At 65.2% G+C, this 54,585-nt stretch carries 56 protein-coding genes (1 of these 56 only partly in view); 21 read left to right on the top strand and 35 right to left on the bottom strand.

Annotation, left to right across the window (positions count from 1 at the left end; all coding sequences use genetic code 11):
- The first annotated feature begins 431 nt into the window (after positions 1-431).
- Entirely contained in the window at positions 432-1,421 is a 990-nt protein-coding gene (locus ACVOLQ_RS13640) for an Lnb N-terminal periplasmic domain-containing protein (protein WP_481528387.1), read from the top strand.
- Positions 1,418-3,379, top strand: coding sequence for an esterase/lipase family protein (locus ACVOLQ_RS13645; protein WP_481528363.1), 1,962 nt, complete (start codon positions 1,418-1,420; stop codon positions 3,377-3,379). Before ACVOLQ_RS13640 ends, ACVOLQ_RS13645 begins: the two co-directional genes overlap by 4 nt.
- Before the next feature lie 117 nt (positions 3,380-3,496).
- Here the strand turns inward: ACVOLQ_RS13645 and ACVOLQ_RS13650 are convergent, their stop codons facing one another.
- Positions 3,497-4,858, bottom strand: a complete 1,362-nt coding sequence (locus tag ACVOLQ_RS13650; RefSeq protein WP_481528364.1) for an MFS transporter — start codon at positions 4,856-4,858, stop codon at positions 3,497-3,499.
- A gap of 74 nt (positions 4,859-4,932) precedes the next feature.
- On the opposite strand from ACVOLQ_RS13650, the gene soxR reads away from it, so the two are divergent.
- Positions 4,933-5,367, top strand: a complete 435-nt coding sequence (gene soxR, locus ACVOLQ_RS13655; protein WP_313493190.1) for a redox-sensitive transcriptional activator SoxR — start codon at positions 4,933-4,935, stop codon at positions 5,365-5,367.
- A gap of 90 nt (positions 5,368-5,457) precedes the next feature.
- Here the strand turns inward: soxR and ACVOLQ_RS13660 are convergent, their stop codons facing one another.
- The 5 genes from ACVOLQ_RS13660 to ACVOLQ_RS13680 form a co-directional block, all read right to left on the bottom strand.
- Complete coding sequence (locus ACVOLQ_RS13660; protein WP_313170312.1) at positions 5,458-5,865, bottom strand: hypothetical protein; 408 nt, start codon at positions 5,863-5,865, stop codon at positions 5,458-5,460.
- A gap of 82 nt (positions 5,866-5,947) precedes the next feature.
- Positions 5,948-7,357, bottom strand: coding sequence for a phosphatase domain-containing putative toxin (locus ACVOLQ_RS13665; RefSeq protein ID WP_481528365.1), 1,410 nt, complete (start codon positions 7,355-7,357; stop codon positions 5,948-5,950).
- A 263-nt stretch (positions 7,358-7,620) separates the two neighbouring features.
- Positions 7,621-8,082 carry a DUF4426 domain-containing protein gene (locus ACVOLQ_RS13670; RefSeq protein ID WP_481528366.1) on the bottom strand — a complete coding sequence of 154 codons (462 nt, stop codon included), beginning with the start codon at positions 8,080-8,082 and terminating at the stop codon, positions 7,621-7,623.
- A gap of 176 nt (positions 8,083-8,258) precedes the next feature.
- Positions 8,259-9,116 carry a pyrroline-5-carboxylate reductase gene (proC, locus tag ACVOLQ_RS13675; protein WP_481528367.1) on the bottom strand — a complete coding sequence of 286 codons (858 nt, stop codon included), beginning with the start codon at positions 9,114-9,116 and terminating at the stop codon, positions 8,259-8,261.
- A 19-nt stretch (positions 9,117-9,135) separates the two neighbouring features.
- Complete coding sequence (locus ACVOLQ_RS13680) at positions 9,136-9,807, bottom strand: YggS family pyridoxal phosphate-dependent enzyme (RefSeq protein ID WP_481528368.1); 672 nt, start codon at positions 9,805-9,807, stop codon at positions 9,136-9,138.
- 86 nt (positions 9,808-9,893) lie between these two features.
- Between ACVOLQ_RS13680 and ACVOLQ_RS13685 the strand changes: the two genes are divergently transcribed.
- Entirely contained in the window at positions 9,894-10,931 is a 1,038-nt protein-coding gene (locus ACVOLQ_RS13685; protein WP_313170321.1) for a type IV pilus twitching motility protein PilT, read from the top strand.
- Between the two features lie 128 nt (positions 10,932-11,059).
- Complete coding sequence (locus ACVOLQ_RS13690; RefSeq protein WP_313170323.1) at positions 11,060-12,190, top strand: PilT/PilU family type 4a pilus ATPase; 1,131 nt, start codon at positions 11,060-11,062, stop codon at positions 12,188-12,190.
- 418 nt (positions 12,191-12,608) lie between these two features.
- Here the strand turns inward: ACVOLQ_RS13690 and ACVOLQ_RS13695 are convergent, their stop codons facing one another.
- Positions 12,609-13,145 (bottom strand): DNA-3-methyladenine glycosylase I, encoded by a 537-nt coding sequence (locus tag ACVOLQ_RS13695; protein ID WP_313170327.1) that lies wholly within the window; start codon positions 13,143-13,145, stop codon positions 12,609-12,611.
- Between the two features lie 77 nt (positions 13,146-13,222).
- Between ACVOLQ_RS13695 and ACVOLQ_RS13700 the strand changes: the two genes are divergently transcribed.
- Genes ACVOLQ_RS13700 through ACVOLQ_RS13710 form a run of 3 tightly spaced genes read left to right on the top strand, consistent with a single transcriptional unit; the run spans position 13,223 to position 15,217 of the window.
- Entirely contained in the window at positions 13,223-13,789 is a 567-nt protein-coding gene (locus tag ACVOLQ_RS13700) for a YqgE/AlgH family protein (protein WP_313170329.1), read from the top strand.
- Complete coding sequence (gene ruvX / locus ACVOLQ_RS13705; protein WP_481528369.1) at positions 13,782-14,249, top strand: Holliday junction resolvase RuvX; 468 nt, start codon at positions 13,782-13,784, stop codon at positions 14,247-14,249. Before ACVOLQ_RS13700 ends, ruvX begins: the two co-directional genes overlap by 8 nt.
- A 17-nt stretch (positions 14,250-14,266) precedes the next feature.
- Positions 14,267-15,217, top strand: coding sequence for an aspartate carbamoyltransferase catalytic subunit (locus tag ACVOLQ_RS13710; protein WP_481528370.1), 951 nt, complete (start codon positions 14,267-14,269; stop codon positions 15,215-15,217).
- 221 nt (positions 15,218-15,438) lie between these two features.
- Here ACVOLQ_RS13710 and ACVOLQ_RS13715 read toward each other — a convergent pair whose 3' ends face one another.
- From ACVOLQ_RS13715 to ACVOLQ_RS13785, 15 genes are all read right to left on the bottom strand, one after another.
- On the bottom strand, positions 15,439-15,702 hold the full coding sequence (locus ACVOLQ_RS13715) for a hypothetical protein (RefSeq protein WP_481528371.1): 264 nt from the start codon (positions 15,700-15,702) through the stop codon (positions 15,439-15,441).
- 116 nt (positions 15,703-15,818) lie between these two features.
- Positions 15,819-17,180 carry a magnesium transporter gene (mgtE, locus tag ACVOLQ_RS13720; RefSeq protein WP_303749141.1) on the bottom strand — a complete coding sequence of 454 codons (1,362 nt, stop codon included), beginning with the start codon at positions 17,178-17,180 and terminating at the stop codon, positions 15,819-15,821.
- Between the two features lie 116 nt (positions 17,181-17,296).
- Positions 17,297-19,015 (bottom strand): phosphoenolpyruvate--protein phosphotransferase, encoded by a 1,719-nt coding sequence (gene ptsP, locus ACVOLQ_RS13725; protein WP_481528372.1) that lies wholly within the window; start codon positions 19,013-19,015, stop codon positions 17,297-17,299.
- A gap of 49 nt (positions 19,016-19,064) precedes the next feature.
- Positions 19,065-19,334 carry an HPr family phosphocarrier protein gene (locus ACVOLQ_RS13730; protein ID WP_481528373.1) on the bottom strand — a complete coding sequence of 90 codons (270 nt, stop codon included), beginning with the start codon at positions 19,332-19,334 and terminating at the stop codon, positions 19,065-19,067.
- On the bottom strand, positions 19,327-19,719 hold the full coding sequence (locus ACVOLQ_RS13735) for a PTS sugar transporter subunit IIA (RefSeq protein WP_313170341.1): 393 nt from the start codon (positions 19,717-19,719) through the stop codon (positions 19,327-19,329). Before ACVOLQ_RS13735 ends, ACVOLQ_RS13730 begins: the two co-directional genes overlap by 8 nt.
- A 98-nt stretch (positions 19,720-19,817) precedes the next feature.
- On the bottom strand, positions 19,818-20,696 hold the full coding sequence (gene rapZ / locus ACVOLQ_RS13740; RefSeq protein WP_481528374.1) for an RNase adapter RapZ: 879 nt from the start codon (positions 20,694-20,696) through the stop codon (positions 19,818-19,820).
- Positions 20,693-21,643, bottom strand: a complete 951-nt coding sequence (hprK, locus tag ACVOLQ_RS13745) for an HPr(Ser) kinase/phosphatase (RefSeq protein ID WP_313170345.1) — start codon at positions 21,641-21,643, stop codon at positions 20,693-20,695. Before hprK ends, rapZ begins: the two co-directional genes overlap by 4 nt.
- A complete protein-coding gene (locus tag ACVOLQ_RS13750) occupies positions 21,640-22,092 on the bottom strand; it encodes a PTS sugar transporter subunit IIA (RefSeq protein ID WP_481528375.1) in 453 nt (150 codons plus the stop codon). Before ACVOLQ_RS13750 ends, hprK begins: the two co-directional genes overlap by 4 nt.
- A 25-nt stretch (positions 22,093-22,117) precedes the next feature.
- Positions 22,118-22,432, bottom strand: a complete 315-nt coding sequence (gene hpf / locus ACVOLQ_RS13755) for a ribosome hibernation-promoting factor, HPF/YfiA family (protein ID WP_057628895.1) — start codon at positions 22,430-22,432, stop codon at positions 22,118-22,120.
- Positions 22,433-22,491: 59 nt separating this feature from the next.
- A complete protein-coding gene (locus ACVOLQ_RS13760) occupies positions 22,492-23,925 on the bottom strand; it encodes an RNA polymerase factor sigma-54 (protein ID WP_313170350.1) in 1,434 nt (477 codons plus the stop codon).
- Positions 23,926-23,966: 41 nt separating this feature from the next.
- Entirely contained in the window at positions 23,967-24,686 is a 720-nt protein-coding gene (gene lptB / locus ACVOLQ_RS13765) for an LPS export ABC transporter ATP-binding protein (protein ID WP_313170352.1), read from the bottom strand.
- Positions 24,686-25,222 carry a lipopolysaccharide transport periplasmic protein LptA gene (gene lptA / locus ACVOLQ_RS13770; RefSeq protein ID WP_313170354.1) on the bottom strand — a complete coding sequence of 179 codons (537 nt, stop codon included), beginning with the start codon at positions 25,220-25,222 and terminating at the stop codon, positions 24,686-24,688. Before lptA ends, lptB begins: the two co-directional genes overlap by 1 nt.
- On the bottom strand, positions 25,200-25,766 hold the full coding sequence (gene lptC, locus ACVOLQ_RS13775; RefSeq protein ID WP_313170355.1) for an LPS export ABC transporter periplasmic protein LptC: 567 nt from the start codon (positions 25,764-25,766) through the stop codon (positions 25,200-25,202). Before lptC ends, lptA begins: the two co-directional genes overlap by 23 nt.
- Positions 25,766-26,311: a KdsC family phosphatase gene (locus ACVOLQ_RS13780; protein WP_313170356.1), complete on the bottom strand. Its 546-nt coding sequence runs from the start codon at positions 26,309-26,311 to the stop codon at positions 25,766-25,768. The genes lptC and ACVOLQ_RS13780 overlap by 1 nt, the downstream gene beginning before the upstream one ends.
- A 62-nt stretch (positions 26,312-26,373) precedes the next feature.
- Positions 26,374-27,375, bottom strand: a complete 1,002-nt coding sequence (locus ACVOLQ_RS13785) for a KpsF/GutQ family sugar-phosphate isomerase (RefSeq protein WP_313170358.1) — start codon at positions 27,373-27,375, stop codon at positions 26,374-26,376.
- A 52-nt stretch (positions 27,376-27,427) separates the two neighbouring features.
- Here ACVOLQ_RS13785 and ACVOLQ_RS13790 point away from each other — a divergent pair, with 52 nt between their 5' ends.
- Genes ACVOLQ_RS13790 through ACVOLQ_RS13800 form a run of 3 tightly spaced genes read left to right on the top strand, consistent with a single transcriptional unit; the run spans position 27,428 to position 29,277 of the window.
- Positions 27,428-27,658, top strand: a complete 231-nt coding sequence (locus ACVOLQ_RS13790) for a BolA family protein (protein ID WP_313170360.1) — start codon at positions 27,428-27,430, stop codon at positions 27,656-27,658.
- Between the two features lie 39 nt (positions 27,659-27,697).
- Positions 27,698-28,972 (top strand): UDP-N-acetylglucosamine 1-carboxyvinyltransferase, encoded by a 1,275-nt coding sequence (gene murA, locus ACVOLQ_RS13795; protein ID WP_313170361.1) that lies wholly within the window; start codon positions 27,698-27,700, stop codon positions 28,970-28,972.
- Positions 28,969-29,277, top strand: a complete 309-nt coding sequence (locus ACVOLQ_RS13800) for an EF-hand domain-containing protein (protein ID WP_313493173.1) — start codon at positions 28,969-28,971, stop codon at positions 29,275-29,277. Before murA ends, ACVOLQ_RS13800 begins: the two co-directional genes overlap by 4 nt.
- Positions 29,278-29,474: 197 nt before the next feature.
- Here ACVOLQ_RS13800 and ACVOLQ_RS13805 read toward each other — a convergent pair whose 3' ends face one another.
- The 5 genes from ACVOLQ_RS13805 to purM all read right to left on the bottom strand — a co-directional run bounded on the left by ACVOLQ_RS13805 (position 29,475) and on the right by purM (position 33,347).
- On the bottom strand, positions 29,475-30,158 hold the full coding sequence (locus ACVOLQ_RS13805; protein WP_481528376.1) for a DUF3108 domain-containing protein: 684 nt from the start codon (positions 30,156-30,158) through the stop codon (positions 29,475-29,477).
- Between the two features lie 2 nt (positions 30,159-30,160).
- The gene (locus ACVOLQ_RS13810) at positions 30,161-30,949 is read right to left on the bottom strand and encodes a DUF3108 domain-containing protein (RefSeq protein ID WP_313170368.1); all 789 of its coding nucleotides are present in this window, start codon (positions 30,947-30,949) and stop codon (positions 30,161-30,163) included.
- Positions 30,950-31,011: 62 nt separating this feature from the next.
- Positions 31,012-31,671, bottom strand: coding sequence for a phosphoribosylglycinamide formyltransferase (gene purN, locus ACVOLQ_RS13815; protein WP_481528377.1), 660 nt, complete (start codon positions 31,669-31,671; stop codon positions 31,012-31,014).
- Entirely contained in the window at positions 31,668-32,276 is a 609-nt protein-coding gene (locus ACVOLQ_RS13820; RefSeq protein WP_481528378.1) for a DUF2238 domain-containing protein, read from the bottom strand. The genes purN and ACVOLQ_RS13820 overlap by 4 nt, the downstream gene beginning before the upstream one ends.
- 12 nt (positions 32,277-32,288) lie before the next feature.
- On the bottom strand, positions 32,289-33,347 hold the full coding sequence (gene purM / locus ACVOLQ_RS13825) for a phosphoribosylformylglycinamidine cyclo-ligase (RefSeq protein WP_313493166.1): 1,059 nt from the start codon (positions 33,345-33,347) through the stop codon (positions 32,289-32,291).
- A gap of 97 nt (positions 33,348-33,444) precedes the next feature.
- On the opposite strand from purM, the gene ACVOLQ_RS13830 reads away from it, so the two are divergent.
- The 3 genes from ACVOLQ_RS13830 to hda are packed head-to-tail and all read left to right on the top strand — an operon-like array spanning position 33,445 to position 36,451.
- Complete coding sequence (locus tag ACVOLQ_RS13830; protein WP_313170376.1) at positions 33,445-34,581, top strand: DUF2066 domain-containing protein; 1,137 nt, start codon at positions 33,445-33,447, stop codon at positions 34,579-34,581.
- A complete protein-coding gene (locus ACVOLQ_RS13835) occupies positions 34,578-35,753 on the top strand; it encodes an AI-2E family transporter (RefSeq protein ID WP_481528379.1) in 1,176 nt (391 codons plus the stop codon). The genes ACVOLQ_RS13830 and ACVOLQ_RS13835 overlap by 4 nt, the downstream gene beginning before the upstream one ends.
- On the top strand, positions 35,750-36,451 hold the full coding sequence (gene hda / locus ACVOLQ_RS13840; RefSeq protein WP_313170378.1) for a DnaA regulatory inactivator Hda: 702 nt from the start codon (positions 35,750-35,752) through the stop codon (positions 36,449-36,451). The genes ACVOLQ_RS13835 and hda overlap by 4 nt, the downstream gene beginning before the upstream one ends.
- Positions 36,452-36,713: 262 nt before the next feature.
- On the opposite strand, the gene murU is transcribed toward hda, so the two are convergent.
- The 4 genes from murU to ACVOLQ_RS13860 form a co-directional block, all read right to left on the bottom strand.
- A complete protein-coding gene (gene murU, locus ACVOLQ_RS13845; protein WP_313170380.1) occupies positions 36,714-37,424 on the bottom strand; it encodes an N-acetylmuramate alpha-1-phosphate uridylyltransferase MurU in 711 nt (236 codons plus the stop codon).
- Entirely contained in the window at positions 37,421-38,431 is a 1,011-nt protein-coding gene (locus ACVOLQ_RS13850) for an aminoglycoside phosphotransferase family protein (RefSeq protein WP_481528380.1), read from the bottom strand. The genes murU and ACVOLQ_RS13850 overlap by 4 nt, the downstream gene beginning before the upstream one ends.
- Positions 38,432-38,478: 47 nt before the next feature.
- A complete protein-coding gene (locus ACVOLQ_RS13855) occupies positions 38,479-38,751 on the bottom strand; it encodes a GlsB/YeaQ/YmgE family stress response membrane protein (protein WP_313493161.1) in 273 nt (90 codons plus the stop codon).
- A 79-nt stretch (positions 38,752-38,830) separates the two neighbouring features.
- Positions 38,831-40,324, bottom strand: coding sequence for a M20 family metallopeptidase (locus ACVOLQ_RS13860; protein ID WP_313170386.1), 1,494 nt, complete (start codon positions 40,322-40,324; stop codon positions 38,831-38,833).
- Positions 40,325-40,557: 233 nt separating this feature from the next.
- On the opposite strand from ACVOLQ_RS13860, the gene ACVOLQ_RS13865 reads away from it, so the two are divergent.
- Positions 40,558-40,890, top strand: a complete 333-nt coding sequence (locus tag ACVOLQ_RS13865) for a ComEA family DNA-binding protein (protein WP_313170388.1) — start codon at positions 40,558-40,560, stop codon at positions 40,888-40,890.
- A 617-nt stretch (positions 40,891-41,507) separates the two neighbouring features.
- Here the strand turns inward: ACVOLQ_RS13865 and ACVOLQ_RS13870 are convergent.
- The gene (locus ACVOLQ_RS13870; RefSeq protein ID WP_313493159.1) at positions 41,508-42,914 is read right to left on the bottom strand and encodes a GntP family permease; all 1,407 of its coding nucleotides are present in this window, start codon (positions 42,912-42,914) and stop codon (positions 41,508-41,510) included.
- A 161-nt stretch (positions 42,915-43,075) separates the two neighbouring features.
- On the opposite strand from ACVOLQ_RS13870, the gene ACVOLQ_RS13875 reads away from it, so the two are divergent.
- Both ACVOLQ_RS13875 and ACVOLQ_RS13880 read left to right on the top strand, forming a co-directional pair.
- Complete coding sequence (locus tag ACVOLQ_RS13875) at positions 43,076-45,316, top strand: TonB-dependent receptor (protein WP_481528381.1); 2,241 nt, start codon at positions 43,076-43,078, stop codon at positions 45,314-45,316.
- Positions 45,317-45,596: 280 nt separating this feature from the next.
- Positions 45,597-48,953 carry a hybrid sensor histidine kinase/response regulator gene (locus ACVOLQ_RS13880; RefSeq protein WP_481528382.1) on the top strand — a complete coding sequence of 1,119 codons (3,357 nt, stop codon included), beginning with the start codon at positions 45,597-45,599 and terminating at the stop codon, positions 48,951-48,953.
- A 152-nt stretch (positions 48,954-49,105) separates the two neighbouring features.
- Here the strand turns inward: ACVOLQ_RS13880 and ACVOLQ_RS13885 are convergent, their stop codons facing one another.
- Entirely contained in the window at positions 49,106-49,465 is a 360-nt protein-coding gene (locus ACVOLQ_RS13885; protein ID WP_481528383.1) for an ArsR/SmtB family transcription factor, read from the bottom strand.
- An 82-nt stretch (positions 49,466-49,547) separates the two neighbouring features.
- Between ACVOLQ_RS13885 and ACVOLQ_RS13890 the strand changes: the two genes are divergently transcribed.
- The 3 genes from ACVOLQ_RS13890 to ACVOLQ_RS13900 are packed head-to-tail and all read left to right on the top strand — an operon-like array spanning position 49,548 to position 51,276.
- The gene (locus ACVOLQ_RS13890; RefSeq protein WP_481528384.1) at positions 49,548-50,438 is read left to right on the top strand and encodes an MBL fold metallo-hydrolase; all 891 of its coding nucleotides are present in this window, start codon (positions 49,548-49,550) and stop codon (positions 50,436-50,438) included.
- Positions 50,435-50,848 carry a YeeE/YedE family protein gene (locus ACVOLQ_RS13895; RefSeq protein ID WP_313170399.1) on the top strand — a complete coding sequence of 138 codons (414 nt, stop codon included), beginning with the start codon at positions 50,435-50,437 and terminating at the stop codon, positions 50,846-50,848. The genes ACVOLQ_RS13890 and ACVOLQ_RS13895 overlap by 4 nt, the downstream gene beginning before the upstream one ends.
- Positions 50,845-51,276, top strand: a complete 432-nt coding sequence (locus ACVOLQ_RS13900; RefSeq protein WP_293711595.1) for a DUF6691 family protein — start codon at positions 50,845-50,847, stop codon at positions 51,274-51,276. The genes ACVOLQ_RS13895 and ACVOLQ_RS13900 overlap by 4 nt, the downstream gene beginning before the upstream one ends.
- 112 nt (positions 51,277-51,388) lie before the next feature.
- Here the strand turns inward: ACVOLQ_RS13900 and ACVOLQ_RS13905 are convergent, their stop codons facing one another.
- Positions 51,389-52,051: a response regulator transcription factor gene (locus tag ACVOLQ_RS13905; RefSeq protein WP_481528388.1), complete on the bottom strand. Its 663-nt coding sequence runs from the start codon at positions 52,049-52,051 to the stop codon at positions 51,389-51,391.
- 111 nt (positions 52,052-52,162) lie between these two features.
- Entirely contained in the window at positions 52,163-52,960 is a 798-nt protein-coding gene (locus ACVOLQ_RS13910) for a 3-hydroxybutyrate dehydrogenase (RefSeq protein ID WP_481528385.1), read from the bottom strand.
- 114 nt (positions 52,961-53,074) lie between these two features.
- On the opposite strand from ACVOLQ_RS13910, the gene ACVOLQ_RS13915 reads away from it, so the two are divergent.
- Positions 53,075-54,585, top strand: the 5' portion of a protein-coding gene (locus ACVOLQ_RS13915; protein ID WP_481528386.1) for a 3-hydroxybutyrate oligomer hydrolase family protein. 322 nt of this gene lie beyond the right edge of the window; 1,511 of the gene's 1,833 nt are visible here — the first part of the coding sequence; its start codon is at positions 53,075-53,077; its stop codon lies beyond the right edge, outside the window.

Genomic DNA, 54,585 nt, shown 5'->3' on the forward strand with positions numbered 1-54,585 from the left:
CCGAGCCGCGGACGCGGCGCGGGCTCCCCCACCCCAGCCGCGCCCCCCCCGCCCCCCCCCCCCCCCCCCCCCCCCCCCGCTCCCCCAAACCGGGAGGTTGGGGCTGGTGGTCGTGCGAGCTCATGTGCCAGCGGCCCCGGGTGCGCTGCGCTTACCCGGGCTACGGGGCTACGGGGTTATCTGCTTGTTCGTCTGGCCGGCCGTCTAAATGAACGGCTTTGCGCTTCAGTTGGCTTTTTGATTGTTTCACTCCGCTTTCCACGTCCGGCAGGCTATCTTTGCCGCGGGTCGCTGGCGGCCCATTCAGTTCGCGGTGGTTCCGGCTGGGCGCGGTGCGCTTGCGGGGCCGTTGGGTCTTTCAGGAGAGTGAAGTGGTGAATGTAGGGAAGCGGCGTCTGCTCAGTGTGGTGCGTGGCGTCGGTCGGGTCCTGTTGGCGTTGCTGTGCCTGTGCATCGGTATCTGGGGCGGGTTCGCGCTGTGGTATCAGTTCCCCGGCAATGTGGTGGCCAAGGTCGTGGCGATCCTGGTCTGGTGCGTGCCCAGTATCTGGGCGATCCGCGCGGGCTTCGGGCCGGTGCGGCGCTGGCATTCGCTGGCGGTGTTTGGGGCGCTGTTCGCGGTGATGCTGATCTGGTGGGCGACGATCGACCCGCGGCAGGACCGGGCCTGGGCCGATGACGTGGCGCAGCCGCTGCATGCACGCATCGAGGGCGACCGCCTGATCATCGACAACGTGCGCAACTTCCATTGGCGCAGCAAGACCGACTACGACGTGCGCTGGGAGGCGCGCGAATACGATCTGTCGCAGGTGCAATCGGTGGACATGATCCTGTCCTACTGGATGGGGCCGGCCATTGCCCACACCCTGGTTTCCTTCGGCTTTGCCGACGGCCGCCAGCTGGTGTTCTCGCTGGAAATCCGCAAGGAGCAGGGCGAGTCGTTCTCGGCGCTGGGGGGCTTCTTCCGCAAGTTCGAGTCGGTGCTGGTGGCCTCGGATGAGCGCGACATCGTGTTGACGCGCAGCAATGTGCGTGGCGAGGATGTCTATCTGTACCGCCTGCATGGGCTGAGCCCGGACAAAATGCGCGATCTGCTGCGTTTCTACGTGGACCGCGCGCAGCAGCTGGAACAGGCGCCGCGTTTCTACAACACGCTGACCAGCAACTGCACCACGGTGGTGTTCGAGCTGATGCGTCGCATCCAGCCCAAGCTGCCGCTGGATTACCGCTTGCTGGCCTCCGGCTATCTGGCCGAGTATGCCGAGGATGTCGGCGGGCTGACCCCGGGGGTGCCGCTGGCCCAGTTGCGGCAAGCCGGGCGCATCACCCAGCGTGCCCGTGACGCAGGCGATGTAGCTGATTTTTCTTCCCGGATACGCGCTGGCGTGCCCGGCATTCCCGCCCCAGGAACTGACCCATGACCCACACCCCGCAGACATGGATACGCCGGCTGGTGCCGGTAGTCGCGGTACTGGCGCTGCTGCTGTCCAGCGGTTGCGCGATGGTGAAGATGAAGTCGGTGAGCAATACCGACTATGTAATGCAGAAACGTGGCGACATCCTCAGCACCGGCAAGCTCAGTGCCTTGTCGCAGGAGTCGCTGTCGGTGATTGGTTTGACCGACAGTGATTGCAGCAAGGACCTGCCCGCTTGCCGGCAGACGGTCACCACCAATGACGGCCTGCAGTCCGAGCAGCGCCTGTCCACGCTGGCCGAGCTGTGGATGCAGGAAGCCTTGGCGCTCACCCCCAAGGCCAAGGGCAATGAGCCCATCGAGTTGCCGCCGGCGGCCTTGAATGCCTGGCTGGAAACCGCGCGCTATTCCTATCTGTACCTGTTCTTCAGCGGTCGCAGCCCGGCGCAACGCGCTCTGGAAGATCGACTGACCCAGGTGCGGGATTACTACAACTACGCCACCGAGCAGGCCGCTTCGGTGGTGTTCCAGCGCACCCGCGCGCGCGCGCTGGAAGGCGAGGACATCAACCTGCCGGTGCAGGTGGATGACTGGACCATCAGTTCGCAGTTCGACGGGCTCAAGCTTGAAGGTGTGCCCAAGCAACTGGTAGCGGCGTCCTCGGTGAGCTTTGCTGGCCTGCGTAGCTCGTATCGCCGCGATGGCTTTGGTGCCGAGCTGGTGGCGATGATGGAAGCACCAACGCTGGCGCAGGCGCTGGAAGTGGAGGAGCGCAACCAGCAGCTGCCGGTCTACAGCGAGATGCCGGCGATCAATGCCACCGCTGTGCTGAACTTCAGCGGCAACACCTTGGAAGAGGTACTGGCTACCCGCCATGTGCAGCTGCAGGCCTATTCGCCCGACCTCACCAGCATCCAGATGCATGGCCAGGAAGTGCCGTTGGCGGCCAATTTCACCGCCGCCTATGGTCTGTGGCTTGCCCAGTCCGGGTTTGCCACCGAGTCACTGCGCACCTTGTTTGGCCGTGGTGAAGGCATCCGCGAGCCGCATATCTACCTGATGCAGCCCTACGATCCAAACAAGCGCATCATCTTCATGTTGCACGGCCTGGCCAGCAGCCCGGAGGCCTGGGTGAACCTGGCCAACGAGATCATGGGCGACGAGGAAATGCGCGAGCATTACCAGGTGTGGTCGGTGTACTACCCGACCAATGCGCCGATCGCCTTGAACCGCTACACCATCAGCAAGGCCTTCAACAGCACGCTGCATCACTTCGACCCCAAGGGCACGGCGCCGGCATCGCATGACATGGTGTTCATTGGACACAGCATGGGCGGCGTGATCGCGCGCCTGATGCTCAGCGACTCCGGCGAGGTGCTGTGGGACAACACCCGCAGGCGTTACAACCTGCAAGGCGAGCGTTTGGCGCGGGTGGAAGCCAAGCTCGGGCCGGTGCTGCACTTCACCCCGCAGCCGAACGTGGAGCGGGCGATCTTCCTGGCCTCACCGCACAAGGGCACGGATGCGGCCGGCAACCGGCTGGGCCGTTTGATCGGCAGGCTGGTGCGCTTGCCGCTGACGATTCTGGGTGCCTTTGGAGACGCCTTCATGGCGCTGCAGGACCCGGGTGAAACCGATGGCAAGAAGCCCAAGGAACCGGTGATCACCAACAGCATCGAGAACCTGAAGGCCAGCGATCCCTTCATCGAGGCGTCCTCGGCACTGCCGATCCAGCCGGGCCTGAAGTACCACTCCATCATCGCCAAGCGCAAAGCCGAGGTACCGACCGCCGAGTCCGATGATGGGCTGGTGCCGTACTGGAGCGCGCATCTGGATGGCGCGCTGTCGGAGAAGGTGATCGTGTCCGGCCACAGCGTGCAGGAAACGCCGGAAGCGGTGCTGGAAGTGCGCCGCATCCTGCGCAAGGATCTGCTGGAAGTGGAAGGCGTGGACGCTGCGCACTGAAACATTGCCGGGCTGCAGGGTGCAGCCCGCGCGTGTCCGCGCTTGCCTTGTCCAATGCTGCTTGGCCTGCGCCGAGCGGCTGAGGTGGCTCAGCCGATGTCGCTCAGCAGGCGTTGCTCAAGCAATCCGGCGCCCGACCACGGTTGCCAATCCGGCCAACAGCAGCGTCACCACGAAGCACAGCAGGTAGCCGCTGGTTTCATTGCCGCCAACGGTTGCGGCGAACAGCGAGCCGGAGATCGCCAGCGTGGAGGCGACCGCGATGCCTTCGCTCAGCTGCAGGGCCGAGCTGTTGGCACCTTGCTCGTGCGGTGCCGACAGCGACAAGGTCAGCACGGACAGGCTGGGGTAGATCAGGCCCATGCCCAGCCCGGTCAATGCCCAGCCCGCGAGCGCCAGCATCAAGGGCACGCCCGGGTACAGGGTAAGCACGCTCACCAGCAGACCGGCCAGCATCAACCAGGTGCCGGCCTGCAGCATGTGCGTGCGTCGCCAGCCGAAGTGCTGGTGGCCTTGCAGCCATGAGCCGGAGAACCAGCCCAGCGCGCCCAGGCTGAGCGCCGCGCCGGCCCACAGCGGCGACAGGTCGCGCTCGCGCTGCAGCAGCAGTGGCAGGAAGGCTTCGGTGCCAAAGAAGGCCGAGGCGGCAATGCCGCGCAAGGCAATCACGCTGGGCAGGCCGCGGCGCAGCAGCAGGGTGCCGCCCGGCAGCAGATGGCGGGCGCAGAAGATCAGTGCAGCCACCGCCGCTGCCATCACCGCCAACGCCTGCATGCCTTGCAGCTGTCCGCCGACATACAGCAACAGCGCGGCCAGCGCCGTGCCTATCGCCCAGCGCACCACCGGCCGCCGCTCGAGATCACGGCGGATGCTGGTGTGGGTGCTGCGCAGTGCCGGCAACAGCAGCCAGGCCGCCGGCAAGGCCAGCACCGGCACGATGAGGAAGACCCAGCGCCAGCTCAGGTGTTGCACGATCAGCCCGCTCAGGCCGGGGCCGATCAGCGAAGGCACCACCCAGCCAGCAGAGAAGGCGGCGAACACCTTGGGCCGCAGCGCTTCCGGATAAGTGCGCGCGACCAGCACATACAGCGACACCGAAATCGCGCCGATGCCGACGCCCTGCAGCAGGCGGCCGACGATCAATACGTCCATGCGCGGCGCCAGACCGGCCAGCAGCAGACCAACCAGGAAGCTGCCCAGGCCCAGCCACAACGGCCGCGCCGGGCCTTGCTGGTCGCACATGCGGCCGGCCAGGGTCATGCCGATCACGCTGGTGGCCAATGCGCCGCCGAAGGCCAGCGCGTACAGGCGCAGGCCATCCAATGCTTCAGCCACGCTGGGCATCGCGGCCGCCACGGCCAGCGCCTCGAAGGCGATCAGCGAGATCAGCGCGACCATACCGAAGGTGGTGGCGCGGTATTGTGGGGCGAGGATGGAGCTGCTGGCCGGTGCTGCTGGCGCGATGCTTGAAGAACTCATGATGCGACGTTGCTGCTTGAGTTGCGGCTGGGGGGCGTGCAGCATCACACCTCAACCATGGTTCAGGTCAAGTGATGTCCACGCGGGAACTGAGTGTAGGGGAAGTCGCAAGGCGCAGCGGGGTCGCGGTGTCGGCCTTGCACTTCTATGAGCGCAAGGGGCTGATCCAGAGCCAGCGCACCGCTGGCAACCAGCGGCGCTTCCAGAGTGATGTGCTGCGGCGTTTGGCACTGATCCAGGCCGCACAGCGTGTGGGCATGCCGCTGCAGGCAGTGGCCGAGCGTCTGGCGGAATTGCCGGAAGGACGCGCGCCGAGCAAGGCCGATTGGGCGCGGATGTCGGCGCGCTGGCGCAAGGAACTGGACGAGCGCATCGCAACGCTCCAGTTCATGCGTGACCAGCTCAGCGATTGCATCGGCTGTGGCTGCCTGTCGCTGAAGCGCTGTGGCCTGCTGAATCCGCAGGATGTGCTGGGCCAGCAAGGCGAGGGTCCGCAACGCGTGGGCTAGCGTTGCGCGACCGGATCGGCAAGCTGCCGGGTATCGGACGACACGCCAGCAGCGGTTGCTGCCCGGGCCACAGTGCGTGGCCCGGATGGATCAGATTTCCGCTTCGATCAGCGGCATCGCCAGGCGCGAGCGGGTCAGTGCCATGCCGAGGTTGGCGGTGCGGCGGCAGACGAACACCATCACATAGTCGGGGTAGCGCTTGCCGCGCATGAAGATGTGGATCAGGTTCTCGCTGTTGACGATGATTTCCTGGAAATAGTGCGCGCCTTCCTGCTCTTCCAGGCCGCGTGCACGGCGGAACATCTGCTCGATGCTGCGGATGTTCGGGCCCTGGTACAGGTCGGCAGTGGCGGCGGCGACCAGGTCCAGCACTTCGCGCGGGTGCGAATCCACGGTGCGTACCGACAGCAACATACCGGAGCTGATATCGACGTAGCCGGCGGCCACGCATTCGGGAATGGAGGCAACGGATTGCTGCAGGGTGGTGTCGAGCGACATGGGGGAATCCTTGCGGAAGGGGGAGAAAAGGAAAAGCGATGCCCGCAGGCCGCAATGCGACCCGGCATCACTCAGGGTTTGATCAGTCGCAGGCGCGGATCAGCAGGTTTTCTTCCAGCGCATGCAGCAGGTCTTCCTGCTCCTGCGACTGCACGAAGCCCGGGTCCAGCGTGCGCAGGCGGCGCAGCGCTTCATCGGCGGTGAGCCCTTCGCGGATCAGCCACGCGGCCAGCACCATGCCGGTGCGGCCGAGACCGGCCAGGCAGTGCACGGCGACGACTTCGCCTTCGCGCAGCATCACCTCGATCTTGGCGAGCAGCAGCTTGGCCCACAACAGCGGCGGTGCACCGCGGTCAACGATGCCCAGGTGATAGCTGCGCAGCCCGTAGGGAGCCAGCCGCTCGGCCGGCATCTCGCGTTCGGTCAGGTTGACCAGCACGGTGACGCCCATGCCACGCAGCAACGCCAGGTCGTGATCGATGGCGAATACCACGCCAGGCATCGGGCAGCCGGCGAGCTTGCCCGGCACCAGCCAGTGGAAGCCATTGGGGCCGCGGCGTGAGGGTGTGGCAGACAGGCTGACCGGTGCGGGTGTCGACATTGGCACAGACGCAGGACGAGGGGCTTCGAGCGCTGGCGTGGAAGGGCGGGGTGGGGACTTTTCAGCGATGAAAACGGGTGCAGGAACGACAACACCTTCAGCCAGTTCCTCGATGCGTGCATCAGGCGCCGGGACATGGCAGCTGCCGGTGCGCAGGAACTGCGCCAGCACCGGGTGTTGGCCACTGTTGGCAAAGAACGCATCCACCGGCGCATCGACCTGTACCTTGCCGCCGGCCAACAGGATCACCCGTGAAGCCAGGCGTCGGGCCTGGCCTTGGTGATGCAGGCTGACCAGGCAGCAGTGTGCAGCGGACAGGCGTTCGATCAGGGTGAGTACCGCTTCGGCCTCGGCCGGCTCCAGCTCGCTGGTGGGTTCGTCGATCAACAGCAGGGCGCTGCCGCTGAAGGCGGCGCGCAGGAGCGCGACCTGCCGGGCCAGCCCGCGCGGAAGGTCGATCACGCGCTGCTGCAGATGGGTGGCCACGGCGCTGGCACCGAGGGCCTGCAAGCGTGCGTCGATCTCTTCGCGAAGCGCCTGCGGTTTGTTGCCCCATTGCGGGCGCAGCGCCGCACTGAGGTTCTCCAGCACGCTGAAGCCCAGTTCGCGGGCGTGTTGCTGCACCAATACGGGGGGCTGCGTCGCGGCCTCCAGCGGAGCCCCCTGGAACAGCAGGCGTCCCCAGCGTTCGCCATGTGCATTGCTCTGGCCGGACAGCGCTTGCAGCAATGACGACTTGCCGGTGCCGCCCGGGCCCATCAGCACGATGATGCCGGTGCCGCCGATGTCCAGGTCAATGGCGGTCAGCACGGTGCGCTGGCCACGGCTCATGCCCCAGCCTTGCAGCTGCAGCAACGGAGAGGGGGAGTTGTCGGCTGGCAAGGACGTCACTTTGGCCGTCGCTGGCCGCATTTCTGGGGCGCGCGCGGAATTGGAAAGGGCGTCAGTATGGTTTGCGACAGAGCCATGTCAATTTGACTTTAAGACGTGCGCGGGCACGACACAGGCGCACTGCAGGCCGCGAAGTGAACATCACGGCAGTGTCATATCGAATTGATTGGGAAAGGAAATGCGGGCTTTTCCCAAGGCGTTTTCTGCCCGGAAATACAGGGCTGAAACTGCAGGTAGGACGATGCTTATTGTTTCAGCGGGATTCAGAAATTTCGTTCGAAGCGAACGTTTCCCGCACCAGCGTCAGCGCTGATCTGCAGGTCCACGCGCAGTTGATCGCGCGGATGCGCGTCGAGTACACCGATCAGATCGGTATAAGGGCCGGTACGCACTGCACGCAGGTCAATCTGTTGGCGTTTGCCGGAGAGATCGGTGGCGATGGCCTGCACCCTGCCATCGGCTGGCAGTTCTTTGCCTTGCGATAGTTGACGCAGGGCAACCACCAGCAGGGCGCGGTCGGCTTCGCGCTGCACCTGGTAGCTGCGGGCGACGGCGTCGTTCATGGCCAGCGTCGGCAGCAGGTTGTAGTGCACGCGCAGCTTGCCGAGGTCTGCATGGCTGGGCTGCGATTGCTGGATGACAGCTGCGCGCGGGGCTTGTTGCGCGGAGCAGGCGGCGAGGGTCAGTAGCAGGGTGGAGGACAGCGTTAGGGCGAACCGGTGCATGGTGGAGCTCCTGGGCTGCGGTGTTTGTTGATGGGTGGGAGGCTTCAAGATTGCTTGGAAGCTACAAGGCTTCGCCTTGCTCCCCTCTCCCCAACCCCTCTCCCGCAAGGGGAGAGGGGCTATTAGAGGCAGATATCTACGAGGGCTCGATCATGCATGCGCGAAAGAAACCTAGATCAATCGTTCGCAGCAGACAGTTCCTTGCCACGCTTCGCTGCGGCATCGATGGCCTTCGCCGTCAGCGCTTCAAAGCCGCCGGCCTGGAAGGTTTCGATGGCTGCCTGGGTGGTGCCGCCCGGCGAGGTGACACGGCGGCGCAGTTCGGCCGGGGCTTCGCCGGCTTCGGTCAGCATGCGCGCGGCGCCGAGCACGGTTTCCAGCACCAGCGTGCGTGCCGCTTCGGCGGGCAGGCCTTGTTCGAGGGCCGCGGCTTCCATCGCCTCGGCCAGCAGGAAGACATAGGCCGGGCCGCTGCCGGAGACCGCGGTCACCGCGTCCATCCGTGCTTCGTCGTCGATCCAGACGGTGCGGCCGGCGCTGGCCAGGAGCTGTTCGGTCTGCGCGCGCTGGGTGGCGGAGACGCGCGGGTTGGCGAACAGGCCGGTGACGCCGGCACCCAACAGGGCAGGGGTGTTGGGCATGGCGCGGACGATGGCCTGATCACCACCCAGCCAGCGTTCGAGCTGCGCGGCGGTGATGCCGGCGGCGATCGAGGTGACTACCGGTTGCTGGCTGGCGGCAATCGGGCTCAGCGCTTCGCAGACGGAGCGCATCACCTGCGGCTTGACCGCCATCAGCCATAGACCGGCATGAGCGGCGGCGGCTTCGGCAGCGTTGTAGGTATGCACGCCGAAGTCCTGCGCCAGTGCCTCACGCAGGGCGGCGACCGGCTCGGCCACATGGATACGGGTAGCCGCCATGCCGCGCCGCAGCAAGCCGGCGATCAGGCTGCGGGCCATGTTGCCGCCGCCGATGAAGGCGATGTCGGTGTCGGGGAGTTGGGTGTCGGGAAGGTCGGCGTGCGGGCTGGTCATCAATCCAATCTCGGTGCGATCAAGGGGAAGGGCGTTGGCCGAACAAGGCGGTGCCGACCCGGACCATGGTCGAGCCGGCGGCGATGGCCTCGGCAAAATCACTGCTCATGCCCATCGAAAGTGTATCGACCTGCGGGTACCGCGCGGCCAGGCCGGCAAACAAGGCCTGCATCCGTGCGAACGCGGCCTGGCGCTTGGCGGTCTCCGGGAAGGGCGCCGGGATCGCCATCAACCCGCGAAGGCACAGCCGGGGTTCGCTGGCGATGGCCTCGGCCAGCCCGGCGACCTGCGGCGGGGCGCAGCCGTGCTTGCTGTCTTCATCGTCGATGTTGACCTGGATCAGCACGTTGAGGGGGGGCAGAGCGGATGGGCGGCCCTTGGCCAGGGCGGTGACCAGCTTGGCCCGGTCCACGGTCTGCACCCAGTCGAAGACCTGGGCGGCCAGTTCGGCCTTGTTGGACTGCAGGTGGCCGATCAGGTGCCATTCCAGGCCCAGTTCGGCCAGCTCGCCTATCTTGGCGGCGGCCTCCTGCACATAGTTTTCACCAAAGGCGCGCTGTCCTTGGGCGGCCAGTGCGGCCACCGCAGCGGCCGGCTGCAGCTTGGAAACGGCCAGCAGGCGGACGGCCCGGGAGGGGCTGGAAGCAGCGTCGATCTGCTGCAGAAGGGTGGCCAAAGACACGGTTTGCAAAACATCAACCTCTTACGTGGGAAGGCTATACTGCCCGCCAGGGGAAACACCTTACAGATACTCGCAACGCAGGGGACAGAGCGCGTATGGATATCGCTGAACTATTGGCGTTCTCGGTCAAGAACAAGGCCTCGGACTTACACCTTTCCGCCGGCCTGCCGCCGATGATCCGCGTGGACGGTGACGTCCGCCGCATCAACATCCCGGCGCTGGACCACAAACAAGTGCACGCGCTGGTGTACGACATCATGTCGGACAAGCAGCGGCGCGATTACGAAGAGTTCCTCGAGGTCGACTTCTCGTTCGAGATTCCCTCGCTGGCACGCTTCCGTGTCAATGCCTTCAACCAGAACCGCGGTGCCGGTGCGGTGTTCCGTACCATTCCCTCGGAAGTGCTGACGCTGGAAGACCTGGCCTGCCCGCCGATCTTCCGTGAGTTGATCGAGCAGCCGCAGGGTTTGATCCTGGTTACCGGCCCGACCGGTTCGGGCAAGTCGACCACGCTGGCGGCGATGATCGACCACATCAACAAGAACGAATACGGCCATATCCTCACCGTCGAGGACCCGATCGAATTCGTGCACACCTCGCAGAAGTGCCTGATCAACCAGCGCGAAGTGCACCGCGACACGCACGGTTTCAACGAAGCCCTGCGCTCGGCCTTGCGTGAAGACCCGGACATCATCCTGGTCGGCGAATTGCGTGACCTGGAAACCATCCGCCTGGCGTTGACCGCGGCGGAAACCGGCCACCTGGTGTTCGGCACCCTGCATACCAGCTCGGCCGCCAAGACCATCGACCGTATCATCGACGTGTTCCCGGCCGGCGAAAAGCCGATGGTGCGCTCGATGCTGTCCGAGTCGCTGCGTGCGGTGATTTCGCAGGCACTGCTCAAGCGCGTGGGCGGTGGCCGTATTGCCTCGCACGAGATCATGGTGGCAACCCCGGCAATCCGTAACCTGATCCGTGAAGACAAGGTGGCGCAGATGTACTCTGCCATCCAGACCGGCCAGCAGGTGGGCATGCAGACCCTGGACCAGAACCTGCAGGATCTGGTCAAGCGCAGCCTGATCACCCGCAACCAGGCCAAGGAATACGCCAAGGACAAGCGTCTGTTCGAGTAAGCAGGGAAGTGGGAATGGAGAGTCGGGAGTCGGTACAGCCGTGGCAGTTCCCGACTCCGTTCCCAGATCGCCGGCTTTGACGATTCCCTATTTGCGATTCCCCATTCCCGGCTCCGAGGGAGCATCCCATGAGCACTATTGATTTCACCTCGTTCCTCAAGCTGATGGCGCACCAGAAGGCGTCCGACCTGTTCATCACCGCCGGCATGCCGCCGTCGATGAAGGTCAACGGCAAGCTGTCGCCGATCACCCAGACACCACTGACGGCGCAGCAAAGCCGCGACATGGTGCTCAACGTGATGACGCCGGCCCAGCGCGAGGAATTCGAAAAAACCCACGAATGCAACTTCGCCATTGGTGTATCCGGCGTCGGTCGTTTCCGTGTCAGCTGCTTCTACCAGCGCAACCAGGTGGGCATGGTGTTGCGTCGCATCGAGACGCGCATTCCCACCGTGGAAGAGCTGAGCCTGCCGCCAGTGATCAAGACGCTGGCAATGACCAAGCGCGGCATCATCCTGTTCGTCGGCGCCACCGGTACCGGCAAGTCGACCTCGCTGGCAGCGATGATCGGCTATCGCAACCAGAACTCGACCGGTCACATCATCACCATCGAGGACCCGATCGAATTCGTGCACAAGCACGAGGGCTGCATCGTCACCCAGCGTGAAGTGGGCATCGATACCGACAGCTGGGAGGCGGCGCTGAAGAACACCCTGCGCCAGGCCCCGGACGTGATCATGATCGGCGAAATCCGTACCCGCGAGGGCATGGATCACGCGGTGGCATTCGCCGAAACCGGTCACCTGGTGCTGGCCACCCTGCACGCCAACAACGCCAACCAGGCGATGGACCGCATCATCAACTTCTTCCCGGAAGACCGGCGCAACCAGTTGCTGATGGACTTGTCGTTGAACCTGAAGGGCGTGGTCGCGCAGCAGCTGGTCCCGACCCCGGACGGCAAGGGCCGCCGCGTGGCGATGGAAATCCTGCTGGGCACGCCGCTGGTGCAGGACTACATCCGTGACGGTGAAGTGCACAAGCTCAAGGAAGTGATGAAGGATTCGGTGCAGCTGGGCATGAAGACCTTCGACCAGAGCCTGTTCGAGCTGTACCAGGCCGGTGAGATCAGCTACGACGACGCTTTGCGTTATGCCGATTCGCAGAACGAGGTGCGCCTGCGCATCAAGTTGTCGCAGGGCGGTGATGCCAAGACCTTGTCGCAGGGTCTGGATGGCGTGGAGATCGCCGAGGTTCGCTGAGTCTGGCGGGTTGGATGATTTGAAAAGCCGCTCCTTTGGGGGCGGTTTTTTTTATGGGTGGGGCAGGGGCGAGGGTAGGGGCAGGATCAGGATCAAGGTCAGGATCAAGATCAACAGCACCCCTCCCGAACCCTCCCCTTCGCTGTGCGAAAGGGAGGGGCCAAGGCCGAGCCAAAGCGAAAGCCAACGCCAACGCCAACGCCAACGCCAACGCCAAAGCCAAAGCCAAAGCCAAAGCCTTGGCGGAGGCCGCTCTTCCCCCTCCCTTTCGCGTAGCGAAGGGGAGGGCCGGGGAGGGGTGCTCTGGCTTTGGCTCTGGCGTTGGCGTTGGCGTTGGCGTTGGCTTTGGCTCTGGCCCTGGCCTTGGCCCTGGCTCTGGCCTTGGCCCTCAGCCCAAGCTCCCGCATACCTCGAAGCTTTACCGCCCCATCCAAGCCGGCCCAATCGCTGCAATCTTCACCATTACCGGGCAATCCTCCCGGTGCGCGCCCGGCAGATAGCCCAGGCTCATCAGGAATTCACCGGTGATCTCGCCGCCAGTAAACCGGAAGGTCTTCTTGAACAGCTTCACCCAGTCGGCCTTGCTCAAGGGGTGATGCGCGTCCAGCCATTGCGCAAAGCCGCCATGGGAAGCGCGCAGGCCCTGGATCACCTGCGCGTTGTGGATTGCCGCAGCCACCTTGAGCCGGTTGCGGATGATGCTGGCATCGGCCAGCAGGCGGGCGATATCCGCCTCGCCATAGGCAGCCACCGCGTCCACATCAAAGCCACTGTAGGCGCTGCGGAAGCCTTCGCGCTTGCGCAGGATGGTTTCCCAACTCAATCCGGCCTGGTTGATTTCCAGCAGCAGGCGCTCGAAAAGCTCGCGTTCATCCCGCTGCGGGAAACCATACTCGTGCTCGTGGTACGGCCCATGTACGGGGTGGCCCGGGGCGAAATCACAGTAGTAGGTCATCGGCATCTCCGCATCAGGGAAGCCTGGATTATCGCCGCTGCGCAGCGGTGGGCGGCCGCAGCCGTTAGAATGCAGACATGTCTGCGCTGTCACCCCCTCTGTCCAACCACCTGCTGGTGGCATTGCCATCACTTGTCGACCCATTGTTCGCCCGCAGTGTGGCCTTGATCTGCCAGCACGATGGCAACGGTGCCATGGGCGTGCTGGTCAACCAGGCCTCCGATTTCACCTTGGGCGACGTGTTCGCGCAGATGGAGATCGATACCGACGATGGCGACCTGCGCGCCGTGCCGGTGCTCAACGGTGGTCCTGTGCACACCGAGCGCGGTTTCGTCATCCATGACGATGCCAGGGCATGGGATTCCAGCCTGAAAGTGGCTGATGGTCTGTATCTCACGACCTCCCGCGACATCCTCGAGGCCATGGCCCGTGGCGACGGTCCGCGCAATGCGCTGGTCACGCTCGGTTGCGCCGGTTGGGGCGAAGGGCAACTGGAGCAGGAGCTGGCGGACAACAGCTGGCTGACCGTGCCGGCCGATGCCACCGTATTGTTTGAAACCCCCTTGGACGAGCGCTGGCAGCTTGCCGGCTCGCGCATCGGTGTCGATCTGTTCCTGGTCACCGGATACAGCGGTCGTGCCTGAGGCCAGCATGCTTTCCACCAGTAGCACGGTGCTGGGCTTCGATGTCGGCTCGCGCCGCATCGGCGTGGCCATCGGCAGTTCGCTGGGTGTCGGCGCGCGCGCCATTGCGGTAGTCGATGTGCACGGCAATGGTCCGGACTGGAACGCGCTGGACCGCCTGCACAAGGAATGGCGGCCACAAGGCATGATCGTCGGCGATCCGCTCACGCTGGAAGGCGAAGACCAGCCCAACCGCAAGCGCGCGCACGCCTTCGCCAGGCAGTTGCAGCAGCGCTACAAGGTGCCGGTACTGCTGGTGGATGAGCGCTCCAGCTCGGTCGAGGCCGCGCAGCGCTTTGCGGTGGAGCGTGCCGAAGGCCGCAAGCGCCGCCGCGATGCCGCCAACCTCGACGCGGTTGCTGCCGCCGTCATCATCGAGCGCTGGTTGTCGGCGCCGCACGAAGCCACCCCTATTTCCTGACTGTCGAAGACCCTGCCATGACCGCTTCGCAACTTGATGCCCAAGGACGCCTGCGCCACCTGCTGACCCTGGATGGGTTGCCGCGTGAGACCCTGCTGCAGCTGCTCGACCGCGCCGGCCAGATCCGCGATGCCGCGGTCGGTCGTATCAACAACAAGCGCGCGGTGCTCGCCGGCACCGGCGTCTGCACGCTGTTCTTCGAACCCTCCACCCGCACCCGCAGCTCGTTCCAGCTGGCGGCGCAGCGGCTGGGGGCGGATGTATTGAATTTCGATGCGTCCACCTCTTCCACGCGCAAGGGCGAAACCGCCTGCGACACGCTGAAGAACCTGGAAGCGATGGGCGTGCGCGGTTTCATCGTGCGCCACCCGGACGATGGCGCGGTGGCTGAACTGGCAGGCGCTGCCGGTGAAGATACGGCCCTGATCAATGCCGGTGATGGCCGCAGCGCGCACCCGACCCAAGGGCTGCTCGACATGCTGACCCTGCGCCAGGCCAAGGGCAGTGATTTCTCCAAGCTCAAAGTGGTGATCGTTGGCGACGTGAAGCATTCGCGCGTGGCCCGTACCGATCTGCAGGCGATGCGCACGCTGGGCGTGGGCGAGATCCGGGTCTGTGGCCCGCAGTCGCTGTTGCCGGAGGATGGAATCCTGGATGGCTGCGTGGTCGGGCAGGATTTCGATGCGATGCTGGAAGGTGCCGACGCGCTGATGATGCTGCGCCTGCAGCGCGAGCGCATGGAAGAAGGTCTGGTGCCGTCGCTGGAGCAGTACCACGCGCAGTATGGTCTCAACAACGAGCGCCTGAAGCGCGCGGCCAAGGACGCAGCGGTGCTGCACCCGGGCCCGATCAACCGCGGCGTGGAAGTCACTGACGAAGTGGCTGATGGCCCGCAGTCGTGGGTGTTGCGCCAGGTTGCCAATGGCGTGGCCGTGCGCATGGCGGTGCTGGAAACCCTGCTGGGTTGAGATTGGTGAGGCTGCGCCGCTGCCTGCCTCCCTTGCGCCGAAGGCGTAGGGGAGGGCTGGGGAGGGGTAGCTCTATGGCTTTCAAGCAGTGTCAGCTTCGCGGCTTACGGCGCTCCCACAAGCCGATGGGGATTGCGTGATGCCCCATTGTAGAGCCGAGCCATGCTCGGCTGGCCTTACCGGGAAAGCCTCTGCCGAGCATGGCTCGGCACTACGCGTGGTTAGCTGCGCGGCGCCATCGCCAGGATTGCCAGCTGCTGCTGCGCTTCTTCATTGCCGGCTGCAGCGGCGGCCTGCACCTGGGCCAGGTCCGGGTGTTGCACTACCAGTAGCGGGTACTCGCATTCGGGGCAGGCGTATTCGGTCTGCTCGTCGTGCAGCTCCATTTCCATCTGCCGTGAGCTGCCTCTCCATTCGCAGGCGGGGCAGTTGTGCACGTCCTCGCGCCAGCCGGTCTGGTAGTAGTCGTTGACGGTGATGGTCATGGGCAGGGCCTAAAAAAAGGCGGGGAAGTGTAGCCCGGGTAAGCGTGAGCGCACCCGGGAGTTCTTCGCGGAAAGCCCCGGGTGTGCTGGCGCTTACCCGGGCCACGGTGTCGCGATCAGTGCAGCAGCACCAGCGTGGCAAGGCCGAGGAAGGTGAAAAAGCCCATCGAATCGGTCACTGCGGTCAGGAAGATGCCGCTGGCCAGGGCCGGGTCGAAACCCAGCCGCTTCAGCGTCAGCGGCACCAGCACGCCGGCCGATGCGGCAAACAGCAGGTTGAAGGTCAATGCGATGGCGATCACCAGCGACAGCCCTGGCATGTGGAACCACGCCAATACGATCAGGCCGAGCACCGTGCCGAGTACGACGCCGTTGAGCAGGGCCACACGCAGCTCTTTCCACAACAGGGTGCGGGCGTTGGAGGCGCCCACCTGGCCGAGTGCGAGGCCACGGATCATCAGCGCCAGCACCTGGGTGCCGGCATTGCCGCCGAGGCCGGCGACGATCGGCATCAGCACGGCCAGCGCCACCAGCTTGTCGATGGTGCCTTCGAAATGACCGACCACGCTGGAGGCGAGGAAGGCCGTGCACAGGTTGACCGACAGCCACATCAGGCGCCGTCGCATGGCGCGCCAGACCGGGCTGAACAGGTCTTCGTCCTCGTCCAGACCGGCCGCGCCCAGGGCCTGGTGATCGGCTTGGCCGCGGATGATGTCGACCACGTCATCGATGGTGATGCGGCCGATCAGGATGTTGTTGTCATCCACCACCGGTGCCGAGACCCAGTCATGGTCGGAGAATTGGCGGGCTACTTCGTCGGCGCTTTCGCCGACATCGATGGCCGGCTGTTCGTCGTCGATCAGGCGGTTGATCGGGGTGGTGTCTTCGTGGGTGACCAACGAGGCCAGTGACAACCGGCCCAGGTACTGGTGGCGACGGCTGACCACGAACAGGTGATCGGTGTGGTCGGGAAGCTCGCCACGCAGGCGCAGGTAGCGCAGCACCACGTCGACGTTGACGTCGGCGCGTACGGTGACCACGTCCGGATTCATCAAGCGGCCGGCGGTGTCTTCCGGATAGGACAGCACCTGCTCGAGCCGCTCGCGGTTCTCGCGGTCCATCGACTTGAGCACTTCGTCGATGACGGTGTCGGGCAGGTCCTCGACCAGGTCGGCAAGGTCGTCGATGTCCAGGTCTTCGACCGCGGCGATGATTTCGTCCGCGTCCATGTCGGCCAGCAGGCTTTCGCGCACGTCTTCACCGACATGCACCAGCACCTCGCCGTCGTCCTCGGCATCGACCAGGCCCCACACCACTTCGCGCTTGCCCGGTGGCAGCGATTCGAGCAGGTTGCCGATCTCGGCCGGCGACAAGGTGTTGACCAGGCGGCGCACCGGCCCCAGGCGGCCGCTGTCCAGTGCATCGGAAAGCAGGCGCAGCTGGCGTGCAGTCTTGTCGTGGCGTACGGCTTCGGCCATGCGCAGCTCCCGGTATGGTGATGGCCGCTGTCCGTGGCGGCAGGCGCCATCGGCGTGTTTAGCCCGCCATTATCACGTGCGATGCGCGGGCTTGCATATAATCGGTGTTACCGGAATCAGTTTCCGGCGACGCCGGCGATCCAGCGTTCAATGCCGCGGCGGTCGCGTGCAGCCAACAACTGCGGGGCCTGCAGGCGCAATGCGCTCAGGTCCACCTCACGGATGGCGCGTCGCACCTCCAGCAAGGTGGCCGGGTGCAGGCTGAACTCGGTCAGGCCCAAGGCTAGCAGCAAGGCTGTCATATGCGCGTCACCGGCCATTTCACCGCAGACCGCGACCGGCGTGTCATGCCGCTGCGCGGTGTCGATCACCTGCCACAGCAACCGCAGCACCGCCGGATGCAGCGGCGAGTACAACTCGGCCACGGCGTCGTTGTTGCGATCGGCGGCCAGCAGGTACTGGACCAGGTCATTGGTGCCTATCGACAGGAAGTCGACCTGGTCGATGAAGGTCTCCAGCGCGATCGCCGCTGCAGGAACCTCGATCATCGCCCCGACCGGGATGTTCTCGGCCACTTCGTGGCCGTCATTGCGCAGGGTCGCGGCCAGCCGCGACAGTCGCCGACGCACGGCCATGATTTCCTCACGGGTGGTCAGCATCGGCACCAGGATGCGCAGCGGGCCGTAGCCGGAGGCACGCAGGATCGCCCGCAACTGGGTGTCGGAGACCTTGGGCCGGGCCAGCGACAGGCGTACGCCACGCAGGCCCAGCGCCGGGTTTTCTTCGCTGCTGAGTACCAGACCGGTGCGATCGGCCTTGTCCGCGCCCAGGTCCAGGGTGCGGATGGTGACCGGGCGGCCGCTCATGCCCAGCACGGTGTCGCGGTAGACGCGGAACTGTTCTTCTTCGTCAGGCAGCTGGTTGCGCTGCATGAACAGGAATTCGGTGCGGTACAGGCCCAAGCCGCGGGCACCCAGTGCATGTGCCTGGGCGACGTCGTCATGCGATTCGGCATTGGCCAGCAAGGTGATTTCCACGCCATCCAGGGTGCGCGTGGGCTTTGCCCGCAGGCGGCCGAGTTCGCGTTGTTCGCGGGCCAGCTCGCGTTGGCGCTCGCGGTACTGGCGCAGCTCGCTCGGGCCCGGGTCGACCACGATCTCGCCGCTGCCGCCATCCAGGATCAGCACGTCGCCATCGCTGACTTTCTGCAATACCGCGCTGGCGGCCACCACCAACGGCATGTGCAGGCTGCGGGCGAGGATGGCGCTGTGCGAGAGCACGCTGCCAGCGCTGCTGACGATGCCGACCACGCCTTGCGATTGCAGCTGCGCCAGTTCCGAGGGAGCAACGTTCTCGCAGACCAGGATTTCGCCGGCCAGGCCCTTCATGGTGGTGTTGCGCTTGTGCAGGAAGGACTGGATGCGGCCGATCACGTGGTCCAGGTCGTCCATCCGGCTTTTCAGGTAGGCATCTTCCATGCCTTCGAATACCTGCGCCAGGCGGTCGCGCTGGATGCGCAGCGCATGGCTGGCGCTGTAACGCTTGCTGCGCACCAGCTCGTCCAAGGCGGTCAGCAGTTCGGGGTCGTCCAGCAACATGGCGTGCAGGTCGAGGAATTCGCCGACTTCCGCCGGCAAGGCGCCCTGCAGGCGGGTACGCAGTTCACGCATTTCCTGGCGCGCGGCATCGGTGGCGCGGTGCAGGCGTTCCAGTTCGTGCTCGACCGCGGCGGCGGCGACACGCTTTTCACCAATATCCTGCACGTGCGGCAGGCGGACGCGGGCACGGCCCAGCGCGGTGCCACGGGAAGCAGGCAGGCCCAGTAAACGGGTCACCGCTGCCGGCTCCACGCAAGGGCTGCACCAGCGGGCGCGGCCTGCGCCATCAGTTGTCCTCGTCGAAACGGCGCTCGAACAGGGCGGTGACGGCCTCCAGCGCGGCAGCCTCGTCCTCGCCATCCACGCGTACCGTGACCGGCGTGCCTTGTGCGGCAGCCAGCAACATCACGCCCATGATGCTCTTGGCGTTGACCTCGCGGCCCTTGGCCACCAGCGTGGCATTGGCGCGGAAGGCCGACAGCACCTGCACCAGTTTGGCGGTGGCGCGGGCATGCAGGCCCAGCCGGTTGGAAACAATGAGTTCTTGTTCAAGCATCGTCGGTGATGACTCCGTTGCGAGCGCCCGCCGCCGCAGTGGCGGGCAGTTGGTCCAATCCCTGTTCCGGATAGTTCATTACCCGCAGCAACATCGCCAGACTCAATCCCGATACACGCCGGGTCGGGGTGCCCAGGCGGGCCAGCTTGCCGGCAAGATTGCTCGGGCTGGCGCCATACAGATCGGTCAGTATCAACACGCCACCTTCGCCTTCCACCCGCCGCATCGCCGCCGAGGCGGCGGGCAGCAGGGCATCCAGGTCGGCGTCGAAAGGCACTTCGAACGCTTCTGTCTTCAGCGGCAGTTGCCGCAACAAGGCGGTCGTCACTTCCAGCAGGGAAGTGCCGACACCGGTATGAGTTACTAGGAGAATGCCGCAGGTCATCCCTGAACGTTAACAGGTCAGGCCAAGTCCGCGATAGCGCTTAAATCTGTCTTCTGTGTGCCATTCAGGGCATGCGCGGTGATTGCGCAGGCGCGTGTTCAATCCTGCTCGCGATGGAAGGTGGCCACGTCCTGCCAGCCCTGCTCGCGGGCATGCCGGGCCAGTCGTTCGGCCAGATAGACCGAGCGGTGTTTGCCGCCGGTGCAGCCAAAGGCCACGGTGACATAGCTGCGGGTCTCGCTGCCGAGCTTGGGCAGCCAGGTGTCGAGCAGGTCCTGCAGCTGGCTGACGTAGCGCACCACCTCGGGCTGGGCGTCCAGGTATTCGCGGACTTCGCGGTCGCGCCCGGTCAGTGAGCGCAGTTCCGGGTCCCAATGCGGATTAGGCAGCACCCGCGCATCGAACACGAAATCCGCCTCGGCCGGTACGCCGCGCTTGTAGGCAAAGGATTCGAACAGCAGCGACAGCTTGCTCTCGTGGCTGAGCGCGAAATCGGTGATGACCCGGCGTCGCAGCTGGTGCACGTTGAGGCGGGTGGTGTCGATCACCGCATCGGCCTCGCGGCGCAGCGGCGCGGTCAACTCGCGCTCGCGGCTGATGGCCTCGGGCAGGGACAGGCCCAGATGGCTGAGCGGATGGCGGCGGCGGGTATCGGCATAGCGCGCCAGCAGGGTGTCGTCATCGGCTTCGAAGAACAGCAGGCGTGCTTCAATGCCGTAGTCCAGCGCGGTCTTGCGCCAGGCCGCCAGTTGGCTCAGGTCGCTGCGGCCGCGTACGTCGATGCCGACAACCAGTCGCTGCGGTCGGTTTTCCTCGCGTTCGCCGAGCACGCCGCGCACGAACTCCGGCAGCAGGTTGACCGGGATGTTGTCCGAACAGTAGTAGTCCAGGTCTTCAAAGGTCTTCAACGCCACCGATTTGCCCGAACCGGACAGGCCGCTGACGATGATCAATACCGATGCAGGGTGTGAACTCATGGACTACGTTGCTCCAGCAGGTTGCTATGGCGGGCGATGAACATCGCCGCCGGATCGATGCCCTTGGTGCGCAGGATGTGCAGGCGGGTGGCGGCCTCGGTCAGCACCGCGAGGTTGCGACCAGGCATCACCGGCAGGGTGATCAGCGGCACGTCCAGGTCCAGTACGTGGCGTTTGCCCGAATCGCCGGTCAAGCGCTCATAGCCATAACTGCTGGGTTCGGTCATCGGCTTGGTCAGGTGGACGATGAGGCGAAGGTACTTGTTCTTCTTTACAGACGTGTCACCGAACATCTGGCGCACGTTCAGCACGCCCAGCCCGCGGACCTCCAGCAGGTCCTGCAGCAGTTCGGGGCAGGTGCCATCGAGCACGTCGGGGGCGATCTGGGTGAATTCGGGGGCGTCGTCGGCGACCAGCCGATGACCGCGAGAGAGCAGCTCCAGCGCCAGTTCGCTCTTGCCCGAGCCGGCCTCGCCGGTGATCAGCACGCCAATGGAGTAGATCTCCATGAATACGCCATGCAGGATGACCCGTGGCGCCAGCGTGCGGGCCAGGTGGTAGCTGAGGTGGTTGAGTAGTTCGTGGCCGCGGCGCGGCGATACCCACAACGGGGTCTGCGATTCGTCCGCGGCCGAGCGCAGGTCCTCCGGGCAGCCATGGCTTTTGGTGATGACCAGCGCCAGCGGTCGCGCCTGGATGATGCGCTCGATCACTTCCCAGCGCTGGCGTGCGTCCAGTGAATCCAGCCAGGTCAGTTCCTCGGTGCCGAGGATCTGCACTTTGTTCGGGTAGATGGTGTTGAGGTAGCCGGCCAGCGAGGGCCGCCGCGAGACGGTATTGCCCGCCTCCAGTTCGCGTTGCGCACCGGCATGGCCGGCAACCCAGCGCAGGTCGAGTTTCTCGCGCTGCTGGTCGAAGAGTTCCTGGGCGGTGATGCTGGTATTCATCCGCTGCGCGCCTGTTGCGGGTTGATGATGATGTTCCTGAGGGCCTGTGCGTCGGGGGCCACGCGCAGTGCCTGGCGGATGTCGGCGTCGGAAAAGATCTCCGCCAGCTCGGACAGCAGCATCAGGTGTTGATGGGTGTAATGGGCGGGCACGGCCATCGCGAAGACCAGGTCCACCGGTTCATCGCCGCCGAAATCGACGGGCTCCTGCAGACGGAGCAGGGCGCCGCGGGGTTCCTGCAAGGTGTCCGAGCGTCCGTGGGGAATGGCGATGCCATGGCCAATGGCGGTGCTGCCGACGCTCTCGCGTTCGCGCAGGCTCAGGAACAGGCTGTCCGCGCCGGCCTCGCGGCAGGCAAGCAGGCGGGAGGCGGCAATCAGGGTGCTGTCACGATCAGCGGCCGCAAGTACCTGGGTACTCACGGCCGCCATCAGGTCGGTCAACGGCATGTTGGCTTACGGCTGGGTATAAAGATCAGCCATTGTCGCGCAGAGCATGCGATGCGTGGGGAAGATGCTTTTCCTTGTGCTTTATGACCAGTCGGTCGAGCTTGTCGGCCAAGACGTCGATGGCTGCGTACATGGTGGTTGCAGCGGCATCGGCGTGCAGGGTGCGCCCGGGTAGATTCACCGTGGCGACGACGAGGTAGTCAGGCTTGCGGGTGGACAACTGGACGCGGACTTCGCAGTGCTGGTCGAAGTGCCGACCCAGCCGTTCCAGCTTTGTTTCCACGTATTCCTTCAGGGCAGGCGTGACTTCAACTTGCTGGCCATACGTCTCGATACGCATCGGATTCCTCCTGTGGTTCGGGGTTGCCTAGATGAACCCTGCGCTGCCCAACGAATGCTTCAGACGATGCGGACGCGTTCGTGAGAGGCACAGATGTTCATGGCCTCACGATACTTCGCAACGGTGCGGCGCGCTACCGGTATGCCACTGGTTTTGAGCATTTCAGCCAGCTTGGCGTCAGAAAGCGGTTTGCGCGGGTTCTCCGCATCGATCAGGTTGCGGATCATCGACTGGATGGCGGTGCTGGAAGCCTCGCCGCCGCCTTCGGTATCAATGCCGGAGGCGAAGAAGGCGCGCAGCGGCAGGGTACCGCGCGGGGTACGCACGTACTTGCGGGCGATGGCGCGCGAAATGGTGGATTCGTGCAGTTCCAGCTCGGCGGCGATTTCACGCAGCGTTAGCGGACGCAGGGCCTGTTCGCCGAATTCCAGGAAGCCGGCCTGGTGGTGCAGCAGGCTGTTGACCACGCGCAGCAGGGTTTCACCACGGGCTTCCAGGCTTTTCAGCAGCCAGCGCGCTTCCTGCAGCTGTGCACGCAGATAGCTGGCGTCGGCGTCACCGCAGCGACGGATCAATTGTTCGTAACCGCGATTGATGACGACCCTGGGGCCGGCATGACCGGCCAGCGCGCAGCGCCAGATGCCGCGCTGGCGCCAGACCACGCAATCGGGCACGACATAGGTGTCCGAGGTCATCTGTCCCAGTTGCTTGCCAGGGCGCGGGTCCAGCGAGCGCAGCAACTGCACGGCTTCTTCCACGTCGGCGGCAGGCTGCTTGAGTTCCTGGGCGATGCCGGCAATGCCGGCGCGCGGCAGGCGCTCCAGTGGGCCATCGGCGATGCGGCGGGCCAAGGCCAGGGCAGGGGTTTGGCAGGGCAGCACGTCCAGCTGCAGGCGCAGGCATTCGCCCAGGCTGCGCGCGCCAACGCCCGCTGGATCGAAGCGCTGGATCTGGCGCAGCACCGCCATGATCTCGTCTTCGTCGGCGTGGATTTCCGGCAGCAGGGTCTGCGAGATTGTCGACAGCGGCTCGCGCAGATAGCCGTCTTCATCCAGGGCATCGATCAAGGCCACGCCGATGGCGCGATCGACGGGGCCAAGATGGGTCAGGTGCAGTTGCCACAGCAGATGATCGGCGAGGGTGTCGCCATCTTCGGCCTGCTCACGCTCGCCGTTGTCACCCTCATCGTCGAATGAACCGGAGCGCGCGCTGCTCCAGTCTTCATCGCCGCCGTCCCAGTCCTCGCCCTCGGCATTGATGTCGCCTTGTGCGGGATCAATCGGGGCATCGTCGTTGGCGCTGCTCGTCGGCGCATCATCGCCGTCGTTGGTTTCGGTGTTTTCCGCCCATTCCAGCAGTGGATTGGTTTCCACTGCTTCGGTGAGTTCCAGCTCCAGCTCGGTGCTGGACATCTGCAGCAGCCGTATGGCCTGACGCAACTGCGGCGTCATCACCAGGCTCTGTCCCATCGATGTCTGCAGCCGAGCTTTCATGCCTGTTCCGTTCGGGTAGGGGCACGACGTGGCGCTGCGACTCAGAGGGTGAAGGCGTCCCCGAGGTAGACACGGCGCACATCGGTATTGGCCAGCAATTCTTCCGGTGCCCCCTGCGCCAGTACGCTGCCCTCAGCGAGGATATACGCACGGTCGCAGATTCCCAAGGTTTCGCGCACATTGTGATCGGTGATCAGGACACCGATGCCGCGTTGCTTGAGGTGGGTCACGATGCGCTGGATCTCGCCGACCGAGATCGGGTCGACGCCGGCAAACGGTTCGTCGAGCAGGATCAGGCGTGGCTTGGCTGCCAGCGCGCGGGCGATTTCGCAGCGACGGCGTTCGCCGCCGGACAGGCTTGCACCGGTCTGATCGGCCACATGGCTGATCTGCAGTTCTTCCAGCAGCGAGGACAGTTCGCGTTCGCGGCCGGCATTGTCCAGGTCCTCGCGCAGTTCCAGCACCAGGCGGATGTTGTCGGCCACGCTGAGCTTGCGGAACACCGACGGCTCCTGCGGCAGGTAACCCACGCCCAGCTTGGCGCGCTCGTACATCGGCTCGGAGGTGATGTCCTTGCCGTCCAGCACGATGCTGCCGGCATCGGCGGCGACCAGGCCAACGATCATGTAGAAACAGGTGGTCTTGCCGGCACCGTTGGGGCCGAGCACGCCGACCACTTCGCCGGCATCCAGGGTCAGCCCGAAGTTCTTGACGACTTCGCGGCTCTTGTAGCGCTTGCGCAGGCCTTGGGCAACGAGCATTACTTGTTGTCTCCCGACGCCGCTGCTGCCGGCGCCTTGTTCTTGGGCTGGATCACGGTGCGCACGCGGGTGCCGTCGCCACCGCTCTGCATCGCGCCGCTGCGGGTGTTGTAGACCATGCGCTGGCCGGCGTTGGTGCCGCGCTCGGATTCAACCTTGTAGTTGCCGGTGAGCACGATGACTTCGGTGGCGACGTTGTAATCCAGGTTGTCGGCGCGGGCATTCATCCAGGTGTTGTCGTCCATCTGCTGCTTCAGCGTTGCCTGCTTGCCGGTCAGTACGACGCGCTCGGTTTCGCCGTTCTTCTGGATGACGTCGGCGGTATCGGCATGGATTTCCAGCGTGCCTTGGGTGATGACCACATTGCCGCTGAAACGGCACTTGCCATTGTCACCGACCATGTTGCAGTCGCTGTTGGTCGAATCGATGGTCATCGCCTGGTTGCGATCGGACGACTTGGCCCACGCCATGCCGGGTGCGAGCAGGGCGGCGAGCAGGGTGATCGACGCGAGCTTAGCGGGCAGCATTGGGTTCATAGCGGGTCTTGACCTGGGAAAGGAGAGAATACTGCTGGGATTTGAGGTTGGCACGGAAGCCGACACCGGTCTGGGTGAGGCCCGGCCGGGTCACCGTGACGCGGCCATCGGTGCGCGCCAGATTCTGCTCGGTCAGCACGTCCAGCGCATCGGTGCGGAAAGTAGTGGGAGGTGTCCTGCCATCATTGGGGCTGTCGCCGGCAACACTGCCGCGCAGGCGCAATTCCTCGCCCTTGGGGCTGACCCAGCCGGTATCGGCGCGCAGTTCCCAGTGCTGTCCGGCGGCATCGGGCAACAGGAACAGGGGCTTGCTGATGGTCGAGGTCTGGTCGGCGCGGTTGCGCGCCATCGAGGGCGCGCGCAGGGTCACCGATTCGTGGCCTTCCTTGTCCAGGGTGACGATTTCAAAATCGGTCAGGGTGAAGTCGGTGCTGCCTTCTTCGATCGCGGTGGGGGCGGTGCTGGCGCGGTTGCGCCATGCCGACCAGCCGGTGAGCAGTGCTGCCAGCAACAGGCCAATACCAAGAAGCGAGCGCCAGCTCATCAGGAAAACCTCGCCAGTACAGCGTCCAGCTTGCCTTGCGCGGCCAGCAGCACGTCACACAGTTCGCGCGCCGCGCCACGCCCGCCCTGGGCACGGGTCTGCCAGTGCACGCGTTCGGCGATCCAGGGATGGGCATCGGCCGGTGCCACCGCCAGGCCGACCGCACACAGCGGTGCCAGGTCGGGCAGGTCATCGCCCATGAAGGCAACCTGGTCCAGGCCGATGCCGTGCTGTTCGCACAGCGCGCGTACGCTGGCCAGCTTGTCGCCCACCGCGATCTGGGTGTCGATGCCCAGGTCGGCGCCGCGGCGCTGCGCCGACAGGCTGTTGCGGGCGGTGATCAGCACCGGGTGGATGCCATGCTGCTGCAGCAGCTTCAGGCCCAGGCCGTCCTGCACGTAATACGCCTTGCTCTCGTTGCCGGCGTGGTCGTAGAACAGGCGGCCGTCGGTCAGGGTGCCGTCCACGTCAAAGCAGGCCAGGCGGATGCTGCCGGCGGTGGCGTGCAGGTTGGCGGGGAAAAGCGCGAGCGGCGAGTAGGGCATGGGCAGGCAGTATCCGTTGCGGCAGGTCGGGCGTTGGCCCGAGGCCGTTGATTGTGCGGGGTTCAGACGACTTTTGCCCGCAACAGGTCATGAATGTTCAGGGCGCCGACGGGGTGATTGTCGCCGTCGACCACGATCAAGCCATTGATCTTGTGGGTTTCCAGCAGGCGCGCGGCTTCGGCGGCAAGCTGGTCGGCACCGATGGTGCGCGGGTTGCGGGTCATCACTTGGGCGATGCTGGCGGTGCGCACGTCCAGGTCGGTGTCCAGGGCGCGGCGCAGGTCGCCGTCGGTGAACAGGCCAACCAGCTTGCCCTGCGCATCGACCACGGCGGTCATGCCCAGACGCTTGCGGCTCATTTCCATCAGCGCCTGGCTGAGGCTGGCGTCGTCACTGACGCAGGGCAGGTCGTCGCCGGCATGCATCACGTCGGTGATGTGCAGCAGCAGGCGCCGGCCCAGGCTGCCGGCCGGGTGCGAGCGGGCGAAATCGTCGGCGGTGAAGCCGCGCGCGTCCAGCAGGGCCACGGCCAGCGCATCGCCCATCGCCAGCGAGGCGGTGGTGCTGGAGGTCGGGGCCAGCGCTAGCGGGCAGGCCTCATGGTCGACGTTCACGTCCAGATGCACGTCGGCGGCCAGCGCCAGGCTGGACTGGGGCCTGCCAGTCATGGAAATCAGTGGGTTGCCCTGGCGCTTGAAGACGGGCAGCAGGGTCAGTACTTCATCCGATTCGCCGGAATAGGAGAGCGCCAATACCACGTCATCTTCGGTGATCATGCCCAGATCGCCGTGCCCGGCTTCGCCCGGGTGCACATAGAACGATGGCGTGCCGGTCGAGGCCAGGGTTGCGGCGATCTTGCGCGCGATATGCCCGGATTTGCCCATGCCGGTGGTGACCACGCGGCCGCGCGAGGCCAGTACCAGGCGGCAGGCGGCGGCGAATTCGGTACCGATGCGGCCGCCCACCCGGTCCAGTTCGTCGCGCTCGATCTCGAATACACGGTGACCACTGGCCACCAGGTCGGCGTCGCGCAATGTAGCCAGGGAAAGCGGGGAAGCAGCCATACGGATGCCACTCGGATAGTAGAATGGGGGTTCATTTTATTAGGAAAGCGCTTTGGACGCCGAGACCATCCGAAATCTGATCGAAGCCGGCCTGCCGGGCGCCCGCGCCGACGTGCAGGGCGACGACGGGGTGCACTTCGAGGCCACGGTGATCTGCGAGGCATTCGCCGGCAAGATGCCATTGGCGCGCCACCGCATGGTGTATGCGACGCTGGGCGACCTGATGGGTGGCGCCATCCACGCGCTGGCGCTGAAAACCCTTACTCCGGGTGAAGCCGGCTGAGCCGGCGCACTCTCTTTTCCCTATACCGGCCTTAAATCCATGGCAAAAATCGTAGTCACCGGCGGCAAAGCGCTGAACGGTGAGGTTCATATCTCCGGCGCCAAGAACGCCGTCCTGCCGATCCTGTGCGCCACCTTGCTGGCCGATGCGCCGGTGGAAATCACCAACGTGCCGCATCTGCACGACGTGATCACCACCGTGAAGCTGCTCGGTGAGCTGGGTGCCAAGGTCACCATCGACCAGGGCACGTTGTCGCGCGGCAGCGCGGTGGTGGTGGATCCGCGCACCGTCGATCAGCACGTCGCGCCATATGAACTGGTCAAGACCATGCGCGCCTCGATCCTGGTGCTGGGTCCGTTGCTGGCCAAGTTCGGCAAGGCCGAAGTGTCGCTGCCGGGCGGTTGCGCCATTGGTTCGCGTCCGGTTGACCAGCACATCAAGGGCCTGCAGGCGCTGGGTGCGGAGATCAGCGTGGAGAACGGCTTCATCAAGGCTCACGTCGACGGGCGCCTGAAGGGCGGCCGTTACACCTTCGATATGGTCAGCGTCACTGGCACCGAGAACGTGCTGATGGCTGCCGTGCTGGCCGAAGGCACCACGGTGCTGGAGAACGCCGCGATGGAGCCGGAAGTGGCCGATCTGGCGCATTGTCTGATCGCACTCGGCGCGAAGATCGAAGGCATCGGCACCGCACGGCTGGTCGTGGAGGGCGTGGAGCGCCTGCATGGCGGCCGTCACGCAGTGCTGCCTGATCGCATCGAAACCGGCACCTTCCTGGTGGCGGCGGCGATGAGTGGCGGGCGCGTCACGGTGCGCAATGCGCGTCCGGATACGATGGATGCGGTGCTGCACAAGCTGACCGAAGCCGGTGCCGAGATCAGCACCACCGAGGACAGCATCACCCTGGACATGCACGGCAAGCGGCCCAAGGCGGTGAACATCACCACCGCGCCGCACCCTGCTTTCCCGACCGACATGCAGGCCCAGTTCATGGCGATGAACTGCGTGGCCGATGGCGTTGGCGTGATCAAGGAAACCATCTTTGAGAACCGCTTCATGCACGTCAACGAGCTGTTGCGGCTGGGCGCGGATATCCAGATCGAAGGCCATACCGCCATCATCCGCGGTGTCGAGAAGCTCAGCGGCGCGCCGGTGATGGCGACCGATCTGCGTGCGTCGGCCTGCCTGATCCTGGCCGGTCTGGTGGCAGCTGATGAAACCAGCATCGACCGCATCTACCACCTTGATCGTGGCTACGAGAACATTGAGGAAAAGCTCAGTGGGCTGGGTGCCAACGTGCGGCGGATCGCATGATCCTCAAGGGCCGGTTCACCCCGCGTCGCAAGGCACTGCTGGCGCTGGTGCTGCTGGCCCTGGCCTGGTTGGGCTGGGGCTGGTACAGTGGTGTGGCCATCACCCAGGGCGTGGAGAAGGAGCAGATGGACTGGAATGGCGATGGCCAGGTCAGTCGCGACGAGTTCCTGCAGGCCTTCTATGCGGTGCAGGTGAAGGACAGCGAGGAAGGCGATCGCCAGTGCCGCAGCTTCATCTGGCGCAAGAGCGGCGAAGAGTTTCGCCGCGATTGCCGCACGGTGTTCAAGAAGCCGGCGGCGGAGTAAGCGCAGCCCCGTAGTGGGGGGGGGGGGGGGGGGGGGGGGGGTTTTGGGGTGTGGGCCCTTGGGGGGGGCGTGGGGGGGCCCCCCACTACGCCATTGCTCCCTCCCTTTCGCGCAGCGAAGGGGCGGGTTTGGGAGGGGTAAGCTCTATTGCTTCGGGCAAGGGCTTTGCCGAGCATGGCTCGGCACTACAGCTTGGCTTACTGGATCGACTTGATGGTCAGGTCCAATGCGTCCTGGCCGTTTTCACGCTGCAGCAGGCGCGCCGGTATCGGCATGCCGGGGACGATCCAGGCGATCTGTTCCTTGTTGCCATCCACGCGCGACACCTTGGTGGCTTCCTGCTGCTTGCCGCCGATGGTCATGTTCTCCTTGCCGATCACCCGGTAGGTCATCGGCTTGATGCGACCGTCATCCACCATGCGGTAGTTCAGTGGCTTGCCGGCGTTGACGTCGCGGGCAATGGCCAGGTTGATCAGCAGGGCATCCATGTCGCCGTTCTGCAGGCGGATCGGACCGCTGCGCTCGGGCTTTACGTCGCCGGTCCAGGTGGCCTGGTTACTGTTCCAGTCGTAGCGTGCATCCACCTGCTTGCGCTTGATCAGCACGACCGACCGATCGTGGCTGCTGAGCGGGCGCAGCCTGCCACCCTGCTCGTCGAACACGGTGGCCTGGCTCAGGTCGGCCATCGGGTTCTTGATCTGCAGGCTGTAGCGCCATTGATTGTTGCCCGCGGGAGCGACCGTCATCACGCCACTGGCCTGCATGCCCATGTAGCTGGCCTGGTAATTGGCAGTGAACGGCTCAATTGCCAGAGCCGGCATGCTGGCGGCGACCAGCGCGGCGGCAGCGAGGTAACGCAGGGGGCGGTGGGAAAGCTTCATGCTCAGGCTCCTTGGTATTCGATCAGACGCAGGTCGATTTCGTCCTGCCCGTCTTTGCGTTGCAGGATGCGCACCGGCGTTGGCACGCCGTTGGCAATCCACAGGATGGTTTCATCATTGCCGCCATTGGTGCGGTACACCCGCAAGGCGTCATAGCTGAGATCACCCACCTGCACGTTCTCGGTGGTATCGGCGGCGCGGTACTCGTACTGACGCACCCGGCCGACATCGACATAGCGGTACTGCAGGGCCTGGCCCGGCCGCGCGTCGCGCATCAGGGACAGGTTCAACAGCAGTGCGCTCTGGTCGCCGCGCTGCAGTGGAATGGGGCGCTGCCGTTCTTCCTTCAGGTCACCCTGCCACTGGGCTGTACCGGCCTGCCAGTTATAGACGCCGGTGACCTTCTTGCTCATGAACAGGGCCTTCTTGACCGTGCTCTGGCTCAACGGCGTGTAAACACCGCCTTCGTTGTTGAAGACATTGCTCTGCTCGATGTTCAGGCCGAGCACGCTGGCAAAGCCGCGCTTGCCGCGTACCGCCATGTCCACCCGCCATTGGCTGTCGTTGTTGTGGGTCACGCGCATGGTTGCATCACCGGCTTCCTTGCCCTTGTAGAAGGCCTGGTAGGTGGCGACGAAAGGCTCCAGCGCCGGAGGCGTCCACTCCAGCGCGGGCAATGCCGGCGCAACCGGGGCCGGTGTCGGCGCGGCGGCTGGCGTTTCCTGGGCGTGACTGACCGCCGATACCAGCAGGGCGGTCAGAACCAGTGGTTTGAAAAGCGCTATGGCCATGCGGAGAAGAGGGCAGGAAGAAGGGAGATCATGCCAAACCACACAGCAGCAGCCTGTGTGGATCAGCGGCGGAGGGTTCCGGCGGAATCTAGGCGCAATGGGCTAAACAGGGACTGACCGTCAAACAGCACCACGCCATCCCGTTCAGTCAGGTGATTGGCGACCAGCAGTTGAACGCTGGCCAGCAGCAAGGGGTGTTCGACCGCCAGTACGCGCTGGGCCAGGGATTCCGCGGTATCGGCGGGCAGCACCGGGACGCGGGCCTGGGCGATCACCGCCCCGGCATCCAGTTCCGGCACCACGAAATGCACGCTGGCGCCGTGCTCGGCATGACCGGCCTCGATGGCCCGGGCATGGGTGTGCAGACCCTTGTGCAGGGGCAGCAGAGAGGGGTGGATGTTGATCAGGCGGCCGCTGAAACGCTGGACGAAGGCAGCGCCAAGGATGCGCATGTAACCGGCGCAGATGATCCAGTCCGGCTGGCTCGCCGCCACTGCTTCGGCCAATGCGTCGTCAAAGGCCTCGCGGTTGGCGAAATCCCGGGGCGCGCGCGCCCAACGCTGCGCGGGCGCCACTTTCTCCAGCGCCGCCGCACTGGGCTTGTCGGAGAACACGCCGACAATCTGCGCATTCAGTTGGCCTGCGGCAATCGCGTCGAGCAGGCTTTGCAGGTTGCTGCCACGCCCGGAGGCAAGTACGGCAAGGCGTGGCGCGGTACTCATGCGCGGGCGTTCCGCAGCAGTGGCCAGAGCGCCAGGCTGCCCAGGGTGGCCAACAGCATGTCGGCGTGGGCGTCCCAGATGTCGCCCTGCTGGCCGTTATAGGCCTCGGCGGCTTCCGGTGACAGGGCCAGGGCGATACCCCACTCCAACCATTCGTAGGCCAGGCTGGTGCACATGATGGTCATCACCGCCAGGGTGAACGCCTGGCCAACACGCAGGGCCGGCCAGGTGCGGCGGGCCAACTGGGTCAGCGCGGGGGTGAAGCAGATGCCATACAGCAGGTGGATCAGGCGATCGAAATGATTGCGCTCCCAGCCGAAGGCGGCATCCGGCGACCAGCCGAACAGCGCCTGCGCCCACTGGTCATAGGGGATGTTGGAGTACAGCCAGCGCGCACCTATGCAGTGCAGCACGATGAAGCCGCAGATGGCGATGAAGGCACCATTGCCCAACGGCCAGCGGCGGTCCACCCACCACAGCGCCAGCAGGCCGAGCACGGTCAGCGAGCTGTGCAGGGCCTGTTCAACAGGCCATAGCGGTTTGATCCAGGTAAGCGCGAATACAACAAGCACGCCGATGAAGGCGGCCTTCTTGGCGGCTGTCATGTAGGCGTTGGCTCAGCCGATGTGGACGCGTTCAGCGCCGTTCTCAGCCACCACTTCACCAATCTGCCAATGCGCCAGCTCCAGCGTATCCAGGGTGGCGTTGATGGCGGTGACCTGGTCGGCCGGCACCAGCAGGACGAAGCCGATGCCGCAGTTGAAGGTGCGCCACATCTCGCTGTCGGCCACGTTGCCTTCGCGCTGCAGCCACTGGAACACCGGCGGCAGCGTCCAGCTGCTGGCGTCGATGCGCAGGCCCAGGCCTTCCGGCACCACACGGATGATGTTTTCGGTCAGGCCGCCGCCGGTGACGTGTGCCATGCCGTGCACGGCGGCGCCGTGGGTCTTGAGCAGCGACAGGATCGGCTTGACGTACAGGCGGGTCGGCGCCATCAGCGCGTCGACCAGCTTGACGCCGTCTTCCAGCACCAGCTCGGCCGGGCTGCCGGCGCGTTCATAGATGCGGCGCACCAGCGAATAACCGTTGGAGTGCGGGCCCGACGAGGCGATGCCGATCAGGACATCGCCCTGGGCAACGGCCGAACCGTCTTTCAGCTCGCTCTTTTCGACGCCGGCGACGGTGAAGCCGGCCAGGTCGTATTCGCCCGGGGCATACATGTCGGGCATTTCAGCGGTTTCGCCGCCGATCAACGCGCAACCGGCTTCGGTGCAGCCATTGGCGATGCCGCCAACCACGGCCGCAGCGGTGTCGATGTCGAGCTTGCCGGTGGCGAAGTAATCCAGGAAGAACAAGGGCTCGGCGCCTTGCACCAGCACGTCGTTGACGCACATGGCGACCAGATCGATGCCGATGGTGTCGTGGCGTCCCAGCTGTTGTGCCAGCTTCAGTTTGGTGCCGACGCCGTCGGTACCGGAGACCAGTACCGGCTCACGGTACTTGCTGGAGAGGTCGAACAGGGCGCCGAAGCCGCCCAGTCCGCCCATCACCTCCGGGCGGAAGCTGCGCTTTACCAGCGGCTTGATACGCTCGACCAGTTCATTGCCTGCGTCGATGTCGACACCGGCGTCACGGTAGGTCAGGGGGGAGTTGGCAGAGGTCGAGGGGCTGGTCACGGGCGGCTGCACTGGCGGGGTGAACGGGCGATTTTAACAGGCCACGTTGGCGTGAAGGCCCCATTCGGGCAACAATTCCCTCCGGAATCGTCGAGCAATGGAAATTTCAATGCGTCGCAGCCTGGTCACAATCCTGTTTCTGGCGCTCTGCCTGCCCATTTCACTGGTGCAGGCGCAGTCGTCCGGCATGCGTACCGAAGGGGACGTAGCCGGCGCCCGTAGTGCCTATGAGGCCGAAGTGCCGGTCAACAGCCAGAGTGAGGCCGACCGCAACGGCGGGCTGGCGCGCGCGCTGGGCGCTGTGCTGGCCAAGTTGTCCGGGGACCGCAGCGCCCTGGCCCGGCCAGGTGTGGCGCAGGCCCTGCGCAGCGCCAAGGACATGGTCGAGAGCTACGACTACCGGCAGGACCAGAGTGTGAGCGCCAGTGGTGCGCCCAGCTTCCGTACCATGCTGGTGGCGCGTTTCCGCCAGGACGATGTTGATGGGCTGGTAGCGGCGTTGGGGCTGCCGGTATGGCCGCAACCCCGGCCCAAGCCGGTGGTTTGGCTGGCCATTGACGATGGTAGTGGCCCGCGCCTGGTCGGTGTGCCGCAGTCCAACGCGGCGCGGCCGTTGCTGGACCGCGCGGTGGAACGTGGCTTCAAGCTTGGCTTGCCGGCTGGTGGAGCCGCTGAGCAGGCCCTGGTCGGTGCGATCTGGCGGCAGGACACCGCCGCCGTGGCGCGCGCTTCGGCACGCTATGCGCCGCCGATGCAACTGGTGGGCAAGCTGTACCGCGGCAAGGGCGGTGGTTGGGTTGCCGACTGGGTATTTGTCGACAATGGTCGCGAGCTGTCCAAGTGGACGACGACTGACGGCGATGCACGGCGGGCGATGATGGGCGGTGCCGATGGTGCGGCCGACGCGCTGGTGCGGCGTTATGCCAAGGCGCCGGTGGGCGGAGCCGCTGGCGTGTACCGGATCGTGGTCAGCGGTATCCGTAGTGCCGACGACTATCTGCGTCTTGCCGCGACCCTGCAGAGTGTGGCGGTGGTCAAGTCGATCATGCCGATCCAGGCGTCCGGCGACCGGCTGGAACTGGATGTCGAGCTGATGAGTGGCCTGCCTGGCTTCAACCGCATGCTGGGCCGCGATGCCGCCCTGCAACCGGTGGGTGCGGTGGACGACGGTGATGCGGATGCCTCCACCGAAAATGACAACAGCAGTCGCCGTGCGGAGTACCGTATTCGATGAGCACTGATACAGCGGAAATGGAAATCGCGCTGTTCCTGCGCCGCCTCAAGTGGGTGGTGCTGGTGGCCTTCGGGCTGTGGGTGACATGGTTGCTGGCACCGGTGCTGACCCCGTTCGTGGTCGCCTTGATGCTGGCCTGGCTGGGCGATCCGCTGGTGGATCGGCTGGAAGCCAGTGGGCGTTCGCGCAATACCGCCGTGGTGCTGGTATTCGTGCTGATGATCCTGCTGTTGGCCTTGGCGCTGTTGATCCTGGTGCCGTTGATCCAACGCCAAATCGTCACCCTGGTGGCTGCCTTGCCGCAGGGGCAGGATTGGTTGATGAACACCGCGATTCCGTGGATCGAGCAGAAGACCGGTCTGGAAATCATGGCCTGGCTGGACCCGGGCCGGCTGTTCGAGTGGGTGCGCAGCCATTGGCAGCAGGCAGGTGGTGTTGCCACCACGTTCTTCGGCTACGTGTCGCGCTCGGGCTTCGCGATGGTGGCCTGGGTGATCAACCTGGCCTTGTTGCCGATCCTGGCCTATTACTTCCTGCGTGACTGGGACAAGCTGGTCGAGCGGGTTGCATCGATGATCCCGCGCAACCATATCGAGGTGGTGTCGCGGCTGGCGCGGGAGTCCAATGACGTGTTGGGCGCCTTCATCCGCGGCCAGATCGCGGTGATGATCGCGTTGGGCGTGGTGTATGCGGCAGGCCTGACCCTGGTCGGTTTGAACCTGGGCCTGTTGATCGGGTTGGTTGCTGGCCTGATCAGCTTCATCCCCTACCTCGGGGCGACTACCGGCGTGGTGCTGGCGGTGCTGGCTGCGCTGGTGCAGTCGCAGGGCTTCGACCTGCAGTTGCTGGTACTGGTGGGTGTGGTCTTCACCGTCGGCCAGTTGCTGGAAAGCTATGTGCTGACGCCGCGCATCGTCGGTGACAAAATTGGCCTGCATCCGGTTGCGGTGATTTTCGCGGTGATGGCCGGGGGCCAGCTGTTTGGCTTCCTGGGAATGCTGCTGGCCTTGCCAGCGGCGGCGGTGATCAACGTGTTGTTGCGCTATGCGCACCAGCGTTATCGCCAAAGTGAGTTGTATGCCGGCCACGGGCCGACGATTGTGTTGGATCCGCGCAGCGTTGATGTGCCGGCGGATCTGAGCATCGTGTCGAAGGATGTAGAACCTAAGTGAGTGTGCCGCAGTTACCGCTGGCCTTGCGTTACCCGCCAGACCAGCGCTTTGAAACCTTCATCGGTGCGCCGGACGGCGCGCTGGCGCAGTTGCGCGCCGTTGCCAATGGCGACAGCCAGGACTGGATCTATCTGGTGGGTGCTGGTGCTACCGGCAAGACGCACCTTGCCCTGGCCACCTGCGCTGCCGCGCTGCAGGCTGGGCGGCGACCCGCCTACCTGCCGTTGCAGGCGGCTGGCACGCGTCTGCAGGACGCCTTGGAAGCGCTGGAAGGCCATGACGTGCTGGCACTGGACGGGCTGGAATATGTTGCGGGCCGACGCGACCAGGAAGTGACCCTGTTCGAATTCCACAACCGCGCGCGTGCCGCCGATGTGACCGTAATCTATACCTCGCGGCTGCCACCCGATGGTCTGGGACTGGTGCTGCCGGACCTGCGTTCGCGCCTGTCACAGTGCAGCCGCATTACCCTGGAGCCGCTGGATGCCGAGGGCCGCGGTGCCGTGCTGCGCGAGCGCTCGGTGCGGCGTGGGCTGGTGATGGATGAGGCGACGCTGGACTGGTTGCTGACCCGCACCGGCCGTGACCTGAGCGGACTGGTGACCTTGCTGGAGCGACTGGACCGTGAGTCGCTGGCGGCCAAACGCCGCATCACCGTGCCGTTCCTGAAGCGGGTACTGGAGAACGGGCAGGGCTGATAGCAGGATTCGGGCTCTCAGCTCTTGTGGGAGCGGCGTGAGCCGCGAAGCCGCCAACGCATCTTAAAAAAAATGCCTGCAATCGCAGGCATTTTGTATCTGAAGCTCAGTTGCTTCGTGGTTCACACCGATCCCACAAACAATGCATCGGTTCGGCATTTGTGGGAGCGGCGTCAGCCGCGAAGCTGGTGCCGTATCTGCAGACAAAGATGCACGCAATTGCAGGTATTTCTGGGCTCGGAATCTTCAGTTGCTTCGCGGCTCATGCCGCTCCCACAAGCTGCTTGTCCAATTGCTGCAGGCGCTCGGGGGTGCCCACGTCGGTCCAGCGGCCTTGGTGGTGCTGGCCGCTGATGCTGTTGTTGGCCATCGCCGCGCGCAGCAAGGGTGCCAGTTTGAAGCGTGGTGGTGTTTCTGCGGCGCCGTCTGCATTGCCAATCACTGCCTGCCAGTCCTGCAGCAGCTGTGGCCGGTACACGCCGATGCCGGCAAAGGTCAGGCGTGCTTGTTCGCCCTCGTCATGCACCTGGCCATCGGCATCCAAAATGAAATCACCGCGGGGGTGCTGCAGTGGGTTGTCGACCATGACCAGGTGGGCGCTGCCCTTCGGTTGCCGCGGAAGCGTGGCGAAATCGAAATCGCTCCAGATATCGCCATTGACCGCCAGGAACGGTGCATCGCCGAGCAGCGGCAGCGCGTTGTGCATGCCGCCGCCGGTTTCCAGCGGCACCGGTCCTTCGTACAGATAGTGCAGGCGCAGGTGCCAGCGACTGCCATCGCCCAACTGCTCGGGGAACTGCGCGGCCAACCAGCTGGTATTGATCACCACATCGGTGATCCCCAGCGTAGCCAGACGCCGCAGATGCCACTCGATCAGGGGCACGCCGGCCACGGCCAGCAGCGGCTTGGGTGTGTGATCGGTAAGCGGACGCATGCGCTCACCCAGCCCTGCGGCAAAGATCAGCGCCTTCATGCCGCAGCCTTGGCGGCCATCGCCGGCTTGAAGCGACGTTCGAACAGCGCCTGCAGCGGCCCCAGTTCCGGGTAGCGCGGCAGCACCTCATCCAGATAGCGGATGAAGCGGGGTGCATCCTCGAAATAGTGCCCCTTGCCGTCGCGGTCGCGCAGGCGCACGAAGATGCCGAGGATCTTCAGATGGCGCTGCACGCCCATCCAGTCTGCATCGCGCAGGAATTGTGGCCAAGGGCGTACCGGCAGGCCTGCGGCCAGTGCCTGCGCGTGATAGCGGGCGAGCCAGGCGTCGACCTTTTCCAACGGCCAACTCAGGAACGCATCCTTGAACAGGCTGGCCGGGTCGTAGGCAATTGGTCCGCTGACCAGATCCTGGAAGTCCAGCACCGCCGGGCCGCCTTCGACCGGCATCAGGTTGCGCGGCATGAAGTCACGATGCGTCAGTACTTGTGGCTGGTTCAATGCGTTGTCCATCAGGCGCCGCTGCACCAGTTGCAACTGCTCGCTCTCGCCGCAGTCCAAGGTCAGGCCGAGGTGGCGCTGCACGAACCATTCTTCAAACAGGCCAGCATCACGCTGCAGCAGCGCCTCGCCGAACGCGCCCATGCCCGCGGGCACCGGAATCGATTGCAGGCGGATCAGCTGGGTGAAGCTTGCATCGAACCACGCGTCGGCATTGTCATCGTTGATGAAACGCGCGAGCGTCGGCCCGCCCAGGTCTTCCAGCAGCAGGAAGCCGTGCTCGACATCGCGCGCCAGTACCTGCGGCACACGCACGCTGTTGGTCTCGAGCAGGTCGTGCATGCGCAGCCACGGCCGCACATCTTCCAGCCCCGGCGGTGAATCCATCACGATGTGGCTGCCACGCGCGCTGGTTGCGCGCCAGTAGCTGCGGAAGCCCGCATCGACCGATGCGCGCTGCAGGGTGGTGGCAGGGTCGCCGAGTGCGGCGGTGGTCCACTGCAGGCGTTGCTCGACGCGCAGCGGATCGGAAGCGGGATCGTTCATGGGCACTACGAATGAAGCGGCGCCCGCAGGCGCCGTTGGGAGAGGAATCAGCGCTTGCCGCCACTGATCAGGCGCAGGAGTGCGAGCAGCGCGATCGCGCCGATGATGGAGCCGACGAAGCCGGCCGGCTGACCTGCCGAATACCAGCCCATCTCACGGCCGAACCAACCGGCGAATACCGCACCAGCGACGCCGAGCACGATGGTCAGCAGGCAGCCCATGCGGTTGTTGCCGGGCATGAAGAAGCGCCCCAGCAGGCCCACGAAGAAACCGATCAGGATGATGTACAGCCAGCTGTCGCTGCCAAACAGTCCGCTCATGTTCTTGTCCGTGCCAAAGAAAAACGCAGCCTAGCAAGGCCAGGCTGCGTTCGTCATCAAACCATCGAGCGGTGGGCAATCAGCAGCAGCCGTGGCCACCGTGACGGGTGCCGCTGTCGGCGGCCACCGGCGAACCGCTGGTCTCGCCACGCAGGCTGGCAGCATGGTGGTCGAACAGCACCTTGGACACGCAGGAGGTGACGCGCTTGCCCATCGGGATGTGCAGGAACTCGTTCGGGCCGTGCGCATTGGAATGCGGGCCAAGCACGCCGGTGATCATGAACTGCGCACCCGGGAACTTCTCGCCCAGCATGCCCATGAACGGGATCGAGCCGCCTTCGCCCATGTACATGGCCGGCTTGCCGAAGAAGGCCTGGCTGGCGTCGTCGATGGACTTCTCCAGCCACGCGGCCATCGCCGGTGCGTTCCAGCCGGTGGAGGCCTTTTCCAGGTCCAGGCTGACGTGGGCGCCGTTCGGCGGATCCCGCAGCAGGGCTTCCTTCAGCAGCTCGCCGCAGGCCTTGCCATTGGCGGTCGGCGGCAGGCGCAGCGACAGCTTCACCGAGGTTTCCGGGCGCAGCACATTGCCGGCCGATTCCAACGGCGGCATGCCGCCGATGCCGGTTACCGACAGCGCCGGGCGCCAGGTGCGGTTGAGCACCAGCTCGGTCAGCTCGTCGCTCATCGGCTTGAGGCCGTCGACCAGCGGGAACTTGTCGAAGATGGCGGTATCGACGACATCGGCAGCGCGCTTGGCCTGTTCCAGGCGCTCGGCCGGCACTTCCACGTGCAGGCCGTCGAGCAGGATGCGGCCGGTCTTCTCGTCCTCGATGCGCGACAGCAGCTGGCGCAGCAGGCGGAAGCTGGACGGCACCACGCCGGAGGCGTCACCGGAGTGCACGCCCTCGTTGAGCACCTTGACGGTGAAGTTGCCGCCGGTCAGGCCGCGCAGCGAGGTGGTGCACCACAGCTGGTCGTAGTTGGCGCAGCCCGAATCCAGGCACACCACCAGCGACGGCTGGCCGATGCGCTCGGCCAGATGGTCGACATAGGCCGGCAGGTCGTAGGAGCCGGACTCTTCGCAGGCCTCGATCAGGATCACGCAGCGGGCGTGCGGCAGGCCCTGTTCCTGCAGTGCCAGCACCGCGGCCAGCGAGCCGAAGATGGCGTAGCCGTCATCGGCGCCGCCGCGGCCGTACAGCTTGTCGCCGCGCAGCACCGGCTTCCACGGGCCCAGGTCGTCGTCCCAGCCGGTCATTTCCGGCTGCTTGTCCAGGTGGCCGTAGAGCAGCACGGTGTCGTCGCCGGTTTCCGGGCCGGTGGCCGGGATTTCCAGGAAGATCAACGGGGTACGGCCTTCCAGACGAACCACCTCGACCTGCAGGCCGGGGATGTTCTGCGCCTTGGCCCAGCTCTCCATCAGGTTGACGGCCTGATCCATGTAGCCGTTGGCGACCCAGTTGGCGTCGAACATCGGCGACTTGTTGGGGATGCGGATGTAATCGACCAGTTGCGGGACGATGTCGTTGTCCCACTTGTCGCTGAGAAATTGGCCGATCTTGGCGCTGTCCATCTGGATCTCCGGTAGCAATGTCAGGTGTAACCATTCTACGCCGCTCGTTTGTTCATCGGGCTTGCGGCGGTTTCATCAATGAATTTTGTAGGACTTTTCCTACAGAGGCTCGGGGTGTTGGCTGGCTGTTTGCTTAACCGGCGCCGGATATTCTGGGTTCATGTGGCGCGGGACACTGATCCGACCGGCGGGATAGCCAGCCGATCAACGACCAAGCCACAAGGAGTACAGCGATGAAGCTTTTAACCGTAACGCTGCAGTCTCTGATTTTCGCATTGTTGTTGACCCTGACGGCGCAAGCCAAGGACAAGGTCGATATCAATACCGCCTCAGCGGCGGAGCTGAATCAGGTGTTGGTGAATGTCGGCCCTTCCAAGGCGCAGGCGATCATCGAGCACAGACAGGCCAACGGGCCTTTCAAGAGTGTCGAGGAACTGGCGCTTGTGAAGGGAATCGGACTGAAGACGGTCGAAAGGAATCGAGACCTGATCGAAGCGAGGGCCGGAGCTGCCCCCGCCAAGAAAGCTACCGGGACGGTAGCTGCACAGCCGGTTGAGAGGCGCTGAGCGGAAGGAATCGAATAGTGACCCGCCAGGACGGCGGATCACCAGGAACCCGAAAAGGGCAGGACGCTGGGGGCTGGCAGGATGCCAACAAGGATGTGAGGTCGTCCGGTGTTGCACAGTGACGTGCAGCCGGGCGATTTTTCTGTCTGTGCTCCAAAGGAACAAGGCCCGGGTCTTCCCGGGCCTTGTTCGTTTCTGGGGACTCGTGGGCTGGAATGCGAAGCTTGGATGTGCGGTGGCGTCGTCGACATTCCAATCATGAAGCCCGGCAAACATGTAGCCCGGGTAAGCGCAGCGCACCGGGGCTTTTCGCAGGGGGGCTACCGACCAGTCGTAGCCCGGGTAAGCGCAGCGCACCCGGGGCTTTTCGCGAGGGGTTCTTCCAGCCAGTCGTAGCCCGGGTAAGCGCAGCGCACCCGGGGCTTTTCGCAAGATGTCCATTTCAGCGAGGTGTAGCCAGGGTAAGCACAACGCCAACTGGGAGCTCTCCGCAAAGAGCCCCGGGTGCGCTGCGCTTACCCGGGCTACGGGGTCTACAGGTTCTGCCAACCCGGTGCCGACGTTGAATGCCGGTTATTGGCGTTGCTTGCTTGTGGCAAGGCTCGGCAGAAGGGTGCTTAGACCAGCCCGGTGGCGTAGTACACGCCGATGATCGCGAACACTGCCAGGGTCTTGATGATGGTGATGGCGAAGATGTCCTTGTAGGACTGGCGATGGGTCAGGCCGGTGACCGCCAGCACGGTGATCACCGCACCGTTGTGGGGCAGCGTGTCCATGCCGCCGGACGCCATCGCCGCCACGCGGTGCAACACTTCCATCGGAATGCCCGCAGCCTGCGCGTTGGCGATGAAGCTGTCGGCCATGGCTGCCAGCGCGATGCTCATGCCGCCTGACGCCGAGCCGGTGATGCCGGCCATGGCGGTGACTGAAACCGCTTCATTGACCAGCGGGTTCGGGATCGAGCCCAGTGCGTTGGCCACCACCAGGAAGCCGGGCAGGGCGGCAATCACCGCGCCGAAACCATATTCGGAGGCGGTGTTCATCGAGGCCAGCATGGCGCCGCCGATGGCCGACTTGGTGCCCTCGGCGAACGAGGCCACCACCGGCTTCCAGGCAAAGGCGATGACGCTGAGGATGCCCAGCAGCAAGGCGGCCTGCACGGCCCAGATCGCGCCCAGCTTGGAGACCTCCTGCACCACCGGGGCCGGGTTGCCAATCACCGCCGGGATGAAGGACTGGGTTTCGCCGTAGAAGCCCGGAATCCAGCGGGTGAACAGGAAGTTGGCCACGCCGACCAGGATCAACGGGGTGATCGCGACCAGCGGGTGGGCCAGGTTCTGGCCGTGGAACGGCTCGGGCTCATTGCGCAGTTCGTCATTGGCGCCGGCATAGCCTTCGCCATTGCGGATGGCTACGCGGCGGCGCCATTCCAGGTAGCTCATGCCCAGGATCAGGATCACCACCGTGCCGATCACGCCCAGCCATGGTGCGGCCCAGCTGTTGGTGCCGAAGAAGGCTGAGGGGATGATGTTCTGGATCTGCGGCGTGCCCGGCAACGCGTCCATGGTGAAGGTGAAGGCACCCAGCGCGATGGTGCCGGGAATCAGGCGCTTGGGGATATTGCTCTGGCGGAACAGCTCGGCGGCGAAGGGGTAGACCGCGAACACCACCACGAACAGCGACACGCCGCCGTAGGTGAGCAGCGCACAGACCAGCACGATCGACAGCATCGCGCGTTTGGCACCAACCAGCTTGATGGTGGCGCTGACGATGGACTTGGAGAAGCCCGATACCTCGATCAGCTTGCCGAACACCGCGCCCAGTACGAACACCGGGAAGTACAGCTTGAGGAAGCCGACCATCTTGTCCATGAACAAGCCGGTGAACATCGGCTGCACCAGGCTGGGATCGGTCAGCAGCACCGCACCCAGCGCGGCCACCGGCGCGAACAGGATCACGCTGTAGCCGCGGTAGGCGACAAACATCAGGAAGCACAGGGCCGCCAAGACAATCAGAAACGACATTCACAGCTCCCCGGCCAATACATTGCCGGCGAGTATCAGGATCGGGAACGGCCCGGCCCACTGTACGAAGGGACTATACGCGGCCGGCTAACGCTCCATTAACGTGCGCTCCATGGCGACATTCGTGTGTCGCAACGTCATACCCGGGAGGAGGGAGACCAATGAAGCGCAAGTATCTGAGTATCGCCATCGGTGGCATTCTGTTGGCACCGGCCGCATTCGTGCAGGCGCAGGAGCAGCAGGCTGCACCGGCCGGCACCAAGGCGACCCAACTGGACGAAGTGACTGTGACCGCGCGTCGCCGCAGTGAATCCATCCAGGATGTGCCGGTGGCGGTCAGCGCCTTCGGCGAGGAGCAGATCAAGGATCTGCAGGCCTCGACCGTGGAAGGTCTGCAGGGCGCCGTGCCCAACATGAACATCGCCCAGGGCCGTGGCTCGGCCAACAGCGTCAACGTCTTCATCCGCGGTATCGGCCAGCCCGACGCGTTGCAGACCTTCGACCCGGGCGTGGGCATGTATGTGGACGACGTCTACTACTCGCGCATCAATGGCGCACTGTTCTCGCTGTTCGACATCCAGCAACTGGAAGTGCTGCGTGGCCCGCAGGGCACGCTGTACGGCAAGAACTCCACCGGCGGCGCGATCAAGCTGACCACCAAGAACCCCTTCGACAACGAAGGCGGCGCAGTGGAAGTCACCGCGGGTGACTACGGCCGTCTGGAAGGCCGCTTCTACGTTTCGGGCAAGCTGAGCGACACCATCGCTGCAAGCATCGCCGGTGCCAAGATCACCAACGACGGCTACGTCAAGGATGCGGTCACCGGCAAGCGCTACAACGACGACGACACCGAGGCGTTCCGCGCCAAGCTGGCCTACCAGCCGACCGATAATTTCAGCGCGGTGCTGTCGCTGGATACCACCAAGCAGGATGCGGCGCTGACCCTGGGCCGGCCGATGGCGCCATTGCTGCAGACCAGCTTGGCGCCGGCAGGTGTCATCGTGCTGCAGCCGGGTGAAACCGGTGAATGGAACCGTCGTGCGCAGACCTCGTTCCAGAACGGCGAAGGCCAGTACCTGAAGCATTCCGGTGCCTCGCTGTCGATGAACTGGGACATCAACGAGCAGTTCACGCTGAAGAGCATCAGCTCCTACCGCAAGCTCAAGACCAAGTCCTACATCGATATCGACGCTTCCGAGTACGAGCTGGGCGATGTGCTGGTGGCGCTGGACCAAAACCAGAAGAGCCAGGAATTTCAGCTGCATTACGACAATGGCTCCAACCTGCACGCCACCTTTGGTGCGTACTACATGAAGGAGAACGTGCCGTCCTACCAGGAAGCCTATGCAGACGATCTGTTCTCGTTCCTGGGTGGCAAGGTGCCGTTCCTGCGCACCATCGACGACGATCTGACCACCACGTCCACCGCGGCATTCGCGCACGTGAACTGGGAGTTCGTGCCGACCTGGACCGTGGCCGCCGGCGTGCGCTGGACCAAGGACAAGAAGGACTACGACCGTTCCACCAGCACCTTCTGGGGTGCACCGTTCGCCAGCTTGAACGGCACGGTTGCGTTCGATGCCAAGGCCTCCTGGACCGCGGTGACGCCGTCGATCAGCCTGCAGAAGGAATTCAGCGACAACCTGATGGGCTATGTGTCGGCCAACCGTGGCTTCAAGTCCGGTGGTTTCAACGGTCGCGCCAACACCGTGTACGACACCCAGCACGCCAAGTTCGACCCGGAATACGTGTGGACCTACGAGCTGGGCCTGAAGGGCAGCAGCGCCGATCACCGCCTGCGTGGTACCGCCACTGCGTTCTACAGCAACTACAGTGACTTCCAGGCGCGCGTATCGCAGGACGTGGGGACCTTCCCGGTGTTGAACGCGGCCAAGCTCAACATCAAGGGTATCGAGCTGGAAGGCAGCGCGCTGCTGGGAGAGTCCACCACCTTGAGTGCACAGCTGGGCTGGATGGACGCCAAGTACGACAGCTTCGAGGACTTCCGTCTCGATCCGTCCTACGCTGGCTACGATCCGACCGTGAACCACGACCACGTGCCGTTCTCGCCGGACGTGACCGCCCGCGTGGCCCTGCAGCATGTGTTCTCGCTGGGTGACAACGGCAGCCTGACCTTTGGCGGTGATGTGTCTTATCGCAGCGAGACCTGGTTGTCGGTGGACAACCGCAAGGTGCTGAGCCAGGACGCATACACCCTGTTGGGCGCCTACGGCGTATGGGATTCGTCGCAGCTGACCTGGCAGGTACGTGCGGGCGTGCGCAATCTGACCGACAAGCAGTACAAGACCGAAGGCCAGGAGTTCGCCAGCGTTGGCAACATCCAGACCGCGTACTATGGTCTGCCGCGCAACTGGTATGTGTCGGTGCGTTACAACTTCTGACAGTTGAGCCGGTGACGGCCCGCTGATTGGAATGCAAAGCAGCCCTTTCCCGCGCAGCGGGAGAGGGCTTTTGTATTTGTGGTGGTTGCAGTGGTGGTTGCGTTTGCTGTTGCTGTTGCTGTTGTTGCCGCTGCCGCTGCCGCTGCCGTTGCTTGAAGCCCCTCTCCCGGAGGGAGAGGGGCTTCAAGCAAGTGCTCCAAGCAAGGGCTTTGAGCACCAATCCTTCATCCTTCTTCACTAACTCCGTATCCTGCCAGGCAGCTTCCGGGAAACGCATTCCATGTTGAGTCTGGCAACCGTGGCGCTGGCAGGTCTGGCCTGGCTGGCGCTGATGTTCGGCGCGGCCTTGTATGGCGAACGCCGTCCCACCGTGTTCGCGCGCCACTGGCGGCATGTCTATGCCCTGTCACTGGCGGTGCACTGCACCTCGTGGACCTTCTACGGCACCGTCACCCAGGCCGCGCGGCATGGTTGGCCGCTGCCGCCCACCTTTGTCGGCGCCATCCTGTTCTATGCGCTGGCAATGGGCGTGATGATGCGGCTGGTGCGGCTGGCGCGCGAGACCAATGCGACCTCGCTGGCCGACCTGATCGCGGCACGCCTGGGGCGCGATGCCTGGCTGGCCGCCACCGTGACGCTGGTGGCCGCGCTTGGCCTGATTCCCTACATCGCCCTGCAGCTGAAGGCGGTGGCGATGAGCTTCAGCATGATTACCTCGCGCTCGGTGCTGGCCGGGCAGGAAGGCTCGGTGTGGCAGGACAGTGCGCTGTACGTTGCGCTGGCAATGGCGCTATTTGCGATGCTGTTTGGCGCGCGCCGCGCCGATGTATCCGAGCACAACCGTGGCCTGGTGCTGGCGATGGCCGTGGAGTCCATCTTCAAGTTGGGCGCGATGCTGGCGCTGGGGGCATTTGTCTGGTTCGGCCTGAAGAACCTGCCGACGGCACCTCCGGTGCCGGTCAGCGCCGCCGAGGGCGGTTTCATCCCGCTGGTGCTGCTCGGTGGCCTGGCCATGTTCCTGCTGCCGCACCAGTTCCACGTCAGCGTGGTGGAGTGCCGTGATCCGGCCGATGTGCGCACCGCGCGCTGGCTGTTTCCCTTGTACCTGCTGCTGATCGCGCTGCCGATCCTGCCGCTTGCCCGCGCCGGCACCGCGCTGCTGGGCAATAGCGTGCCGTCCGACATGTATACGCTGGCGCTGCCGTTTTCGGCCGGCCATGGCGGTGTGGCCCTGTTCGCCTTCCTGGGTGGCCTGAGCGCGGCGACCGGCATGGTGGTGGTGAGCACGCTGACCTTGAGCCTGATGATTGGCAACCACTGGTTCGCACCGGGGCTGGTGCGCAGTGCCTGGGCACGCGCGGGTGGAGGTGACCACCGCCGCGAGCTGGTGTGGCTGCGGCGCGTCGGCATCTGCGTGATCATGCTGCTGGCCTGGGCCTATAGCCGCTTGATCGGCGGCAGCAACGTACTGGCCGATATCGGTGCGGTGTCGTTCTCGGCGATGGCTACCCTGGTGCCGGTGCTGGCCTTCGCCATCTGGCGCCCGCAGACACCGCCACGCGCGGCGATAGCCGGCGTGCTTGCCGGCTTTGCGACCTGGGCCTGGGTGCTGCTGTTGCCGTCGTTGTTGCAGAGCGAAGGGCGTGCACCGGAGTGGTTGCTGCAGGGGCCGTTTGGCTGGAAGTGGCTGGCACCGCAGGCCTTGTTTGGACTCACTGGCTGGACGCCGCTGGGCCGCGCGGTGGGCGCCAGCCTGTTCGTCGGCACCGCCGTGACCCTGCTGGCCATGGCCTGGCGTCGCGATACGCCCAACCGTACCAGCCGCAACCTGGATGCACTGGCGCTGCGTGATGCCGGCCGCCGCTTCCTGCCGTATGAGCAGGTTGAGCGACTGCTGGCCGATGCGCCGCGTAACGGGCCGGTGCCTGCGCAGGTGGAGGCCCGGCTGGAGCGCGAGCTGTCCTCGGTGCTGGGCGCGGCATCGGCGCGCTTGCTGCTGGATGCGGCGCGGCGCGAAAGCGGTGAGCTGGCCACGGTTGCGGCCATCGTCAGCGAAGCTTCGCAGGATCTGCGTTTCAGCCAACAGGTGCTGCAGGCGGCATTGCAGAACATGAGCCAGGGCATCAGCGTGATTGATCGCGAGCAGCGCTTGGTGGCCTGGAACCGGCCCTATGCGCGCATGTTCGGCTTTCCTGATGAACTGCTGCAGGTGGGCCGGCCGATCATGGACCTGACCCGCTGGGCGCTGCAGGCGATGCCCGCGCGTGGCGGTGATGAGCGCGCGGTGGACCGCCGCCTGGCCTTCATGCGTGCCGGTACGCCGCACCTCACCGAGCGTGTATTCCCCGATGGCAGCATCGTCGAAATCCGTGGCAACCCCATGCCCGGTGGCGGCTTCGTGGCGACCTTCACCGATGTCACCGCCTTCCGCCGCAGCGAGCGCGAGCTCAAGCGCAGCAACGAGACACTGGAGCAACGGGTAGGCGAACGCACCGCGCTGCTGGAATCGGCCAAGCGCGAGGCCGAGCGTGCCAATGACGCCAAGAGCCGCTTCCTTGCCGCCGTGGGCCATGACCTGTTGCAGCCGCTGCATGCTGCGCACCTGTTCACCGACACGCTGGCGCAGCAGGTTGAATCCAGCCAACAGCAGCAGGCGGTGGTGCAGATCCGCGGCGCCCTGGATTCCACCACCGATCTGTTGACCGGGCTGTTCGACATGTCCCGCCTGGAGGCCGGTGGTTTGGTGCCGCAGCCGCGTGATCTGCCGCTGGCCGAGGTGCTTGACCCGCTGGCGTCGGAGTTCCGCGCCCTGGCGGCCGCGCGCGGGCTGGCCTTCCACTACCTGCCCACCCGCGCCTGGGTGAACAGTGATCCGCAACTGCTGCGGCGTGTGCTGCAGAACTTCCTCGCCAATGCGGTGCGTTACACCGCGCGCGGCGGGGTGTTGCTGGGCGTGCGGCGCGAAGGCGACCGGCTGCGCGTCGAGGTACATGACACCGGGCCGGGCATTGCCCGCGAAGAGCAGCAGCGCATCTTCGAAGAATTCCGTCGCGGTGAGGACAGCAGCGGCCAGGGGCTGGGCCTGGGCCTGGCCATTGCCGACCGCATTGCCGGCCTGCTGCATGCGCCGCTGCGGCTGCGCAGTGAGAAAGGGCAGGGCACGGTGTTCTCGGTATCGCTGCCGTGGGTGGCCTGCCCGCAAGCCGCGGTGCTGCCGCGTCCGCGCACTGCCGCCACTTCCGGCGGCGTGCCGGTGCTGGTGGTCGACAACGATCCAGCGGCCTTGCAGGGCCTGGCAGGTCTGTTGCGCGGCTGGGGCTACCAGGTGGCCGAGGCCTCCGGCGAAGCACAGGCGGTGGCGGCGCTGCAGGCGACTGCGGCCAGCCTGTGGCTGTTCGACTACAACCTGGATGACGGCGATACCGGCACCGCCTTGCAGCTGCGCCTGGGCGAGCGTTTCGGTGCCCGCCCAACCCTGATCCTCAGTGCGGATGACAGTCTGGCTACACGCCGCGAAGTGCTGGAGCAGGGTCTGACCTTGCTGCACAAACCGGTGCGCCCGTTGGCCTTGAAGTCGATCCTGGATCGGTTGCTGGCAGCGGATGCGTTGCGGCCGGGAATAGGGAATAGGGAATAGGGAATAGGGAATTGGGAATTGGGAATTGGGAATTGGGAATTGGGAATTGGGAAAGCGTGGCCGCTTGTAGTTTGTAGCCCGGGTAAGCGCAGCGACCCCGGGGCTCTTTGCGGAAAGCCTCGGGTGCGCTGCGCTTACCCGGGCTACAGATATCAACGGCTCGCGCGCTTCTCAATCACTAATCCCGACTCCCCAATCCCCGCACCACCGCAATACGCCGCATGCAAGGCCTGCATCACTCCCAACGCCGGGCTGTCGGCCAGGGTGTAGTAGATGGTCTGGGCTTCACGGCGGGTATTGACCAGTCCGCCTTCGCGCATCACCGCCAGGTGTTGTGACAATGCCGACATCGACAGCCCAACCTGGGCCTGCAGTTCGCCCACCGATGCTTCGCCTTCCACCAGCCGGCACAGTACCCGCAGGCGCGCCGGGTGGGCGAGGGATTTGAGCAGCTGCGCAGCCTGTTCGGCATGCGTCTGCATCTGTTCGATATCCATGTCCTGCATGTGCATCGCGGCTTCAGGTCCGGGCTTGTACTTTGGATGGCGCTAGTTTAATTTAGAAAAATCTAAATTAAAAGCCGAGGACTTCCTCATGACCACTTCGCACACCGCCGCGCCGCAGGTGCAGGCCTTCCATGACAAGGACACCGGTACGCTGAGCTACGTCGTCTACGACCACGACGGCGGCATGGCGGCCATCATCGATCCAGTGCTGGATTACGACGCAGCCGCCGCGCGCACCAGCACCGCCTCGGCCGATGCGCTGTTGCACTTCGTGCAGGGCAAGCTGCTGACCGTGGCCTGGATCCTGGAGACCCACGCCCACGCCGATCATCTCAGTGCGGCGGGCTATCTGGCCGACACCTTGAAGGTGCCGGTGGCCATCGGCCAGGGCATCGTCGCGGTGCAACAGCGCTTCAAGGCCTTGTTCGGCCTGGGTGACGAGTTCATCGCCGATGGCAGCCAGTTCGACCGCCTGTTTGCCGATGGCGATACCTTCAACATCGGTGGGCTGGAAGGGCGGGTGATCGCCACGCCGGGCCACACCGATGACAGCCTGACCTATGTGATCGGCGATGCCGCCTTCATCGGCGACACCGTGTTTGCCGCCGATACCGGCACCGCGCGCTGCGACTTCCCGGGTGGCGATGCGCACCGCCTGTTCGGCTCCATCCAGAAGATCCTGTCCTTGCCGCAATCCACCCGCATCTACCTCTGCCACGACTATCCCGGCGACCGCCGCGCCGCGCAGGCGCAGACCAGCATCGACGAACAGAAGCAGCACAACGTGCATTTGAAGGACGGCACCGGCGAGGCCGCGTTCGTGCAGATGCGGCAGCAGCGTGATGCCAGCCTGCCGGTGCCCAAGCTGATCCTGCCGGCACTGCAGGTCAACATCCGTGGTGGCCGTCTGCCTGAGCCCGATGCCAATGGTGTGCGCTACCTGCGCCTGCCGCTGGATCAGATGGGGGGCACGCAATGAGTACCTGGATCAGCGCGCTGGCCGGTGGTGTATTGATCGGGCTGGCGGCGACACTGCTGTTGTGGCTGACCGGGCGCATCGCCGGCATCAGCGGCATCGTCGGTGGTGTGCTGCAGCCGCGGCAGGGCGACGTCGCTTGGCGTGCGGCATTTCTGGTCGGCCTGATTGCGGCCGGCGCCGCCTGGTTGTGGCTGGTACCGGGTGCCTATACGCCGCGGCAAGGCTTTCCGCCGGTGTTGCTGGTTGTTGCCGGGCTGCTGGTAGGTTTCGGTACGCGGCTGGGCAATGGTTGCACCAGCGGCCATGGCGTGTGTGGGCTGGGGCGGCTGTCGCTGCGCTCGTTGGCAGCGGTGATGACCTTCATGGTCACCGCCATTGCCACCACCTATATCGTGAGGCATGTGGCATGAGTAGTTGGCGTATTCCCTTTGCAGCGCTGCTCGCCGGTGCCTTGTTCGGCCTGGGGCTGGCGGTATCGGGCATGACCGATCCACAGCGCATCCTCGGTTTCCTGGATGTGTTTGGCGATTTCAATCCGGCGCTGCTGTTTGTACTTGGCGGCGCGGTGATGACGACGATGCTGTTGTTCCGGTTTGTACTGCGGCGACCGGCGCCGGTGTTCGCGCAGCGCTTCCATTTGTCGGACGTGCGCAGCATCGATGCGCGCCTGCTGACGGGTGCGGCCCTGTTCGGGATTGGCTGGGGCTTGGCCGGCTACTGCCCGGGCCCGGCGTTGGTTGGGCTGGGTGTGCTGTCGCCGGAGGCGTTGTGGTTTGTGCCGGCGATGCTGGTGGGCATGTTGCTGCACAACGTGGTGAGTCGCAGCAGCAGCCCGTAGGTGCGGCGTCGGCCGCGCAGCGGACGGATCTCACAGAACCCAATCCCACGCATTCCTGATCGCCGTGATTTCGCTGTCGGAAGCGATGTCAGCTTCGCGGCTGACGCCGCTCCTACAGGGCCTGACGGGCGGGGTCGCTCAGTTCCAGCTCGCGCAGTACCACGCTGGCCTGGGTGCGGTTGCGCACGCCCAGGCGTTCGAAGATCGCCGACAGATGGGCCTTGACCGTGCGTTCCTGCACGTCCAGACGGTCGGCGATCTGCTTGTTGAGCAGGCCTTCGGCAACCAGTGCCAGCACACGGAACTGCTGTGGCGACAGGCTGGCCAGGCGTGCGGCCAGCTCGCTGTCGTGGCTGGAGGATTGCGCGCGTGAGACCGAGGCACGCAGCGAGGCCGGCAACCACTGCTCGCAGGCCATGACGCTGCGGATGGCCTCGCGCAGCTCGTTCAAGCCCGAACTCTTGGGCAGGTAACCGGCGGCGCCGTGGTCCAAGGCGCGGCGCACCACGCGCGGGTCATCGTTGGCCGAGACCACGATCACCGCCACGCCCGGGTGCTGGGCACGGATCGCGGCCAATCCGGCCAGGCCGTGATTGCCCGGCATATGCAGGTCGAGCAGGATCAGGTCGGTGTCCGGTGCCGCATCCAGTGCCGCCAGCACGCCATCCAGGGTTTCGGCTTCGCGCACCTGCAGATCACTCATGGCCTCACTGGCCGCCTGCCGCAACGCGGCGCGGAACAGAGGATGGTCGTCGGCGATCAACAGGCTGGGCATGGCGGTACTGACAGGCGGAAAGGAAGCTGCCGCCGGTGTCTGTGCCACCGGCGGCTTGGCCAGTATGCCGTGGTTTTCAGCCATTGCCTGCTTCCCTTGGCAATCCGCCGCTTACTGCGCGGTCCAGCCGCCGTCCATCGGCATCGCCGCACCGGTGAGGTTGTGCGACTCGCGGCGGCACAGCCATACCACCATCGCGCCGATGTCCTCGGGCAGCGACATGCGCAGGCTGGGCTGCTTTTCCTCCAGCAGGGCGCGCACGCCGTCGTCGCGGCTGCCGCCATTGCGATGGGCCTGGATCTGCGGCTCGATCAACGGCGTTTCCACCCAGCCCGGGCAGACGCAGTTGACGGTGACGCCGCCACTGTCGCGGCTGCCGGCGGCGGCATATTCCAGCGCTGCCACCTTGCTCAGGCCGACGATGCCGAACTTGCTGGCCACATACGGTGCCTTGTTCTTGGACGCCACCAGGCCGTGCACCGAGGCGATGTTGACCACCCGGCCGTAGCCACGCTCGGCCATGCCGGGCAGGGCGTGCTGCATGGTGTGGAAGGCGGCGCTGAGATTGATGGCGATGATGTCATCCCACTTCTGCGGCGGCTGCTCGGCCAGGGGCGCGGCGTGCTGGATGCCGGCGCAGTTCACCAGGATGTCGATAGTGCCCCAGGCCTGCACGGCCTCGAGCATGTGCGCGATCTGGTCGGGCTTGCGCAGATCGGCGTCGAAGTGGCGGGTGTCGACGCCGGCCTCGGCCATGCTCTTGAGCGCGGCCTCGATCTGCTCGGGCGTGCCCAGGCCGTTGATCGCCACGCGTGCGCCGGCGCTGGCCAGTGCCTGGGCGATGGCCAGGCCGATGCCCGAGGTACTGCCGGTCACCAGGGCGGTGCGGCCTTGCAGGAAGCGGTCCATGGGGGACTCCGGATGTGATGGGGGGAGGCTGGCAAACGTAGCAGCCGCAACGCTAAAAACGTGTGGTACTTAAGTACGATGAGAGCGGTGCCGGTGCTCTGCTAGGGTGCGTGCATGAGCCAATCCCTACTGCGCGCCGCCTGCGGCCTTTTCGTCGGACTGAGCCTGGCCTCCTGTGCCAGCGGCCCAGCTTCCAAGTCCGTGGAGCCTTCCATGTTCAGCAACGAACTCCGCAGCGAGCATCGCGGCAGCGATGACCTGCTCACCGCCGGGCTGGGCCTGGCCGGCCTGCGCAGCATGGCACCCCCGGCATTTGCCGACGCCACTGCACCGACCGTGGACGAGCTGCGCCGCCGGGCGATGTGGGGCAGTTGGCGCGGCATCGCCGACCTGGCACCGGGTGGCGGTTATGGCGAGCTGTTCGGCAGCCTGCAGAGCGTGCCCGGCCGCGAGTACTCGGCGTTCGCGCGCCTGCCTGGTGCCAAGCAACCGCACCGGGTGCTGGCGCAGGTGCCGGACAACTTCGATACCGCCAAGCGCTGCGTGCTGGTGGCGCCGGCATCGGGCTCGCGCGGCATCTATGGCGCGGTCTCGGTCGCCGCGGCCTGGGGCCTGCCCAAGGGCTGTGCGGTGGTCTATACCGACAAGGGCGCGGGCAGCGATTACTACGATCTGGACGCGCAGATGGGCGTGCGCGCCAATGGCACCGTCGGTGCCCTGGGCGACGTCGATGATCTGGCCTTTGTGCCGGATGCGCCGGTCAATGCCTCGGGTGTTGCGTTCAAGCACGCGCATTCCAAGGACAACCCGGAGGCCGATTGGGGCCGGCACGTGAAGCAGGCTGCCGAGTTCGCGCTGCTGGCACTGGAGCAGGCCTATCCGCAGGCGGCACCGTTTACGTTCGACAATACCCGCATCATCGCCGTTGGCATTTCCAATGGTGGCGGCGCGGTGCTGCGTGCGGCCGAGCTGGAAGGCGATTGGCTGGACGCGGTGGTGGCGGGTGAGCCCAGCGTCTATTCCAGCGGCCCCGGCGCACGTGCGTTGTACGACTACACCACCGAGGCGGCGCTGTTGATGCCGTGTGCGCAGCTGCACATGAGCAACCTGCCGCAGCCGCCGATGACGGCGGCGCTGCAGGCCGGTGCGGCCGTGCGCTGCGCCACCTTGGCTGCTGAAGGCGTGATCAGCGGCGCGACCCCGGCTGCGCAGGCCAAATCGGCTTACGACCTGATGCTGAGCAAGGGCTGGACCGATGCATCACTGCGTGCGGGTGCCTTGTCCACCGGCTTCGATCTGTGGCGTGCGATTGCTGCGACCTATGCCTCGGCCTATGGTCGTTATGGCGTGGGCGAGCATCCCTGCGGTTTCAACTTTGCCGCACAGAACCCGGACTTCTCGCCGCGCGCCGCGACCGCAGTCGAGCGTGCGGCGTGGATCTCCGATGGCAGCGGCATTCCGCCGGGCGCCGGCGTTGGCCTGCTCGACAGCAAGGTCGCCTTGCCGGACCTGACCTATGCCGGCCTGAAGTGCCTGCGGGGTCTGTGGGACGGGCAGGGGGAAGACGCCAAGCGTGTGCAGGCGGGCATCCAGGCCACCCATGCCGGTTTACCGCGCAAGGGCCT

This window comes from Stenotrophomonas sp. STEN031 (assembly GCF_056759975.1).

What these genes read in the sequence shown, in the direction of transcription:
- ACVOLQ_RS13645 (WP_481528363.1), top strand. Translation starts at nt 1,418, where the DNA reads ATGACCCACACCCCGCAGACATGGATACGCCGGCTGGTGCCGGTAGTC.
- ACVOLQ_RS13650 (WP_481528364.1), bottom strand. Translation starts at nt 4,858, where the DNA reads ATGAGTTCTTCAAGCATCGCGCCAGCAGCACCGGCCAGCAGCTCCATC.
- soxR (WP_313493190.1), top strand. Translation starts at nt 4,933, where the DNA reads ATGTCCACGCGGGAACTGAGTGTAGGGGAAGTCGCAAGGCGCAGCGGG.
- ACVOLQ_RS13660 (WP_313170312.1), bottom strand. Translation starts at nt 5,865, where the DNA reads ATGTCGCTCGACACCACCCTGCAGCAATCCGTTGCCTCCATTCCCGAA.
- ACVOLQ_RS13670 (WP_481528366.1), bottom strand. Translation starts at nt 8,082, where the DNA reads ATGCACCGGTTCGCCCTAACGCTGTCCTCCACCCTGCTACTGACCCTC.
- proC (WP_481528367.1), bottom strand. Translation starts at nt 9,116, where the DNA reads ATGACCAGCCCGCACGCCGACCTTCCCGACACCCAACTCCCCGACACC.
- ACVOLQ_RS13685 (WP_313170321.1), top strand. Translation starts at nt 9,894, where the DNA reads ATGGATATCGCTGAACTATTGGCGTTCTCGGTCAAGAACAAGGCCTCG.
- ACVOLQ_RS13690 (WP_313170323.1), top strand. Translation starts at nt 11,060, where the DNA reads ATGAGCACTATTGATTTCACCTCGTTCCTCAAGCTGATGGCGCACCAG.
- ACVOLQ_RS13695 (WP_313170327.1), bottom strand. Translation starts at nt 13,145, where the DNA reads ATGACCTACTACTGTGATTTCGCCCCGGGCCACCCCGTACATGGGCCG.
- ACVOLQ_RS13700 (WP_313170329.1), top strand. Translation starts at nt 13,223, where the DNA reads ATGTCTGCGCTGTCACCCCCTCTGTCCAACCACCTGCTGGTGGCATTG.
- ACVOLQ_RS13710 (WP_481528370.1), top strand. Translation starts at nt 14,267, where the DNA reads ATGACCGCTTCGCAACTTGATGCCCAAGGACGCCTGCGCCACCTGCTG.
- ACVOLQ_RS13715 (WP_481528371.1), bottom strand. Translation starts at nt 15,702, where the DNA reads ATGACCATCACCGTCAACGACTACTACCAGACCGGCTGGCGCGAGGAC.
- mgtE (WP_303749141.1), bottom strand. Translation starts at nt 17,180, where the DNA reads ATGGCCGAAGCCGTACGCCACGACAAGACTGCACGCCAGCTGCGCCTG.
- ACVOLQ_RS13730 (WP_481528373.1), bottom strand. Translation starts at nt 19,334, where the DNA reads ATGCTTGAACAAGAACTCATTGTTTCCAACCGGCTGGGCCTGCATGCC.
- ACVOLQ_RS13735 (WP_313170341.1), bottom strand. Translation starts at nt 19,719, where the DNA reads ATGACCTGCGGCATTCTCCTAGTAACTCATACCGGTGTCGGCACTTCC.
- rapZ (WP_481528374.1), bottom strand. Translation starts at nt 20,696, where the DNA reads ATGAGTTCACACCCTGCATCGGTATTGATCATCGTCAGCGGCCTGTCC.
- hprK (WP_313170345.1), bottom strand. Translation starts at nt 21,643, where the DNA reads ATGAATACCAGCATCACCGCCCAGGAACTCTTCGACCAGCAGCGCGAG.
- ACVOLQ_RS13750 (WP_481528375.1), bottom strand. Translation starts at nt 22,092, where the DNA reads ATGCCGTTGACCGACCTGATGGCGGCCGTGAGTACCCAGGTACTTGCG.
- hpf (WP_057628895.1), bottom strand. Translation starts at nt 22,432, where the DNA reads ATGCGTATCGAGACGTATGGCCAGCAAGTTGAAGTCACGCCTGCCCTG.
- ACVOLQ_RS13760 (WP_313170350.1), bottom strand. Translation starts at nt 23,925, where the DNA reads ATGAAAGCTCGGCTGCAGACATCGATGGGACAGAGCCTGGTGATGACG.
- lptB (WP_313170352.1), bottom strand. Translation starts at nt 24,686, where the DNA reads ATGCTCGTTGCCCAAGGCCTGCGCAAGCGCTACAAGAGCCGCGAAGTC.
- lptA (WP_313170354.1), bottom strand. Translation starts at nt 25,222, where the DNA reads ATGAACCCAATGCTGCCCGCTAAGCTCGCGTCGATCACCCTGCTCGCC.
- lptC (WP_313170355.1), bottom strand. Translation starts at nt 25,766, where the DNA reads ATGAGCTGGCGCTCGCTTCTTGGTATTGGCCTGTTGCTGGCAGCACTG.
- ACVOLQ_RS13780 (WP_313170356.1), bottom strand. Translation starts at nt 26,311, where the DNA reads ATGCCCTACTCGCCGCTCGCGCTTTTCCCCGCCAACCTGCACGCCACC.
- ACVOLQ_RS13785 (WP_313170358.1), bottom strand. Translation starts at nt 27,375, where the DNA reads ATGGCTGCTTCCCCGCTTTCCCTGGCTACATTGCGCGACGCCGACCTG.
- murA (WP_313170361.1), top strand. Translation starts at nt 27,698, where the DNA reads ATGGCAAAAATCGTAGTCACCGGCGGCAAAGCGCTGAACGGTGAGGTT.
- ACVOLQ_RS13800 (WP_313493173.1), top strand. Translation starts at nt 28,969, where the DNA reads ATGATCCTCAAGGGCCGGTTCACCCCGCGTCGCAAGGCACTGCTGGCG.
- ACVOLQ_RS13805 (WP_481528376.1), bottom strand. Translation starts at nt 30,158, where the DNA reads ATGAAGCTTTCCCACCGCCCCCTGCGTTACCTCGCTGCCGCCGCGCTG.
- ACVOLQ_RS13810 (WP_313170368.1), bottom strand. Translation starts at nt 30,949, where the DNA reads ATGGCCATAGCGCTTTTCAAACCACTGGTTCTGACCGCCCTGCTGGTA.
- purN (WP_481528377.1), bottom strand. Translation starts at nt 31,671, where the DNA reads ATGAGTACCGCGCCACGCCTTGCCGTACTTGCCTCCGGGCGTGGCAGC.
- ACVOLQ_RS13820 (WP_481528378.1), bottom strand. Translation starts at nt 32,276, where the DNA reads ATGACAGCCGCCAAGAAGGCCGCCTTCATCGGCGTGCTTGTTGTATTC.
- ACVOLQ_RS13830 (WP_313170376.1), top strand. Translation starts at nt 33,445, where the DNA reads ATGGAAATTTCAATGCGTCGCAGCCTGGTCACAATCCTGTTTCTGGCG.
- ACVOLQ_RS13835 (WP_481528379.1), top strand. Translation starts at nt 34,578, where the DNA reads ATGAGCACTGATACAGCGGAAATGGAAATCGCGCTGTTCCTGCGCCGC.
- murU (WP_313170380.1), bottom strand. Translation starts at nt 37,424, where the DNA reads ATGAAGGCGCTGATCTTTGCCGCAGGGCTGGGTGAGCGCATGCGTCCG.
- ACVOLQ_RS13850 (WP_481528380.1), bottom strand. Translation starts at nt 38,431, where the DNA reads ATGAACGATCCCGCTTCCGATCCGCTGCGCGTCGAGCAACGCCTGCAG.
- ACVOLQ_RS13855 (WP_313493161.1), bottom strand. Translation starts at nt 38,751, where the DNA reads ATGAGCGGACTGTTTGGCAGCGACAGCTGGCTGTACATCATCCTGATC.
- ACVOLQ_RS13860 (WP_313170386.1), bottom strand. Translation starts at nt 40,324, where the DNA reads ATGGACAGCGCCAAGATCGGCCAATTTCTCAGCGACAAGTGGGACAAC.
- ACVOLQ_RS13865 (WP_313170388.1), top strand. Translation starts at nt 40,558, where the DNA reads ATGAAGCTTTTAACCGTAACGCTGCAGTCTCTGATTTTCGCATTGTTG.
- ACVOLQ_RS13870 (WP_313493159.1), bottom strand. Translation starts at nt 42,914, where the DNA reads ATGTCGTTTCTGATTGTCTTGGCGGCCCTGTGCTTCCTGATGTTTGTC.
- ACVOLQ_RS13875 (WP_481528381.1), top strand. Translation starts at nt 43,076, where the DNA reads ATGAAGCGCAAGTATCTGAGTATCGCCATCGGTGGCATTCTGTTGGCA.
- ACVOLQ_RS13880 (WP_481528382.1), top strand. Translation starts at nt 45,597, where the DNA reads ATGTTGAGTCTGGCAACCGTGGCGCTGGCAGGTCTGGCCTGGCTGGCG.
- ACVOLQ_RS13885 (WP_481528383.1), bottom strand. Translation starts at nt 49,465, where the DNA reads ATGCACATGCAGGACATGGATATCGAACAGATGCAGACGCATGCCGAA.
- ACVOLQ_RS13890 (WP_481528384.1), top strand. Translation starts at nt 49,548, where the DNA reads ATGACCACTTCGCACACCGCCGCGCCGCAGGTGCAGGCCTTCCATGAC.
- ACVOLQ_RS13895 (WP_313170399.1), top strand. Translation starts at nt 50,435, where the DNA reads ATGAGTACCTGGATCAGCGCGCTGGCCGGTGGTGTATTGATCGGGCTG.
- ACVOLQ_RS13900 (WP_293711595.1), top strand. Translation starts at nt 50,845, where the DNA reads ATGAGTAGTTGGCGTATTCCCTTTGCAGCGCTGCTCGCCGGTGCCTTG.
- ACVOLQ_RS13905 (WP_481528388.1), bottom strand. Translation starts at nt 52,051, where the DNA reads ATGCCCAGCCTGTTGATCGCCGACGACCATCCTCTGTTCCGCGCCGCG.
- ACVOLQ_RS13910 (WP_481528385.1), bottom strand. Translation starts at nt 52,960, where the DNA reads ATGGACCGCTTCCTGCAAGGCCGCACCGCCCTGGTGACCGGCAGTACC.